This window comes from Streptomyces sp. NPDC007095 (assembly GCF_040634475.1).
Classification (GTDB): Bacteria; Actinomycetota; Actinomycetes; order Streptomycetales; family Streptomycetaceae; genus Streptomyces.
The window spans coordinates 1-41,601 of record NZ_JBEYFS010000093.1 but is presented as its reverse complement, the minus strand read 5'-3'; the positions used below and the strand labels follow the sequence as shown (position 1 = coordinate 41,601).

Annotated in this window: 34 protein-coding genes; 21 read left to right on the top strand and 13 right to left on the bottom strand. The window is 69.7% G+C overall.

Translation table 11 applies throughout. The features are described 5' to 3' along the window. Positions 1-163 precede the first annotated feature (163 nt). Entirely contained in the window at positions 164-988 is an 825-nt protein-coding gene (locus ABZ656_RS28855) for an NAD(P)-dependent oxidoreductase (protein WP_101405851.1), read from the bottom strand. Positions 989-1,241: 253 nt separating this feature from the next. Between ABZ656_RS28855 and ABZ656_RS28850 the strand changes: the two genes are divergently transcribed. After that, complete coding sequence (locus ABZ656_RS28850; RefSeq protein ID WP_101408221.1) at positions 1,242-2,228, top strand: 5-dehydro-4-deoxyglucarate dehydratase; 987 nt, start codon at positions 1,242-1,244, stop codon at positions 2,226-2,228. Next, entirely contained in the window at positions 2,225-3,397 is a 1,173-nt protein-coding gene (locus ABZ656_RS28845) for a hypothetical protein (RefSeq protein ID WP_101405852.1), read from the top strand. The genes ABZ656_RS28850 and ABZ656_RS28845 overlap by 4 nt, the downstream gene beginning before the upstream one ends. Positions 3,398-3,587: 190 nt before the next feature. Here the strand turns inward: ABZ656_RS28845 and ABZ656_RS28840 are convergent, their stop codons facing one another. Continuing rightward, positions 3,588-4,760: an MFS transporter gene (locus ABZ656_RS28840; protein ID WP_101405853.1), complete on the bottom strand. Its 1,173-nt coding sequence runs from the start codon at positions 4,758-4,760 to the stop codon at positions 3,588-3,590. Positions 4,761-4,941: 181 nt separating this feature from the next. On the opposite strand from ABZ656_RS28840, the gene ABZ656_RS28835 reads away from it, so the two are divergent. The 15 genes from ABZ656_RS28835 (at position 4,942) to ABZ656_RS28765 (ending at position 22,158) form a co-directional block, all read left to right on the top strand. Continuing rightward, positions 4,942-5,541 (top strand): TIGR03086 family metal-binding protein, encoded by a 600-nt coding sequence (locus tag ABZ656_RS28835; protein WP_360271367.1) that lies wholly within the window; start codon positions 4,942-4,944, stop codon positions 5,539-5,541. A 420-nt stretch (positions 5,542-5,961) separates the two neighbouring features. Further along, positions 5,962-6,618: a GntR family transcriptional regulator gene (locus ABZ656_RS28830; RefSeq protein WP_101405855.1), complete on the top strand. Its 657-nt coding sequence runs from the start codon at positions 5,962-5,964 to the stop codon at positions 6,616-6,618. Then, entirely contained in the window at positions 6,615-7,523 is a 909-nt protein-coding gene (locus ABZ656_RS28825; RefSeq protein ID WP_360271365.1) for a dihydrodipicolinate synthase family protein, read from the top strand. Before ABZ656_RS28830 ends, ABZ656_RS28825 begins: the two co-directional genes overlap by 4 nt. Beyond that, positions 7,520-9,271 carry an L-arabinonate dehydratase gene (gene araD, locus ABZ656_RS28820; protein ID WP_101405857.1) on the top strand — a complete coding sequence of 584 codons (1,752 nt, stop codon included), beginning with the start codon at positions 7,520-7,522 and terminating at the stop codon, positions 9,269-9,271. Before ABZ656_RS28825 ends, araD begins: the two co-directional genes overlap by 4 nt. 163 nt (positions 9,272-9,434) lie before the next feature. Continuing rightward, a complete protein-coding gene (locus ABZ656_RS28815; protein ID WP_101405858.1) occupies positions 9,435-10,370 on the top strand; it encodes a sugar ABC transporter permease in 936 nt (311 codons plus the stop codon). Continuing rightward, complete coding sequence (locus ABZ656_RS28810) at positions 10,367-11,269, top strand: carbohydrate ABC transporter permease (RefSeq protein ID WP_101405859.1); 903 nt, start codon at positions 10,367-10,369, stop codon at positions 11,267-11,269. The genes ABZ656_RS28815 and ABZ656_RS28810 overlap by 4 nt, the downstream gene beginning before the upstream one ends. Beyond that, on the top strand, positions 11,266-12,519 hold the full coding sequence (locus ABZ656_RS28805; RefSeq protein ID WP_360271363.1) for a Gfo/Idh/MocA family oxidoreductase: 1,254 nt from the start codon (positions 11,266-11,268) through the stop codon (positions 12,517-12,519). Before ABZ656_RS28810 ends, ABZ656_RS28805 begins: the two co-directional genes overlap by 4 nt. Then, positions 12,516-13,370 (top strand): PmoA family protein, encoded by an 855-nt coding sequence (locus ABZ656_RS28800; RefSeq protein WP_360271361.1) that lies wholly within the window; start codon positions 12,516-12,518, stop codon positions 13,368-13,370. The genes ABZ656_RS28805 and ABZ656_RS28800 overlap by 4 nt, the downstream gene beginning before the upstream one ends. After that, the gene (locus tag ABZ656_RS28795) at positions 13,370-14,905 is read left to right on the top strand and encodes a family 43 glycosylhydrolase (protein ID WP_360271359.1); all 1,536 of its coding nucleotides are present in this window, start codon (positions 13,370-13,372) and stop codon (positions 14,903-14,905) included. Before ABZ656_RS28800 ends, ABZ656_RS28795 begins: the two co-directional genes overlap by 1 nt. A 45-nt stretch (positions 14,906-14,950) precedes the next feature. Next, positions 14,951-16,288: a sugar ABC transporter substrate-binding protein gene (locus ABZ656_RS28790; RefSeq protein ID WP_360271357.1), complete on the top strand. Its 1,338-nt coding sequence runs from the start codon at positions 14,951-14,953 to the stop codon at positions 16,286-16,288. Between the two features lie 168 nt (positions 16,289-16,456). Next, positions 16,457-17,251, top strand: a complete 795-nt coding sequence (locus tag ABZ656_RS28785) for a rhamnogalacturonan acetylesterase (protein WP_360271355.1) — start codon at positions 16,457-16,459, stop codon at positions 17,249-17,251. A gap of 40 nt (positions 17,252-17,291) precedes the next feature. Then, positions 17,292-18,626: a pectate lyase gene (locus ABZ656_RS28780; RefSeq protein ID WP_360271353.1), complete on the top strand. Its 1,335-nt coding sequence runs from the start codon at positions 17,292-17,294 to the stop codon at positions 18,624-18,626. 197 nt (positions 18,627-18,823) lie between these two features. Then, positions 18,824-19,966 carry a pectinesterase family protein gene (locus ABZ656_RS28775; RefSeq protein ID WP_360271351.1) on the top strand — a complete coding sequence of 381 codons (1,143 nt, stop codon included), beginning with the start codon at positions 18,824-18,826 and terminating at the stop codon, positions 19,964-19,966. A 1-nt stretch (position 19,967) separates the two neighbouring features. After that, positions 19,968-20,984 carry a pectinesterase family protein gene (locus ABZ656_RS28770; RefSeq protein ID WP_360271349.1) on the top strand — a complete coding sequence of 339 codons (1,017 nt, stop codon included), beginning with the start codon at positions 19,968-19,970 and terminating at the stop codon, positions 20,982-20,984. 61 nt (positions 20,985-21,045) lie between these two features. Beyond that, positions 21,046-22,158: a chondroitinase-B domain-containing protein gene (locus tag ABZ656_RS28765; protein ID WP_360271347.1), complete on the top strand. Its 1,113-nt coding sequence runs from the start codon at positions 21,046-21,048 to the stop codon at positions 22,156-22,158. 174 nt (positions 22,159-22,332) lie between these two features. On the opposite strand, the gene ABZ656_RS28760 is transcribed toward ABZ656_RS28765, so the two are convergent. From ABZ656_RS28760 to ABZ656_RS28745, 4 genes are read right to left on the bottom strand one after another with little or no spacing between them, the layout of a single operon-like run. Further along, complete coding sequence (locus ABZ656_RS28760; RefSeq protein ID WP_101405868.1) at positions 22,333-22,644, bottom strand: hypothetical protein; 312 nt, start codon at positions 22,642-22,644, stop codon at positions 22,333-22,335. A 32-nt stretch (positions 22,645-22,676) separates the two neighbouring features. Then, entirely contained in the window at positions 22,677-23,195 is a 519-nt protein-coding gene (locus ABZ656_RS28755) for a hypothetical protein (protein ID WP_129592316.1), read from the bottom strand. 29 nt (positions 23,196-23,224) lie between these two features. Beyond that, positions 23,225-27,586: an RHS repeat-associated core domain-containing protein gene (locus tag ABZ656_RS28750; protein WP_360271344.1), complete on the bottom strand. Its 4,362-nt coding sequence runs from the start codon at positions 27,584-27,586 to the stop codon at positions 23,225-23,227. Then, positions 27,576-27,947, bottom strand: coding sequence for a hypothetical protein (locus ABZ656_RS28745; protein ID WP_360271342.1), 372 nt, complete (start codon positions 27,945-27,947; stop codon positions 27,576-27,578). Before ABZ656_RS28745 ends, ABZ656_RS28750 begins: the two co-directional genes overlap by 11 nt. A 239-nt stretch (positions 27,948-28,186) precedes the next feature. Between ABZ656_RS28745 and ABZ656_RS28740 the strand changes: the two genes are divergently transcribed. Then, on the top strand, positions 28,187-28,981 hold the full coding sequence (locus ABZ656_RS28740) for an HAD family acid phosphatase (protein WP_101405871.1): 795 nt from the start codon (positions 28,187-28,189) through the stop codon (positions 28,979-28,981). An 18-nt stretch (positions 28,982-28,999) separates the two neighbouring features. Here ABZ656_RS28740 and ABZ656_RS28735 read toward each other — a convergent pair whose 3' ends face one another. Beyond that, complete coding sequence (locus ABZ656_RS28735; RefSeq protein WP_360271340.1) at positions 29,000-31,240, bottom strand: family 43 glycosylhydrolase; 2,241 nt, start codon at positions 31,238-31,240, stop codon at positions 29,000-29,002. Between the two features lie 233 nt (positions 31,241-31,473). On the opposite strand from ABZ656_RS28735, the gene ABZ656_RS28730 reads away from it, so the two are divergent. After that, entirely contained in the window at positions 31,474-32,631 is a 1,158-nt protein-coding gene (locus ABZ656_RS28730; protein WP_101405873.1) for a right-handed parallel beta-helix repeat-containing protein, read from the top strand. Between the two features lie 221 nt (positions 32,632-32,852). Here ABZ656_RS28730 and ABZ656_RS28725 read toward each other — a convergent pair whose 3' ends face one another. The 3 genes from ABZ656_RS28725 to ABZ656_RS28715 form a co-directional block, all read right to left on the bottom strand. Then, positions 32,853-33,683, bottom strand: coding sequence for a pectate lyase (locus ABZ656_RS28725; RefSeq protein WP_101405874.1), 831 nt, complete (start codon positions 33,681-33,683; stop codon positions 32,853-32,855). A 101-nt stretch (positions 33,684-33,784) separates the two neighbouring features. Further along, the gene (locus tag ABZ656_RS28720) at positions 33,785-34,648 is read right to left on the bottom strand and encodes a hypothetical protein (RefSeq protein ID WP_101405875.1); all 864 of its coding nucleotides are present in this window, start codon (positions 34,646-34,648) and stop codon (positions 33,785-33,787) included. Beyond that, a complete protein-coding gene (locus ABZ656_RS28715; RefSeq protein ID WP_101405876.1) occupies positions 34,645-35,211 on the bottom strand; it encodes a SigE family RNA polymerase sigma factor in 567 nt (188 codons plus the stop codon). Before ABZ656_RS28715 ends, ABZ656_RS28720 begins: the two co-directional genes overlap by 4 nt. A 260-nt stretch (positions 35,212-35,471) precedes the next feature. On the opposite strand from ABZ656_RS28715, the gene ABZ656_RS28710 reads away from it, so the two are divergent. Next, positions 35,472-36,923: an NCS2 family permease gene (locus ABZ656_RS28710; protein WP_101405877.1), complete on the top strand. Its 1,452-nt coding sequence runs from the start codon at positions 35,472-35,474 to the stop codon at positions 36,921-36,923. Between the two features lie 77 nt (positions 36,924-37,000). Here ABZ656_RS28710 and ABZ656_RS28705 read toward each other — a convergent pair whose 3' ends face one another. The 3 genes from ABZ656_RS28705 to ABZ656_RS28695 all read right to left on the bottom strand — a co-directional run bounded on the left by ABZ656_RS28705 (position 37,001) and on the right by ABZ656_RS28695 (position 39,782). Then, complete coding sequence (locus tag ABZ656_RS28705) at positions 37,001-38,452, bottom strand: penicillin-binding transpeptidase domain-containing protein (protein ID WP_101405878.1); 1,452 nt, start codon at positions 38,450-38,452, stop codon at positions 37,001-37,003. Positions 38,453-38,532: 80 nt separating this feature from the next. Beyond that, positions 38,533-39,006: a GNAT family N-acetyltransferase gene (locus ABZ656_RS28700; protein WP_101405879.1), complete on the bottom strand. Its 474-nt coding sequence runs from the start codon at positions 39,004-39,006 to the stop codon at positions 38,533-38,535. A 2-nt stretch (positions 39,007-39,008) separates the two neighbouring features. Then, positions 39,009-39,782 (bottom strand): IclR family transcriptional regulator, encoded by a 774-nt coding sequence (locus ABZ656_RS28695; RefSeq protein WP_028803360.1) that lies wholly within the window; start codon positions 39,780-39,782, stop codon positions 39,009-39,011. Between the two features lie 131 nt (positions 39,783-39,913). Here ABZ656_RS28695 and ABZ656_RS28690 point away from each other — a divergent pair, with 131 nt between their 5' ends. Further along, complete coding sequence (locus ABZ656_RS28690) at positions 39,914-41,443, top strand: aldehyde dehydrogenase (NADP(+)) (RefSeq protein ID WP_101405880.1); 1,530 nt, start codon at positions 39,914-39,916, stop codon at positions 41,441-41,443. Positions 41,444-41,601 lie beyond the last annotated feature (158 nt).

Here is a 41,601-nt window from a genome sequence, read left to right as displayed (position 1 = left end):
CGTGTGCCGCTGTGGGGGGGTGGGGGGGGGGGGGTGGTCGGGGGTCGTGTTGTTCGCCCTATTGGGGGGGGGGGGGGGCCCGTTCGGTGCCCGCCCGCCTTCTCGCGCCCTCGCCGCACGGTCGTCTTCCGGCCGTCCGGTCGTGAGTGCGGCCGTCCGGTCGTCAGTACGGCCAGATCGGCGGGTGCGTCGTGAAGTGACCGCCCAGGTGGGCGTGGTCCGGGTTGGCCGGGTCGAGCTCGCCCTGTTCGGCGATGAGCTTCTCGGCGTACGGCTCGGAGTCGTCCCGCGGCTCGTAGCCCAGCGCCCGGGCCGTCGAGAGGTCCCACCACAGGCGGGTGTTGGCGGAGGAGCCGTAGACGACCGTGTGCCGTACGTCCTCGGCGGTCAGCGCCGCGTGGAAGAGGCGGGCGCCGTCCTCGGGGCTCATCCAGACGGAGAGCATGCGCACGCTGGTGGGCTCCGCGAAGCAGGAGCCGATGCGGACCGAGACCGTCTCCAGGCCGTGCTTGTCCCAGTAGAACTGCGCCAGGTCCTCGCCGAAGGACTTGGAGAGCCCGTAGAAGGTGTCCGGGCGGCGCGGGGTGTCGATCGGGATCAGGGCGCTGTCGTCGAAGGGGGCCTCGCCCCGGGGGCGCGGGGTGAAGCCGACGGCGTGGTTGGAGGAGGCGAAGACGATCCGTCGTACGCCCTCTTCGCGCGCCGCCTCGTACAGGTTGTACGTTCCCTCGATGTTCGCCTTGAGGATCTTGTCGAAGGAGGCTTCCAGGGAGATGCCCGCGAGGTGGATGACCGCGTCGACGCCCCGCACGGCCTCGCGCAGGGCGGCCTTGTCCGCGAGGTCCGCGGTGAGCGCGTCCGGCTCGCCCTCGACGGGCAGCAGGTCGAGGAGGCGCAGCTGGTAGCCGTAGTCCGGCAGCAGCCCCCGCATCAGGGTGCCGAGTCCGCCGGCGGCGCCGGTGAGCAGAACGGTGCGGGGAGCGGGCATGCGGGTGTCTCCTCACGGCCACGTGAGTGGCCGTATTCGTGTACGGCATTCACATCCATGGACACGCTAAGGAGCGCCGACCTGCTCCGTCAAGTGTCGCGCGGAGGTGGCGAATCCGCTGCTGTGTCGCGGGTGTGCGCGCTTGACCGGCCCCAAGGTCGCGCTTTAGCGTGGTGGCGTTCAGAAATATGGACATGGATCAGAAACATGCACCGGCTGTTGTGTGCGTGAGCACCTGCCCCAGGGAGAGTCCGTGACGTCAGCCCCCCTTGCCGCTCGGCTCAGCATCCCCAGCGGGCCGCTGTTCTTCCCCGTCACGGCGTACGGCCCCGACGGTGCCCTCGATCTCGACATCTACCGCGCGCACGTGCGACGCGGCGTCGAGGCCGGTGCCGCCGCCGTCTTCGCCTGCTGCGGCACCGGGGAGTTCCACGCGCTCACGCCCGAGGAGTTCCAGGAGTGCGTGCGGGCGGCCGTGGAGGAGACGGCCGGGCGGGTTCCGGTCGTCGCGGGCGCCGGGTACGGGACCGCGCTCGCCGTACGGTTCGCACGCCTCGCCGAGGAGGCCGGGGCCGACGCGCTGCTCGCGATGCCGCCGTATCTGGTGGTGGCGGGGCAGGAGGGGCTCCTGCGGCACTACCGGGAACTCGCCGCCGCCACCTCGCTGGACATCGTGGTCTACCAGCGCGACAACGCCGTGTTCACGCCCGAGACCGTGGTCGAACTCGCGCGCACCGAGGGGATCATCGGTTTCAAGGACGGGGTGGGCGACCTCGACCTGATGCAGCGGATCGTGAGCGCGGTGCGCAGTGAGGTCCCCGGTGACTTCCTGTACTTCAACGGGCTGCCGACCGCCGAACTGACGGGGCTCGCGTACCGGGGCATCGGCATCACGTTGTACTCGTCGGCGGTCTTCTGCTTCGCACCCGAGATCGCCCTGGCGTTCCACGCGGCGCTCGACGCGGGCGACGACGAGACGGCGAACCGGCTGCTGGACGGCTTCTACCGCCCCTTCGTCGACCTGCGGGCCCAGGGCCGCGGATACGCGGTCTCCCTGGTCAAGGCGGGGGTGCGGCTGCGGGGGCTGGACGTGGGTGAGGTACGGCCGCCGCTGCACGAGCCGACCGAGGACCATGTGAAGCAGCTCGCGCAGCTGATCGAGCGCGGGTATGCGCTGCTGGAGCCGCGCGAAGGACCTGAGGAGCCTGAGGGAGAAGGACGGCTGGGGGAGGGCGAGTGAAGGCGTCCGCCTTCGTCTATCCGTGGGACGTCGTCGGGGATCCGGGGGCGGCCGAGCGGATCGCCGGACTCGGGGTGCGGCAGGTGACGCTCGCCTCCGCGTACCACTCCACGCGGGCGCTGACCCCTCGCCACCCCCGGCACCGGATCGTGACGGCCTCGCACGCCGCCGTCCTGTACCCCGTCGACGACGCACGGTGGGAGGGGCGCGCGCTGCGGCCGTACGCCGCCGGGGAGTGGGCGCCCGGGGACGCGTACGGGGAGGCGGCCGGGGCGCTCGCGGAGGCCGGGCTGGACGTCCACACATGGGTGGTCCTCGCGCACAACTCCCGGATGGGTGCAGAGCATCCGTCCACCTCCGTCGTCAACGCCTACGGGGACCGCTATGCGTGGGCGCCGTGCATCGCGCAGGCCGACACGCGGGCGTACCTCGTCGACCTCGCAGTGGAGGCGGCGGTGCGGCCCGGGGCGCCGGGTACGGAGCTGGAGTCGCTCGGCTGGTACGGCCTCACGCATCTGCACGCCCACGACAAGATCGGCGGGGTGGTGCTCGGGGACGCCGGGCAGTACCTGATGTCGCTCTGCTTCTGCGCGGCCTGCCGGGAGGGGTACGGGGGATGCGGGCTCGACACGGATGACCTGGCGTCGGCCGTCCGGGAGGCGCTGGAGCCGGTGTGGCGCGGGGACGTGCCGTCGGACGGCGGCTGGCCGGCGGTCGAGAAGCTGCTCGGGGGCGAGACGGCGGCCGCCACGCGCGCGTGGCGTGAGGGTGTGGCCCGTTCGCTCCAGGAGACGACGGTCGCGGCGGTTCGGGCGGCCGCGCCGGCCGGCTTCCAGGTGTTGCTGCACGCCGATCCCGTGTCGTACCACTGCGGGGCGAACGCCGGGGTCGATCCCGGGCACATTCTGTCCGTCGCGGACGGGGTGGTGGTGCCGTGCACCGGTGGAGTGGGCACGCTGACGGCGTTCGCGGAACAGGGGCGGGACGCGGCCGTACTGGCCGCCAACTTCACGGTCGTGTCAGGGATGGGAGGCAGTCCGGGCACGTTGGCGGAGGACGCGGCTCGGGCGGCTTCGGCGGGCGCGACCGAACTGCGGCTCTATCACGCGGGGTTGGCCTCGGACGGGGATCTGGACGCCGTGCGGGCGGTGTTGACGGGGCCGGCCTGAGCCCAGACCCGGAGGGGTGCGTTTTCTAGTGCCGCGGCAGGCAACGTTTGCCCGTCAAGGAGCGGCGTCCGGTGCGTGCTCTCGGCGTGCCGGCCGGAAGTCCTCGTACTGGACGTACTTGGGCTTTCGGCCGGTGCGGCGAGAGTGCGTGCCGGGCGTCGCGACGGGGCGAACGTTGCCTGTTGCGGCACTAGGTGCGGGTGAGCGGGGGCAGCGTCAGGAGGCGGGCCAGCCCGAGGGCCAGGAGCAGCGGCCGGTAGTCGACCAGTTCGATCAGGCCCGCGCCGACGGCCAGCCCGAGCGCGTTCGGGGCGTACATCAGGGTGTTCGCGGTGGCGGAGGTGCGGCCGAGGAGCGGGGCCGGAGTCTCGCGCTGGACGGCGGTGTACGCGGCGATCAGGACGCAGGGGAGGCCGAAGCCGATCCCTGCGCCGCAGACCAGGGCCACCGCGTCGGACGGGACCGCGCGCAGGGCGACCGCGACCGCCGTGAGGGCGATGCCGTACGCGGCGAAGCGACGCTCGCCCAGTCGGCGGAGCAGGGGACCCGAGACCAGGCCGATCAGCACCGAGCCGGCGCCTTGGGCGACGTAGAGGAGGCCGACGTACGCGGGGGAGTGGCCAAGACCCTCGGCGACGGCGTAGACCGTGGCGCCGTTGACGCCCGCGAAGAGCATGGTCGTGGCGGCGGCCAGGATCAGTGGCCGGAGTTCCGGGTGATGCCGGATGTGGCGGATGCCCGCGGCGGTCCGCGCCCGCCAGGCCGAGGGGTCCGGGACGGGCGGGGCCTCGCGGACCCGCAGCAGCGCGTACAGCCCGGCCGCGAGGGCGAACGTCACGGCGTCCAGGACGGCCACCCGCGCACCGCCGTACGCCGCGTACAGGCCCGCCCCGGTCAGCGGAGCCAGGAGCTTCATGCCCTCGCCCGCCGTCATGCGCAGGCCGTTGAAGTCGCCGAGGAGGTGCCTGTCGACAGCCGTGGCCATGAGCGCCGACTCCGCCGCGTCATGGACGACGCCCGCCGCCCCGTAGAGCAAAAGCACCGTGAAGAGGATCCACAGGTCCTCCCGGGTGGTCACGGCCGACAGCGTCGGCAGGAGCGCGGCCAGGGCCAGGTTCAGGGCGATCAGGAGCGGCCGGCGGCGGATGCGGTCCGCGAGCACGCCGAGGACGGGGCCGACGAGCGTGGGGGCCCAGAGGGCGAACACGCACAGGGCCGCCAGACCGTTCGAGCCCGTCAGGTCCTTGACCCAGATGCCCGACACCAGCCACATCGCCGACGAGCCGAAGCCCGAGACCACCACTCCGGCCAGGTACAACCCCGCGTTGCGGTCACCCAGCACACGCGTCACCGTCCATGTCATGACAGGTGATCGTGGTTCTGAGGAGGGCGGTCGGGGATCGGGCATCCGACCTATTTCCTCGGCCGGGAGCGATTCTCCTCGGCCGGGAGCGATGAGTTCCGGGCGCCGTCTCGGTCTGTCTCCGGAGTGGAGTCACAGATGAGCCGACGAGCTGAAGAGCTCAAGCGCCGGGGAGCAGCGGATGACGGACGACCGGACTTTCGACACCTTCGACCTCGGGCCGCAGGCCCTGATCGTGGCGCGCCTCGCGGCGGGGATGACGCAGGAGCAGCTCGACCTCGCCACGCCCTGTCCCGGGCTCGCGGTGCACCACATGCTCGGGCATCTGGGCGGACTGGCCGGCGCCTTCCGTGACGCCGGGCGCAAGGACCTCGGCGTCACGACCGACACCAACCCCGGTTCCGTGGTGCCGGACATCGGGCCCGACTGGCGCGCGGCCCTGCCGAAGGCGCTCGACGAGCTCGCCGAGGCCTGGCGCGACCCGGCCGCGTGGACCGGCGTGACCCGTGCCGGCGGGGTGACGCTGCCGGGCGCGGTCGCCGGGGCCGTGGCCGCCGACGAGCTGGTGGTGCACGGCTGGGACCTGGCCCGGGCCACCGGCCAGGAGTACGAGCCCGACGAGGTCGCGTTGCGGGCGGCGTACGGCTTCCTCGCCGCCGCGGCCGAGAAATCCGGTCCGGGCGAGGGCGCGTTCGGCCCCGTGGTGCCGGTGCCCGACGATGCGCCCCTCCTCGACCGCGTGATCGGCCTGAGCGGCCGCGACCCCGGCTGGAAGCCGTAGCCCGGCCTTGCCGGAGACCACGGGAGCCTCGCGGCGCGGAAGCGGGGAGCCGTGCGGAGCGAGGTGGGGTGCTGTGCGGAAGTGAAGTTACGTGCGGTGCGCGAGTGCAGTGCCGCGCGGAAGCGGAATGCGGTGCAGTGCGGAAGAGAGGCGCCGGGGCGGAGGCGTCTTGTGGCGCCGAAGCGGGCCCCGGCGCCTTCGCCATGTTGCACATGCACATCAGCTCTGTCGTGCACGGACCGGCGTGCGGCGTGCCCACCCCGTCCGCGCCCCGACGACCTGCCCCCGTCGGTCACTCCAACTTCTTTTGCCGGAAGCGTTGACGAAACACGGCTGCGCTCCTACCTTCAACGCGTCGTACTTCGTACGTCATATATGAGACGCGATACACGAGATCAGATACAGATCCGAGAGGCGCGCATGACCTCTGTGCCCATTCCGATCCCGTCCCGCACGCAGTTCGTGCTGGAGGGGATCAAACACCGCATCCTCACCGGGCAGTTGACCCCGGGACAGGCCCTGGTCGAGACCGAGCTCGCCGCACAGTTCGGGGTGTCGAAGACGCCCGTGCGTGAGGCGCTGAAGACCCTGGCCGGTACCGGACTCGTCGTGATGAACCAGTACAAGGGCGTCACGGTGCGCATGGTGGACGCGGACATGGCGCGCGAGGTGTACGACGTGCGGCTGCTGCTGGAGCCGGAGGCGCTGCGGCGGACCGTACGGCGCGAGGCGTCGCTCGACGCCGCGCGCGACGCGCTGACCCGCGCCGACGACGCCTCCGACACCGCCGAACGCTCGCTCGCCAACCGGGAGTTCCACCGCGCCCTGTACGTCTCCTGCGGCAACCCGCTGCTCGGCCGGATGCTCGACGAAGTGCGTGACCAGGCCGCTCTCGTGTCGGCGGTCGCCTGGGCCGCGGACCCGTCCTGGGAGCGCGAGGCCAGCGAGCACCGGGAGATCCTGCGTCTCGCCCTCGACGGTGACTCCGACGGCGCGGCCCGTGCGCTGCACGCCCACATCGAGTCGTTCGTGCGACGGGCCTTCCCCGCGGCCCAGGAAGAGGTTGGACAGGAATGACAGCGACGTACGAGACCCAGCGGGCGGCGCTCGCCGAGGTCGTGGCGATCCCCGTGACCCCCTTCGCGGAGGACGGCACGATCGACCGCGACACCCACCGGGCCCTGCTGCGTCGGCTGCTCGACGGCGGCGTCCGTACCCTCACCCCGAACGGCAACACCGGTGAGTTCTACGCCCTGACCCCCGAAGAGCGGCAGCTCGTCACCGAGTTGACGATCGACGAGGCCGGCGACCGTGCCACCGTCCTGGTCGGCGTCGGACACGACGTGCCGACCGCCATCGCCTCCGCCCGGCACGCCCGGGAGCTCGGGGCGCAGATGGTGATGGTCCATCAGCCCGTGCACCCCTACGTCTCGGAAGGCGGCTGGGTCGACTACCACCGGGCCATCGCCGAGGCCGTGCCGGAACTGGGCGTCGTGCCCTATATCCGAAACCCGGTGCTGCCCGGCGCCCGGCTCGTCGACCTCGCCGACGTCTGCCCGAATGTGATCGGCGTGAAGTACGCCGTCCCGGACGCGGCCCGCTTCGCCGCCTTCGCCCGGGACGCGGGGCTCGACCGGTTCGTATGGGTCGCGGGCCTCGCCGAACCGTACGCCCCGTCGTACTTCTCGGCCGGTGCCACGGGCTTCACCTCGGGCCTCGTGAACATCGCCCCGGCCGTCTCCCTGAACATGATCGAAGCCCTCCGGGCCGGTGACTACCCGGCCGCCATGAAGGTCTGGGAGCAGATCCGCCGCTTCGAGGAGCTGCGCGCGGCGAACACCTCCGCCAACAACGTCACCGTGGTCAAGGAGGCCCTCGCCTCGCTCGGCCTGTGCCGCCGCGAGGTCCGACCGCCGAGCAGGGAGCTGCCCGACTCCGAGCGCGCGGAAGTCGCCGCCATCGCCGCGGGGTGGTCCATATGAGCCAGGGAGGAAAGGAGCCGAAGCGCCCCGAGGAGCTCCGGAGCCATCAGTGGTACGGCAGCGGCGTCTCGTCGGGTCTGCGCTCCTTCAGCCACCGGGCCCGCACCCGCCAGCTCGGCTACCTTCCCGAGGAGCACCTCGGCAAGCCGGTCATCGCGATCCTGAACACCTGGTCCGACATCAACCCCTGTCACGTCCATCTGCGCGACCGCGCGCAGGCCGTGAAGCGGGGGGTGTGGCAGGCCGGGGGCTTCCCGCTCGAATTCCCGGTCTCCACCCTCAGTGAGACCTTCCAGAAGCCGACCCCGATGCTCTACCGCAACCTGCTGGCGATGGAGACCGAGGAACTGCTGCGCTCGTATCCCGTCGACGGCGCGGTACTGATGGGCGGCTGCGACAAGTCCACGCCCGCCCTGCTCATGGGCGCCGCGTCCGTCGACCTGCCGGCGGTCTTCGTGCCCGCCGGACCGATGCTGCCCGGTCACTGGCGGGGCGAGGTCCTCGGTTCCGGCACCGACATGTGGAAGTACTGGGACGACAAGCGCGCCGGACTCATCGGCGACTGCGAGATGACCGAGCTGGAGAGCGGGCTCGCGCGGTCGCCGGGGCACTGCATGACCATGGGTACGGCGTCCACGCTGACGGCCGCCGCCGAGGCGCTCGGGGTGACCGTGCCCGGCGCGTCCAGCATCCCCGCCGTCGACTCCGGGCACGACCGGATGGCGGCCGCGGCGGGCCTGAGGATCGTCGAACTCGTCCGTCAGGACCGGAAGCTGTCCGGCATCCTCACCGCGGACGCGTTCGAGGACGCGGTGACGACCGTCCTCGGGCTCGGCGGCTCCACCAACGCCGTGATCCATCTGATCGCCATGGCGGGCCGCGCGGGTGTCACGCTCACGCTCGACGACTTCGACCGCATCGCGCGGACCGTGCCGGTGCTCGCGAACGTCCGGCCCGGCGGCCAGAAGTACCTCATGGAGGACTTCCACTTCGCCGGCGGTCTGCCCGGGTTCCTCTCGCGGATCACCGATCTGCTGCACCTGGACCGGCCGACGGTGTCGTACGACAGCATGCGTGAGCAGCTGGCCGGCGCCCAGGTGCACGACGACGACGTCATCCGCACCCGGCACAACCCGGTCGCGGCCGAGGGGGGAGTCGCCGTACTGCGCGGCAACCTCTGCCCCGACGGAGCCGTCATCAAGCACATCGCCGCCGAGCCGCACCTGCTCAAGCACACCGGTCCCGCGGTCGTCTTCGACGACTACAAGACCATGCAGCGGACCATCAACGACCCGTCGCTCGGCATCACGGCGGACAGCGTGCTGGTGCTGCGGGGCTCCGGGCCCAAGGGCGGTCCCGGCATGCCGGAGTACGGGATGCTGCCCATCCCCGACCATCTGCTGAAGCAGGGGGTACGGGACATGGTGCGGATCTCCGACGCCCGGATGAGCGGCACGAGTTACGGCGCCTGTGTGCTGCACGTGGCGCCCGAGTCGCACATCGGCGGACCGCTCGCCCTGGTACGCACCGGGGACACGATCACCCTCGACGTCGGGGCACGGTCGCTCCAGCTCAACGTGGACGACGAGGAGTTGGAGCGGCGCAGGGCGGAGTGGACGGCGCCGCCCGAACGGTACGAGCGCGGGTACGGGGCGCTCTACAACGAGCAGATCACCCAGGCGGACACCGGCTGCGACTTCGCGTTCCTGGCCCGGCCGGGGAAGGTGCCGGACCCGTACGCGGGCTGAGCGTGCCCGCGCGGGCCGCCCCTCTTTGAGTCTCACCTGATCGACATCTCGAACAGCAAGCACTGATCAGCAAACAGCAAGCGCTTCACCCATGTGTACGTAGCAAGCGCTTCCTGTCGGTACAGCAAGCGTTCCACGGCACCCGCCAGAACGGAGAACAGTCATGGCCCAAGCCGCAGTCGTGGCGAAACAGCCCGCGCCACCCCGGCGGCGCCGTGGCTCGGCGACGCCCCGCAAGCTCCCGTATCTGCTGATCGCCCCGGCGGGCCTGCTGATGCTGGGCTTCATCGCCTACCCGGTCATCAGCGTCTTCTACTACAGCCTGCAGAACTACAACCCCACCAAACCGTGGCGCAACGGCTTCGCGGGCCTCGACAACTTCACCCACGCCTTCACCAGCGACCCCCAGTTCTGGGACACGCTGACCTTCAGCGCCAAGTGGGTCTTCGTCGAGGTCGGCCTGCAACTGCTCTTCGGGCTCGCGCTCGCGCTGATCGTCAACCAGACCTTCGTCGGACGGGCCGTCGGCCGCGCGCTGGTCTTCTCGCCCTGGGCCGTCTCCGGCGTGCTGACCTCCGCGATCTGGGTGCTGCTCTACAACTCCCAGACCGGCATCACCCGTTACCTGGCCGATGCGGGCATCGGCCAGTACGGCACCAGCTGGCTGTCGGACACCTCCACCGTCTTCCCGGCGGCCGTGGTCGCCGACCTGTGGCGCGGTGTCCCCTTCTTCGCGATTTTGATCCTCGCCGACCTCCAGTCCGTCTCCAAGGACCTGTACGAGGCCGCCGAGGTCGACGGCGCCAGCCGCTTCAAGCAGTTCCTGCACATCACACTGCCGCACCTGAAGGACGCCATCATCCTGTCCACGCTGCTGCGCGCGGTCTGGGAGTTCAACAACGTCGACCTGCTCTACACGCTGACGGGCGGTGGTCCCGCGGGCGAGACGACGACCCTCCCGCTCTACATCGCCAACACCAGCGTCGACGCCCACAACTTCGGCTACGCGTCCGCCCTCACCACGGTCGCGTTCGTGATTCTGCTCTTCTGTTCGGTCGTCTATCTGCGACTGAGCAAGTTCGGAGGCGGGGACAAGTGATCACCAAGGACGCCACGATCAGCGCCCCCACGGCGCCCGCCCCGCTCGCCGAGGAACCCCGGGAGCGCCCGGGGAAGAAACGCCGCGCCTGGGACGAGGTCCCGCGCTGGCACATCTACCTCCCGCTCTCCCTCTACCTCCTCTTCACTCTGATCCCCTTCTACTGGATCCTGCTCTTCGCGCTCCGCCCGGCCGGCTCGACCTCGCTCGTGCCCTGGCCCATGACCTTCGAGCACTTCGACAAGGTGTGGAACGACCGCAGCTTCGGGACCTACTTCCAGAACAGCGTGCTCATCGCCGTCGCCACGCTGGTGATGACGACCCTCGTCGCCCTCGCCGGCGGGTACGCCCTGGCCCGCTTCGACTTCAGGATCAAGCGTGGCTTCATGCTTGCGCTGCTCTGCTCCCAGTTCGTGCCGGGCGCGCTGCTCCTGGTCCCGCTCTTCCAGATCTTCGCCAAGCTCCAGATGATCAACTCGCTGGGCAGCGTCATCATCGCCGAGACGGTCTTCCAGCTGCCGCTGTCGATGATCCTCATCAGCGGGTTCATCAGGAACGTCCCGTACTCGCTCGAAGAGGCCGCCTGGGTCGACGGCTGCGACCGCTTCACCGCCTTCCGGATCGTCGTCCTGCCCCTGCTGCGGCCCGGGCTGATCGCCGTCGGCTCCTTCGCCTTCGTGCACGCCTGGAACCACTTCCTGTTCGCCCTGATGTTCCTCAGCGACCAGAGCAAGCAGACCATCCCCGTCGGCCTCAACACGCTGATGAGCTCCGACAGCGTCGACCTGGGCGCGCTCGCCGCGGGCGGCATCATCGCGGCCGTCCCCGTCGTCATCGTCTTCGCCTTCATCCAGAAGTGGCTGATCACCGGGTTCAGCGCGGGGGCGGTGAAGGGATGAGGGCCGCCGAGGGATTTCCGTCGAGCACGTCCACCGGCCGACTGCCGCTGCCCGTCGTTCTCGCGGGTGCGCGCGGTCACGGCCGTTGGCACCTGGAGAACATCCGTCGGCTCCAGGACAAGGGGCTCGTACGGCTGGCGGGCATCTGCGAGCTGACCCCGCTCAGTGCAGAGGAACTGAACGGGCAAACGGTCGAGCAGTCGGCCGACTTCGGCGCCCTCCTCGACTCCACCGGCGCCGCGATCGCCTTGATCTGCACGCCCATCCCCACCCACACCGACCTGGCGCTGATCGCCGCGGGCAAGGGCGTACACCTGCTGCTGGAGAAGCCGCCCGCGCCGTCGTACGCCGAGTTCCGCCGGATGGCCGACGGGGTGGCCGCGGCCGGGGTCGTCTGCCAGATCGGGTTCCAGTCGCTCGGTTCGCACGCCGTGCCCGCGATCCGGAAGCTGATCGCGCAGGGTGTGATCGGTCAGCTGACCGGGATCGGAGGGGCGGGCGCCTGGGCGCGCGACGAGGCGTACTACCGGCGAGCGCCGTGGGCGGGCAAGCGCCGTCTGAACGGCGTGGACGTGATCGACGGGGCGCTCACCAACCCCCTCGCGCACGCCGTCGCCACCGCCCTGGCGCTCAACGGATCCACCCGCGCCGAGGACGTCACCGCGATCGAGACCGAGCTGCTGCACGCCAACGACATCGAGTCCGACGACACCTCCTGCGTACGGATCACCACCCCGCGGGGCCGGGTCACCGTCGCCGCCACGCTCTGTGCCGAGCGGCCCGGCGAACCGTATGTCCTGGTGCACGGCAGCAGCGGCCGGATCACCTTCTGGTACAAGCAGGACCGGGTGCTGGTGCAGCGGTCCGGGCACGGCCCGGAGGAGATCGAGTACGGCCGCACGGACCTGCTGGAGAACCTGGTCGCGCATCTGACGGAGGGTGCCGGACTGCTGGTCACGCCTGATGCGACGGGTGCCTTCATGAAGGTGGTGGAGGCGATCCGGCAGGCGCCGGACCCGCTCGCGCTGCCCGCCGACGCCTGGGAGCCGCTCCCCGAGGAGAACCGCAGGGTCGTGCCCGGCATCGACGGACTCGTCGCGGCCGCCGCCGACACCCTCGCCCTCTACTCCGAGCTCGGCGCCTCCTGGGCCCGGCCGAACCGGTTCCCGAACCCGACCTCGAAAGACGTTCCGAGCAACGTCCCGAACGAGGCCGCGAACAAGGTGGGAAGCGAGGTGAGCACCCGATGAACCACGCACAGAGCACCGACTCGCTCGTCCTGCGCGTCGCGGGCCGCCCGGTCGGCCGGTACGTCACCCGGCCCGAACTCGCGCCCCGGTTCTCGCCGCGCCCCTACCTCCACCCGGTCACCACCCTGGCCGGCACGGCCGTCACCGAGCTCAGCCCCGCCGACCACACCCACCACCTCGGCGTCGGTGTCGCCGTTCCCGACGTCGAGGGGCACAACTTCTGGGGCGGGCGCACCTACGTCCGCGACCAGGGACCCACCGAACTGGCCAACCACGGCGCCCAGCGGCACTCCGGTTTCCAGCTGCGCGACCCGGACGGCTTCGTGGAGGAGCTGCGCTGGGTGGCCGCGGGCGGCGAGCTGCTGCGCGAGCGCCGTACCGTCGCCGTCACCGAACTCACCGACTCCGCCTGGGCGTTGGACTTCACCTTCTCCCTCACCAACACGACCACCCGCCCCCTCTCGATCGGCAGCCCGGCCACCAACGGGCGGCCCAAAGCGGCCTACGGCGGCTTCTTCTGGCGGGCCCGCAAGGAAGGGCGGGCGCCGCGCGTCTTCACCGCCGACACCGAGGGCGAGGAGGCGGTCCACGGGGCCCCCGCCGACTGGCTCGCCCTCGTGGGCGCGGGCTGGACCCTCGTCTTCGCCGGGGCCACCGCGGCGACCCGCCGCGACCCGTGGTTCGTGCGCACCGCCGAGTACCCGGGCGTCGGATCCTCCCTCGCGCACACCGAACGGCTGCCGATCCCGGCCGGGGAGACGGTCGTACGCCGGGTCGTCACCGTCGTCGCGGACGGCGCCCTCGACAGCAGCGAGGCCGCGGCGCTGGTGCGGAAGGCGGTGAGCCCCTGATGGCGCTGGCCTCCGCAGACCTCGGCGACGGCACCTACCGCAACCCCGTCCTCGACGCCGACTGGTCCGACCCCGACCTCCTGTGCGTGGGCGACGACTTCTACCTCACCGCCTCCAGCTTCGGCCGCGCGCCCGGACTGCCGCTCCTGCACTCCCGCGACCTGGTCAACTGGACGCTCGTCGGACACGCGCTCGGGCTCCTGGAACCCGCGCGGGAATTCAGGAAGCCCCGGCACGACTGCGGTGTGTGGGCCCCGTCCCTGCGGCACCACGACGACCGCTTCTGGATCTTCTGGGGCGACCCCGACCACGGCATCTTCCAGGTCAACGCCCCTGAGATCCGCGGTCCCTGGACCCGGCCGCACCTGGTCAAGGAGGGCAAGGGCCTCATCGACGCCTGCCCGCTGTGGGACGAGGAGACCGGCGAGGCGTATCTCGTGCACGCCTGGGCCAAGTCCCGTTCGGGCGTCAAGAACCGGCTCACCGGCCACCGTATGCGCCCCGACGGCACCGAGCTGCTCGACGAGGGCAAGGTGATCATCGACGGGGACCGGATCCCGGGCTGGTTCACCCTCGAAGGGCCCAAGGCCTACCGGCACGACGGCTGGTTCTGGATCTTCGCACCCGCCGGGGGAGTGGAGACCGGCTGGCAGGGCGCCTTCCGCTCGCGCGGCTTCTTCGGCCCGTACGAGGAGCGGGTGGTGCTGGAGCAGGGGGACACCGAGGTCAACGGCCCCCACCAGGGCGGCTGGGTGCGCACGGGGGCCGGCGAGGACTGGTTCGCGCACTTCCAGCAGCGCGGGCCCTACGGGCGTGTCGTCCATCTCCAGCCGATGCGCTGGGCCGCCGACGGCTGGCCGGTGCTCGGTGACGAGGGCGCCCCCGTCGCCGTACACCGGAAGCCGCGACTGCCGCCCCAGCCGCCCTCCGCGCCCGCCACCGACGACGACTTCCCCGGCGGCCGGTTCGGACGGCAGTGGCAGTGGACCGCCAACCGGCAGGACGGCTGGGCCACCCAGCACTCGGGGGACGGGCTGCGGCTGAGCTGCGTACGGACGGTGGACGCGCACGACCTGCGCAGACTGCCGAACGTCCTCACTCAGCGGTTACCCGGCATTCCCGCCACCGTCGAGGTGGAGCTGCGCCTCGACAGCCAGGAACCGGGGGCACGGGCGGGGCTCGCGGTGCTCGGGGACGCCTTCAGCTGGATCGGGCTCCAGCGGGAGGCGGACGGGTCGGTGCGGCTCGTGCACCGGTTCGCCGAGTCGGTCGCCGAGCGGGAGCGCGACGCCGCACCTCCGCGAGAGGCGCCCGAGGGGCGGGCCCGGCTGTGGATCGAGAGCGGGGCGGGGGCGCGCTGCCGGTTCTCGTACGACGTCGGAGGCGGCCGGCGGTCCTCGGGCCAGGTCTTCGCCGCCACCTCCTGGCGCTGGGTCGGCGCCCTGCTCGGACTTTTCGCACTCGCGCCCGTCGGCGGGGGACACGCCGGCGCGGCCTCGTTCACGCAGTTCCGCATCACCAGTTCCTTCCGCTGACAAGACCACACAACCCCGTTGGATCCAGAAGAAGAGAGCCGATCAATGAAGATCAACATCCACAGAACCGGGCGTGCCGCGACGGTCGTCGCCCTGGGCTCCGTGCTTGCGCTCACCGTCACCGCCTGTGGCGACAACGGCAGCGGAGCGGCGGGCGACAAGGGCACCGAGGGCTCCGGCAAGGGCGAGATCACCTTCTGGGACAACAACGGCGGTGTCCGCACCGACATCTGGAAGCAGATCATCGCGGACTTCGAGAAGAAGTACCCGGACATCAAGGTCAAGTACGTCGGCATCCCGGCGGCGAGCGCCCAGTCGAAGTACGACACCGCCATCCAGGGCGGCGGCCTGCCCGATGTCGGCGGCGTGGGTACCGCGATGCTCGCCGAGGTCGCCGTCCAGGGCGCGCTGGAGCCGCTGGACAGCCGGCTCAAGGGGAGCTCGCTGAACGGCAAGCTGAGCCAGAACCTGCTCGACGTCAGCCGGGCCGCGGGCGGCGGTGACACCCTGTATCAGGTGCCGACCTCCGCCAACAACGGCACGCTCTGGTACCGGACGGACCTGTTCAAGGCGGCGGGACTGGACGCCCCGACCACCTGGTCGAAGTTCTACGACGCCGCCGACAAGCTCACCGACAAGGGCAAGAACAAGTTCGGCTTCACCATCCGGGGCGGCGAGGGGGCCATCGCGCCGGCCCTCGACGCGGTGTACGGCCAGACCGGCATCACCTCGTTCTGGAACGGCGACAGGACCACCGTCAACGACCCGAAGAACGTCGCCGCCCTCGAGAAGTACATCGCCCTGTACAAGAAGGACACCCCGTCCGCCGACGTCAACAACGACTTCACCAAGATGGTCGCCCAGTGGGACAGCGGCACCATCGGCATGCTGAGCCACAACCTCGGCTCCTACCAGGACCACGTGAAGGCGCTGGGCGCGGAGAAGTTCCGCGGCATCCCGAACCCGACGCAGGACGACGGCACCCGCGTGCAGGTGTCCAACCCGGTCGACGGGATGAGCCTGTTCAAGTCCAGCAAGAACAAGGCGGCCGCCTGGAAGTTCGTCGAGTTCGCCCTCTCGGCGGCGGAGAACTCCAAGTTCAACGAGTCCGCGGGACAGGTCCCGGCGAACACCGACGCCGCGAAGGACGCGTGGATCCAGAAGGCCGAGCCCACCAAGCTGGCCGCGGAGGCGCTGAACGGGGCCGGTACCAAGATCGTGCAGCTGCCGTACTACCTGCCGGACTGGAACACGATCTCCAAGTCCGACAACGAGCCGAGCTTCCAGAAGCTGCTGCTCGGGAAGATGAGCGCGAAGCAGTTCCTGGACACGTTGGCCGACCAGTTGAACAAGGCGCAGGCGGACTGGAAGTCGAACCACTAGCTCCGCTGGCTGGGCCGGGTGCGGTCGGTTCGTGGTCTTCGAGGCTGTGTGGCGACCGCGGGCCGGGCGTGGCTGGTCGCGCCCACGCGGCGGAGCCGCACATCGATACAGCCCCGCGCCCCTGAAGACGGGGCGCGGGTCCACCCTCTGCTTGAAAGGCACACCTCTGTGTCCCTCACCCGCAGACAGGTCACCTCGGCGGCTCTTGCCGCCGTTCCGGTCGCCCTTGCGGCAACCGGCATCGCACAAGCCGCCCAGCGTCGCCGCACCCTCTACATCGCCGGTGACTCCACCGCCGCCCAGAAGTACGCCGACGCCGCGCCCGAGACCGGGTGGGGCATGGCGCTTGCGTTCTTTGTGCGGGAGCACCTGGAAGTCTCCAACCACGCCGTGAACGGGCGGAGTTCCAAGAGTTTCGTCGACGAGGGGCGGCTCGACGTCATCCTCGACGTGATCCGGCCCGGAGACTTCCTGCTCATCCAGTTCGGGCACAACGACGAGAAGAGCGCCGACCCGACGCGCTACACCGAGCCCTGGACGACGTACCAGGACTACCTGCGGCAGTACGTCGACGGGGCGCGGGCCCGTGGCGCGCGGCCCGTGCTCGCCACCCCCGTCGAGCGCAGAAAGTTCGACGCGGACGGCAACGCCGTGCCGACCCACGGCGACTACCCGGCGGCGATGCGCGCCCTCGCCGAACAGGAGCGCGTGGCGTTGCTCGACATCCAGGCCCTGTCGATCGCCCTGTGGCAGCGGCTCGGCGTCGAGGAGACCAAGAAGTACTTCAACTGGACCACGACCGAGCAGGACAACACCCACTTCAACCCGCCGGGCGCGATCGCCGTGGCCCGTCTCGTCGCGGCCGAGCTGCTGCACCGCCGGGTGCTGGCGCACCGGGACGTGCGCCGGCTGGACGAGGAAGTCCCCGTGTCCTGGATCACCTGGCCGGACGCGGCCGCGTAATCCCCTTCCACAGAACCTCCGCCAGAAGGAGAGCCGCACAGTGAACACACAGAGATGGCATGGACATGCCACAGCAAGGCCGGCGACGACGGCCCTGCTGGTCGGTTGCACCGCTCTGGCCCTGGCCGTCACCGGCACCACCGCCCAGGCCCAGGCCCGGTCGGGCGACCTCGGTCGAGGGACCCTCGCCGCCGGTGACGGCTGGGGCTCCTACGGCACGGGGACCTCCGGTGGTGCGGCGGCCGACGCCGCGCACGTGTACACCGTCACCACCTGGGCCGAGTTCAAGGCCGCGCTGAAGAACGGCGGCACCGCCCCGAAGATCATCCAGGTGAAGGGCACGATCGACGCCAACGCCGAGGGCTGCGACTCCTTCGCCGCGCCGGGCTACGAATTCGACGCCTATCTGCAGAAGTACTCCCCGGAGAACTGGGGATACGGCACCAACCTGGACGCCGAGCCCGACGACAGCCCCGAAGGCCTGCGCCGCGCCTCCGCCGCCAACCAGGACACCGCCATCAAGGCGGAGATCCCCGCCAACACCACCCTCGTCGGCCTCGGCAAGGGCGCGGGGTTCAAGGGCGCCAGCCTCCAGATCAAGGCCGTGGACAACGTCATCGTCCGCAACCTCACCTTCGAGAGCCCGCTCGACTGCTTCCCGCAGTGGGACCCGACCGACACCTCCGTCGGCAACTGGAACTCCGAGTACGACAGTGCGGTGGTGTACGGCTCGACGCACGTCTGGCTGGACCACAACACCTTCACCGACGGGGACCACCCCGACAGCACGCTGCCCACGTACTTCGGCCGGATCTTCGAGCAGCACGACGGCGAGCTGGACATCGTCAAGGGCGCGGACTACGTGACCGCCTCCTGGAACGTCTTCGCCGACCACGACAAGACGATCCTCATCGGCAACAGCGACAGCGCGTCCACCGCCGCGGTCGACCGGGGCCACCTCAAGGTCACCTTCCACCACAACCTGTTCTCGAACCTCGTCGAGCGCGCGCCCCGCGTCCGCTTCGGCCAGGTCGACTCCTACAACAACCACTTCGTCGCGGGCGACGGCTACTCCTACAGCTACGGCATCGGCATGGAGTCCCAACTCGTCGCCGAGCACAACGCGTTCACGCTGCCCGCCGGGGTCAGCGCGGCGACCGTCCTGAAGAAGTGGAAGGAGGCGCCGCTCACCGCGGCGGACAACTACGTCAACGGGGCGGCCACCGACCTGATCGCCGTGCACAACGCGGAGATCCCGGCGGAGACGCTGCAGTCCGGGGCCGGATGGACGCCGACCCTGCGGACCAAGGTCGACTCGCCCAGGGCGGTGCCGCGGATCGTGGACCACGGGGCGGGCGCCGGAAAGATCTGCTGACCAGCTGATCCGGTCGACCAGCTGATCCGGTCGACCAGCTGATCCGGTCGAACCGGCTCCGATCGTTCCAGCCCTCCCGGTCAGGCCGGAGCGGCTCCGCACCGCCCCTCACCCAGGGCGTGCCGCTCCGGCCCCTCGTCCCTCCCGCAGAGCCCGCGAGGCCTCTGAGCCTCGCGGCACAGCGAAGGAGCATCGCCATGCTCTCCCGCACCACCACACCCGGCCCTGCCGTCCCCGGCCGGAGAACCTTCCTCGTCGCAAGTGCCGGAGCCGCTCTCGCGCTCGGCCTCGCGACTCCCGCGCGGGCCCAGGCGCGGCCCCAGGAGAAATCTCCCTTCGGGCGTTACGGTTCGCCGTCCGCCCGGCTCACCGGGCGGACCCTGTACGTCCACCCCGGCGGCCTCGGCGACCACACCACCGTCCAGGCCGCCGTCAGCGCCGGGAGCGGGGCCGGATACACCCTGGTCATCGCGCCGGGAACGTACCGGGAGACCGTCGCCGTCGGCGTCGCCCGTACGGAGATGACCTGGATCGGCGCCTCCGGGGACCCCCGTGACGTCGTCGTCGTGTACGACAACGCCAACGGCACGCCGAAGCCCGGCGGCGGTACCTACGGGACCACCGGGTCGGCCACCACCACCGTGCAGGCCGACGGGTTCACCGCCCGTGGGATCACCTTCGCCAACGACTTCCTGCGCGCCGACCACCCCGAGATCACCGGTACCCAGGCGGTCGCCGTCAAGGTGCAGGGCGACCGCTCGGCGTTCGTGGGGTGCCGGTTCCTGGGCCACCAGGACACGCTGTACTCCGACTCGATCGCGCTCGGCACCTTCGCCCGCCAGTACTACCGAGACTGCTACGTCGAGGGTGACGTGGACTTCGTCTTCGGCCGGGCGACCGCCGTCTTCGAGCGCTGCCACTTCCGCACCCTGAACCGCACGGACCTGGCCGCCGCCCCGTACGGCTTCGTGTTCGCCCCCTCCACCGCGCTCGCCAACCCGCGCGGCTACCTGGTCACCCACGGCCGTGTCAGCAGCGAGGCCCCCGACGCGTACTACAAGCTGGCCCGCCCCTGGGTGCCCGGCTCGGACACCACCGCCCGGCCCATGCTGACCGTCCGCGACACCCGCCTCGCCGCCGGGATCGACGCGGTCGCGCCCTACACCGACATGGCGGACGCCTACCCCTGGCAGAGCCAGCGCTTCGCCGAGTACCGGAACACGGGGCCGGGCGCGGTGATCAGCGTCCCGGAGAACCGTCCCCAGCTGAGCCCCGTCGAGGCCGAGTCGGCGACCCGGGAGGCGTATCTCGGCGACTGGACGCCGTGGAAGGGGTGCTGAGATGCGCCGACGCGCCTTCCTCGCCACGGCCGGTGCGCTCGCCGTCCTCGGCGCGACTCCCGCCTTCGCGGGCGGGCGCCGGGTGCTGCACGTCCGCCCCGGTGACTCCGTCCAGGCCGCCGTCGACGCGGTGACCGGCGCCGGCCGGACGATCGTCGTGCACCCGGGCACCTACCGCGAGGTCGTGAACATCCCCGCCGACAAGGCCGGCCTGACACTGCGCGGTGCCACCCGTGACCCGCGCGACGCCGTCATCGTGTACGACCACGCGGGCGGCACGCAGAAGCCGGACGGTTCGGGGACGTACGGCACCGCCGGCTCCGCCACCTTCACCTCGGCGGCGCCGGGGCTCACCGTGCACGGGCTGACGCTCGCCAACGACTGGCTGCGCGCCGACCACCCGGACATCACCGGGACGCAGGCGGTGGCGGCGTACGTCACCGGGGACCGCTCGTCCTTCACCCAGGTCCGCCTGCTGGCACACCAGGACACCCTGTTCGCGGACACGACGGCCCTGACCGCCTTCGACCGCCAGTACTACCGCGACTGCTACATCGAGGGCGACGTCGACTTCGTCTTCGGGCGGGCCACCGCCGTCTTCGAACGCTGCCACTTCCACACCCTCGACCGGGACGTCACCTTCAGACCTGAGGGGATGGTCTTCGCGCCCTCCACGGCCCGCGCCAACCCGCACGGCTTCCTGGCCCTGCGCGGCCGGGTCACCTCGGGCGCGCAGGACGGGGCGTACAAGATCGCGCGGCCGTGGGTGCCGTCGTACGAGACGACGGCCTGGCCGTCCCTGGTCGTACGGGAGACGGAACTCGGCCCCGGCATCGACGCGGTGGCGCCCTACGCCGACATGCGCGAGGCCTACCCCTGGCAGTCCATGCGCTTTCGCGAGTACCGCAACACCGGCCCCGGCGCGGAGATCACCGTGCCGGAGAACCGTCCCCAGCTCACGGACACGGAAGCCACGTCGCACACGCGTGCGGCGTATCTCGGCGACTGGTGCCCGTGATGGCCCCGCACCGATCACCGCAGTAGCTCCCCCACCCGCATCGACGAAAGGACCGCACTCCATGTCTCGTCGAACCGCTCTCGCCCTCGGCGCCACCCTGGCGCTCGGCGCCGGACTCGCCGTCCTGCCCACCCAGGCCCAGGCGGCGACCGTCGTCGTCAGCACCACGGCCGACCTCACCAGCGCCATCAAGAGCGCCACCGCCGGCACCGTCATCCAGGTGCGCGCCGGCACCTACTACCCGACGGCCACCCTCCAGTCGACGGCCAACGGCACCTCGTCGAGCCCCGTCACCCTCCAGGCGTACGGCTCGGAGACGGTGAAGATCGACGGCTCGTCGCTGCCCGCCGGGGACTGGATCTTCAAGCTGACCGCCGACTACTGGAACGTCTCCAACCTCACCTTCCAGAACTCCCCGGACAGCGCGGTCGTCTGCCAGTCCTGCACCGGCACGAACTGGAACAACATCAAGACCATCAACGGCGGCGATTCCGGCTTCACACTCACGGGTGACGGCACCGTCAACAACACGGTCAAGAACATCGACTCGTACGGCAACTACGACGCCGCGGGCCATGGCGAGAACGCGGACGGCGTCGCCGTGAAGTTCGGCTCCGGCACCGGCAACCTGATCACCGGCGCCCGCCTGTACAACAACTCGGACGACGGGCTCGACTTCTGGTCCTTCTCGTCCCCCGTCACCGTCGAGCACACCTGGTCCTTCGGCAACGGGAAGAACCGCTGGGGCGACTCGGCCTTCGCGGGTGACGGCAACGGCTACAAGCTGGGAGGCGACGGCGAGGTCGTCGCGCACGTCGTCAACAACTCCGCCGCCTGGGACGACGCCGGCAACGGCTTCACCGAGAACTCCAACACCGGCTCGATCGTCATCAACCGCACCACCGCGTACGCCAACGGCAAGTACGGCTACTACTTCGCCACCAGCTCCGCGAAGCTCGGCAAGAACCTGGCCGTCGGCAACGGCAGCGCGGCCGTCTCCAAGGGGTCCTCCGTCACGTCCTCCGGCAACAACTGGGACTCGGGCATCTCCACCCCGTCCTTCGTCACCACGAACGCGTCGACGACGTACAACTCCCGCAAGTCCGACGGCTCGCTGCCCGCGACGACGTTCCTGACGACGGGGAGCACGACGATCGGCGCCACGATGAACTAGGACCTGTCCGGCCGATCACGGTGGAGGAAAGCAGCGGCGCCCTGTCGATGCCGGTGTGCGTGCCACACCCCGCGTCTCCGCCGTGATCGGCCGGGACAGGTCCTGGCTCTCAGCAACCGTCCCGTGCGGGAAGCGGCAGGGCCGACCGCTTCCCGCACGTACGCCGACGCACACTCAGCCCAGGTGCCACAGGGCGTACGCCACCACGCACAGGATCACACCGGCGAACGCCATCAGCGCGCCCAGGAACCGGAGATAGCCAGGGGTCGCGAAAAGGGTGGGCGACCCGCCCAGGCGCCCCGTCGCCGCCCAGCTCTCCTCGTTCTTGCGGCGAATCCGTTCGGAGCGCCGGGTGGTGATCCCCCGCACGTCGAACGCCCAGCCCACTCCGCACCAGAGGGCGATCAGGCCGCCCAGCAGGAACACGGCGAGGACGACCGGCGAGGGGCCGTGCGACCCTGCGGCCAGGTTGAATCCGTCAGTCAATTTTCAGATCCCTTTCGAAGTGATCACTCGCATTATTCCTGGCGGACTTCGACCGGCCACGGGCCCCCGGCGCCGGTCGATGCGGAGTAGTCCCCGCGCTGAATCTCGAGGAGTGCCTCGCCCGAGTAACTCTCGATGTCCTCCACATATGGAGTGAGGCCGGGGTGATGGCTGGAGAATGTCACATTGGCCGTGAGGACATCGTCGTCGAGTCCGCCCATCGAAAGGGAGACGTAGGCGCACACGGAGTTCTTTCCGAATTGGTCTGCCGCGCTTTCGAGGCATGCGAAGGAGTAGGCGAGACATCGGCGGAGAAGCTGCTCTTCGCGGCTTTGTCCGGATTCGGGAAGATCGTGGTCGGTCATTCCGCGACCGTTGACCGAGGTCTCTTCCTGGACCACGTCGAAGAAGGATCCGACCGTGCCCTCGGCCAATTCGGCCAACAGGACGGCGCCATCGGATCCGACTGTCCAACCTCGTCCGGCGACATCCCGGAAGGGCAACGGAATGTCCGGCTCGGACAGTCGGGTGAGGTCGGTCCGCTGCATCATGGCGGCCATCATTCTGTTCATGCGCATGTCTATCCCTCGCCCAGAGCGGCGAGTCCCTTTCTGACGGCCGCGATGAATCCCGGATTGTTCCCCACAGCCTTCAGTACTGAACGGGGGAGTCCGTCGAACTGTCCGGTCTCAAAATTGTACTGGTACTTTGCGCTCTTGTTCGTCTGGTCCTGGAAGTGCAGCTGGCCGGGGCGCTGCCCAGGGTTGGGGTTTTCTACGTCGATTCGGTAGGGCCCCTGATTCCATAGGGTTTTACTGGTGATCTGCGGACCGTTGGAGCCGATCATTCCCGCGGACTTGGGGTCGCGTATTCCGTACAGATCCCGCATGTCCTGAACGCGGTCGTCCACGGCCTTCGGGTGGTACGGGTCGTCCTTGAACGCGGGCTGGGAGCTGTAACCCTCCCTGAGTTGCGGGCAGGGTCCCAGGCCGAGCGGGTCCGACCAGGAGTACGGGTTGTGAACATACGCGGCCGGATTGGGGGCGGGCGCCAGACCGAGGGGGTCGGGCGAGAGATAGCGTGCGGTTTCGGGGTCGTAGTAACGGAAGTAGTTGTAGTGCAGACCCGTTTCCGGGTCGGCGTACTGGCCGGGGAAACGGAGGGGGCAGTCCGTGTCCGCCCTGCCTCGGTCCTCGGGGCCGGGGAGGCTGGTGCCCCACAGGCCGGTGCGCCGCTGCCAGGTCACCTCGCCCTCGGCGGTGACCAGTTCGGCGGGAGCGCCTACGGCGTCCGTGACGATCGCGTGGAACCGGACGGCGCGATCGCCCGTGGTCTCCTCGGCCAGCCGGGCCAGGAAGGATTCCTGTGAGCCGCGCGGCGTCGGTGTGCGCTCGGTCTGCGCGACCGGCCGGTGTGTGTCGGGGGAGTAGTCCCAGGAGGTGACGCGGCCGTCGGGGGAGACCTGTTCGGCCAGGCGGGTGCCGTCCCACGAGAAGTCCGTGCGCGCGGTGACCGAGCCGTCCCCGGCGAGGCGCACCTTGGCGACGCGACGTCCGAGAGGGTCGTACAGGTACTGCCAGTGCTCGCCGTCCGGGGTGGTCACCTCGGTCAGCCGGTCCTCGGCACTCCACGCGTACGTCCACGTGCGCCGCTGCCCGTTCAGGAGCATGCGTGCCCTGCGCACGAGCCGGCCCTGGGCGTCGTGATCGTACGTCGTGCGATCGGCACTGCGGATGCGGGTGCCGTCGAAGGTGCGCTCGCCGGGCGCCTCGTGAGCCGGGGCGGTGGCGTGTGTGAGGTTGCCCGCGGTGTCGTAGGCGTAGGTCTCGCTCCAGCCGAGGGCGCGAACCCGGGTGACCCGGCCTGAGGCGTCCAGTTCGAATGACCGGGTGCCGGAGGTGAGTTCACGGATCTCGGTGAGATAGCCATCGGGGCGATAGGCATAGGAGCGGTGCTGGAGAAGACGGTCGCCTGCCCCGTCTCCGGTGTCGGTCACCGCCTGGGACATGAGGCGTCCAGCGGGGTCCCAGCTCTGGGCGAGCTCCACGTGGTCGCCGACAAGACGCCGTGTCTCCTGGCCGGCCGCGTCGTACTCGAACCTCACCTCTCCGGCGTCTGTACGGAGTGCGACCGCGCGGCCCACCGGATCGTAGGTCCAGTGTGAAGCGAGTCCGGACGGTGTGGTGCGACGGGTGGTGCGCCCCAGGGCGTCGTAGGCGAACGCGGTCGTACGGCCATTGACGGTCTCGCTGATGGTGCGGCCCGCCGCGTCGTACGCGAAACCGATCTCGGCGTCCGCGTTGCTCGCGGTGGCCAGACGGCCGCTCGCCGCGTAGGTGTAGACCGTCGTCCCGCCGGTGCCGTCGCGCTGTTCGGTGACGCGGCCGAGCGTGTCCCGTGTGAAGTGCAGCGTCTCGCCCGCGCCGTTTGCGCGCGAGACGAGTGCGCCCGTCGCGTCGTGCTCGTAGGCGAGGACTCGGCCGTCGAAGTCGGTCTCCGCGACGAGGCGCCCCGCTCTGTCGTACGAATACGACCACTTTCGGCCCTGCGGGTTGGTGACGCCCGTGAGGCGCAGCTCCGTGTCATGCGTGAACGTGTAGGTCGTGCCGTCCGGGGCGGTACGGGTGGCGGGGGCGTCGAAAGGGGCGACGGAGTGGCGCGTGACGTTCCCCGCCAGGTCTGTGTGGGTCAGGAGATTGCCCTCGGCGTCCCAGGTCCATGACTCACGGGCGCCGTCCGGGAGTTCACGCCACTCAGGCCGGCCCTCGACCGACCAGCTCATCCGCGTCGTGCGGCCCATCGGATCGGCGACCCCTACGATCCGGCCGAAGGTGTCGCGGCGGATGGTGGTGACCTGCCCGAGTTCGTCGGTGACCGCCACGGGGAGCCCGGCGGAATTGGAAGTGACCACTCGTGTGTGGCCGAGGGCATCGGTCAGGGTGGCCAGATGACCGGACCCGTCGTACGTGCAGCGGGTCTCGGCACCGAGGGGGTCGCGGGTGGTGAGCAGATTGCCGCGGGAGTCGTATGTGTGGCGCCACTCGGCACCACCGGGCTCAAGCACGTTGGCGGGCAGACCGAACGCGGTGTACGTCGCGCTCGCCACCGACCCGTCCGGCAGGGTGAGCTCGGTGAGGTTCCCGGCGCCGTCGTAGGCGAATCGGGTGGCACGCCCCAGCGGATCGGTGACGGTGAGGGGATGGGCCCCGTACGCGTCCCACTCCGTGCGAGTGACGTGCCCGAGCGGGTCCGTCACCTCGAGGACCAGACCCTCGGAGTTGTACCGATGGCTGGAGACGCGGCCGAGGGAGTCGGTGTACGTCGTCATGGACGCTGCGTCGTCGTACGTCAGTGTGCCCGACAGGATGCCGTCGACGCCCTCGGTGCGGACGACCCGGCCACGCTCGTCGTACACGTACGAGAACCACGTGCCGTTGCGGTCGGTCCACCGGGTGACCCGGCCCTGTTCGTCGTACGTGAAACGCAGGGGCTCGCCGCTGGAGTTGACGACCTCGGTGAGGTTGCCGGAGGGGTCGTAGCCGTACCGCATGACGACCGTGCCGTCGCCCACCGGGCCGTCGGGGCCGTAGCGGGACGGGGCCTCGTCGAGCAGGCGCAGGGCCGTGATGCGGGGTCCCTGGGTGTCGACGGCCAGGTAGTAGCCGCCCGAGTGGCGGATCCCGAACGGCACGCCCTCGTCGTCGCGTTCGACGTCGATGCGGGCGCCGTTGCGGTCGCTCCATGAGTCCAGCGGGAGGTGTACGACGCCGAACGAGCCCGACGAGAAGGGGGTGCTGAAAGTGCGGACGACTCCGGAGACGGGGTCGGTGATGGTCATGACACCGTCGGGCTTGCCGTCCCAGAGCAGCGGCCAGCGGGCGCCCTTCACGGGGAGGGTCGGTACATCCGGCTCCGGTACGGGATACACGAGCCGCATGCCGTCCGCCGCCGCGAACACGACGCCCTCGCCGTCGATCTGCACGCACTCGTCGAGGGTGGAGATCCAGGTCGGGCCGAAGCAGACGCCGCCGCGGTAGGAGGAGAGGTGGGTTCGCTGGAAGACAAGCGGGAGGGAGGCCGGCAGCGTCACGTCGGTCTGGACCATCAGCATGGCACCGGTCGCCACGTCGATCGGCTCGCCCACGCACGGGACGCGGTCGGCCTGGCGGGCCGACGGCCCCAGCTCGACCAGGTCGGGGCGGAGGGACGGCGGGCGCAGCAGGAGGGGAGTGGTGTCGCTGAACGCGCCCTCCATGCCCGCCTTCAGCACGCCGCCGCCCGCGCCCAGCGCGCCGCCGAAGATCATGCCGTCCTTGGCGGCCTGGTTGACCTCGTCCAGGCTGAAGCCCTGCTGCAGACCGGTGACCATCTTCAGGGGCTGGGCCACTGCCAGGTCGACGGTGACCGACTCGATACCGCCGAAGGCCGCCGCGACCAGGGTGCCCGCCGCTATCTCCGCGACGGTGGTGGAGACCGCGATGCCCATGGTGGCGCCGAACTCGATGACGGCGTCGGCCGCGGCGACGGCGGCTCCGGAGGCGAGGCCCGCCGTGAAGAAGGCCAGCGCCACCCCGCCCGCGATCACGGCGGCGTCGATGCCGATCTGCGTCCAGAGTTTGTTGATGGCGTCGTCGATGGCGTCCGCGAACTTGTCCAGGGCCTTCGCCATCGCCCGGGACGACTCCGCCAGGTCGCTCAGCCAGCCGGCGTCCTTGCCCTTGGCGTAGCGGTTCCAGAACTTCTCGAAGGCGTCGATCGACTCGCCGGTGTTGTGGTGGATGAGGGAGGACGCACTCGTGTGCACCGGTCCCCGTACGTCGTCGACCGAGTCGGCGAAGGTGCGCCAGGCGGTCGCCGCGGCCCGCAGCGAACCGGAGTTGGCGTCCGGCCACCACAGGCCCAGCTTCAGCAGGATCTTCTTCGCCTCGTCCTCAACGCTCACCGGAACCGTCGCTCCCGGCCTTGTCGGCCCCGCCGGTCTTCACCTCGGTGAACATTCCCGCGATCAGCTGGTCGTTGTCGACGGTGCCGTCCGCCAGGTCGTTCATGGCCTCGTGGATGCTCACCAGGCCGAGTACGAGGGTGCCCGCCGCGCTCTCTATCTTCTTCTGCTGCGGTGAGTAGGCGTCCCCGAACTCCTTGCCCTGTTTGTCGTCGCCCCAGGGTTTCCCCAGGCCGTCCAGGGTGGTGACGAGGGTGGTGAGTGCCTTGCTGAGGTTCTTGGCCCCTTCGTGGAAGTCCGGCGCCGCGCGCTTCAGATCGGCGGTGTGGATGTGCAAGGACCATGCCGTCGCCGTTGCCATCACCCATGCGGCTCTCCCCGTCTGACGCATCGTTCGCATGTGCGTTCCGACCCCAGGAGAACCGGTTCAATAGAAGGCCAAGTCGACGCCACCTGCGGGCAATGCATCCAGGGAGATGCCGCCCGCGGGTGAGGTCTCGATCGGATAAAGCCTCTCGCATGGCATGCGTGATGCGCGTAGACATTCCCTGACCTGGTGCGGAATGACCTGGTCACCCATCACCCAGATCCGGAGAATCCATGCGGAAGTCCCTCAGAGCGGCAGCCATCGCGGCCGCTTGTGCCGTCGCCGGCGGTGCTCTCTACGGCACGGGCGTCGCCACGGCCGGCCAGTCGACGGCCAACTCGACCCACGAGCCCTACAACATCGGGCTCCTGGTCAAGGACATCGACACCTACTACGGCACCACGCCCGACAGCAACGGCGTGTACCAGGCGTCCAAAGACAGCCAGTACGCCAAGGACCTGTCGCGGCTGGAGTCGGACGCCAAGCGCTACATCGACAGGGCGGCGCACAAGGCGAAGCACCGGGGCGAGAAGCCCGCGGTCGTCTTCGACATCGACGACACGCTGCTGCTCTCCCTCGACTACGAGAAGAAGACCAACTACACGTACAACTCGGCCTCCTGGGCCGCGTACGTGGCCCAGGCGGACCGTCCGGCCGTCTTCGGCACCCCCGAACTCGTCGCGTACGCCGAGTCCAAGGGTGTCGAGGTCTTCTACAACTCGGGCCTGAAGGAGTCGCAGCGCGTCTCCGCGGTCGCGAACCTGAAGAAGGTCGGCGCCGACATCAACCTCGACGCCGACCACATGTTCCTCAAGGACGCGGCCAACCCGCCGGCCTACCTGAGCGCCTGCGCCACGGCCGCCGCCTGGAACTGCACCACCGTGCAGTACAAGTCCGGCACCCGTAAGCACATCGAGTCCCTCGGGTACGACATCGTCGCCAACTTCGGTGACCAGTACTCCGACCTCGACGGGGGCTACGCCGACAAGACGTTCAAGCTCCCGAACCCGACGTACTTCGTCAGCTGAGTCATGGGCTGAGTGCTCTCAGGAGCGGTCGGTCCGCACGGGGCGGATCGATTCCAGGGTCGGCACCACCGGTTCGATCGTTCCGTCGGCCGCGAACTCCATGCGGTCGACGGTGGTCTCCCGGTGCGTGCCGTCCCCGCCCGCCTTCCCGGGGCCGTCCAGGGCGAAGCGGTGGTAGACGATGTACCAGTCGTCGGTGCCGGGGACGTTCACCACGGAGTGGTGTCCGGTGCCCTTGATGCCGTACTCCGGGCGCTTGGACAGGATCGTGCCCCGCTTGGTCCACGGACCGAGCGGGGACGGTCCGGTCGCGTAGGCGACGTGGTAGTTCTCGCTGCGGGTGTCGTCCTCGGACCACATGAAGTAGTACGTGCCCTGCCGCTTGACGACGAAGGATCCCTCACGGAAGCCGGGCTGCGTGATGTCCCGCACCTTCGAGGCGTCGAACGACACCATGTCGGCATTCAGCGGCACCACGTACCCATGGCCGTTGCCCCAGTACAGATACGACTGCCCGTCGTCGTCCGTGAACACCGCCGGGTCGATCATCTGGCCCGTCAACCGGCCCTTGGCCACCAGGGGCTTGCCCAGCGCGTCCTTGAAGGGACCGGCCGGGGAGTCGGCCACCGCCACGCCGATCTGCTGCTCGGCACAGAAGTAGAAGTAGTACTTGCCGTCGCGTTCGGCGATCGCCGGGGCCCAGGCGTTCTTGTCCGCCCAGGACACATCGGGTCCCAGGTCCAGGATCACACCGTGGTCCTTCCAGTGGACCAGGTCCTTCGACGAGTACGCCTTGAAGCTCGTCCCGCTCCAGCCCGCGTAGCCGTCCGTCGTCGGGTAGATCCAGTACTGGCCGTCCAGGTAACGGACGTCCGGGTCGGCGTTGAGGCCGGGGAGGACCGGGCTGCGGGTCGCCGCCGCCTCCACCGTCCAGGTCCGGCTCGTCCCGTCCGGGGCCGTCACGGTGTAGGTGCGCGGGGTGCGGAAGTCCCGGTGTGTGCCCGAGGGCGGGCTGACCTTCGCGCCCGCGCCGACCGCGAGGGCGGGGGCCAGGTGCCTCAGGTCCGCGTCCGGCTTCATCGGCAGGACGACCTTCGAGGCCGACTCGGTGACGATCGCGTACCCGTTCTGGCCCTTCGCGGTCGCGTCCACGACCGACGTCCCGGTTGTCGGATAGGCGGCCAGCAGCCGGTCGTACTCCGCCTGCGTCACCGGCATCACCGTGCCGTGCCGGGGGCTCGCGGGCAGCTGGTAGTTCGTCGACATCGTCCACTTGCCCGAGTCGAGGTCGGTCGTCTCGAAGGGGACGTAACCACGGCTGCCGTACTCGTCGATGAACAGGTACCACTTGTTCTCGGTGTTGGACTTGAAGACCGTCGGGCCCTCGCCGCGGTCGATCGAGCCGCTGCCGATGCAGTCGGAGACGAAGTCGTACTTGGTGTTCGTCAGGGAGGTCGACTTCTCGCCGGTGATGAACTTCGAGCAGGGGCTGGAGGAGCTGGGATCGCGCTCGTCCTTGGTGTAGCGGTAGTAGCTGCCCTTGTTCTTGATGACCGTCGAGTCGATCACCGAGTAGCCCGGGTCGTCCCAGACCTTCGGCTCGCTGAAGGTGCGGAAGTCCTTCGTGGTGGCGTACAGCATCTTGTTGTACGTCGATCCGGTGTGGTCCGGGTCGTCGTCGGCGTACAGCTTGGACGCCCAGAAGACGACGTACTCGCCGAGCGAGTCGTCCCAATAGGCCTCCGGCGCCCAGGTGTTGCCCGCGTTGTCGGGGGCCACCTTCACCAGGCGCTGGTCGGTCCAGTGCACCAGGTCGGTGGACTCCCAGATCATGATGGACCTGCTGCCGTGCCGCTGCACGTAGTCCCAGCTGCCGCTGGAGTTCTGGTACATCTTCAGGTCGGTGGCGATGAGGAAGAACTTGTCGCCCTCGGGGGAGCGGATCACGAAGGGGTCGCGCAACCCCTTCTCCCCGATGGTGGAGGTCAGGACGGGACTGCCCGCGTTCAACTCCCGCCAGTGCAACGGGTCGTTGCCGCGGCTCAGGGCGTAGCGGATCTGCTCGCCGTCGGCCGTGCCCTCACCGGTGAAGTAGGCGAAGAGATAACCGGCGTACTTCGGTTCGTTCACGTGCGGTGCTCCCGAAGGTGACGGTGACGGTGACGGTGACGGTGACGCGGGGCTCGGTGGGGCGGCCAGCAGGCCCAGGAGGAGCGCGAGGACGGGGATCAGGAGCGCGCGGGCGGTGCGGCGTCGCATGACACATCCTGTCGGAGTCTGGTGGATTCTGTGGGGGAAGCGCTCTCGGAGTGTTGCCAGTGGGGGACAGCGCGTCAATTGATGAAGGCGGCACGACGGCCAGCGAAAGTTTCGACCTTTTTCGTGAGCCCCCGGCAACGTTTCCCGCCACCGCGGCGACCAGGGAGCAGAGGCGGGCCGGGGCGGCCCTTTGGCCCGCTTCGTCTCCCGTCCCCCCAGGAAAGGAACGCCCCGTGCTTCTGAGCACCGGACGCCACCGCAGGACCCGTACGCTCTCGATCGCCGCGGCGGTGGCCGTCGCCGCGGGGGCGGGTGGCGTCTACCTCGGCCTCGCGAACAACGGCTCGGCGCAGGCCGCCGCCACCACGGTCACCGTCTCCACCACCGCGCAGCTCCAGACGGCCGTCGCCGATGCCGCCGCGGGTACGACCATCCAGGTGCGCGGCGGCACGTACTACCCGACGGCCACGCTGAAGTCGACGGCGAACGGCACCGGTTCCACGCGGATCACGCTCACCGCGTACGGCAGCGAGAAGGTGAAGATCGACGGCTCCAAGCTGGCCGCAGGTTCCTGGCTGGCAGGGATCTACGGCGACTACTGGACGGTCCAGAACATCACCTGGCAGAACTCGCCCGCCCAGGGCTTCGTCGCCACCTCCTCCGTCGGCGGCGTCTTCAAGAACCTCGTCACCGCGAACAACGGCGACTCGGGCTTCACGCTGCGCGGCGACGGAACGACCGACAACCTCGTGCAGAACCTGGACAGTTACGGCAACTACGACGCCGCGAACCACGGGCAGAACGCCGACGGCATCGCCATCAAGTTCGGCTCCGGCACCGGCAACAAGGTCACCGGCGCGCGCCTCTACAACAACGCGGACGACGGCCTCGACCTCTGGCAGTTCTCCTCGCCGATCACCATCGAGCACTCCTGGTCGTACGGCAACGGCAAGAACCGCTGGAACGACTCCGCCTTCGAGGGCAACGGCAACGGCTTCAAGCTCGGCGGCGGCGGGGCCTCGGTCGCCCACGTCGTGAACAACGACGCGGCCTGGGACAACGCGGGCAACGGCTTCACCGAGAACTCCAACACCGGTGCCATCGTCCTCAACCGCAACACCGCCTACGCCAACGCCGACGCGGGCTTCTTCTTCGCGACGGGCAAGGCGCGGCTCGCCAGGAACCTCGCGGTGAGCAACAAGGGCGGTCTGGACAAGCTCGGTTCGTCCACGGTCTCCGCGGCCAACAACTGGGACAGCGGCACCTCGACGCCGTCCTTCAGGTCGACGGACGCGACCACGGCGTACGGCGCCCGCTCGTCGAGCGGCTCGCTGCCGGCGACCACGTTCCTGACGACGGGCTCGACGACCATCGGCTCGACCATGAACTGACGTACCCCCGTACTGACGTACGAGGGAAAGTGAACGCCCCCGCCGGTCGTCACCGGCGGGGGCGTTCCTCTGACTGGCTCCGAGGGGGGCTCAGGCCAGCAGCTCCATACAGTCACTCACGTCCGACTTCCACGCACTGTAAGGGACGTTGAACGTGAGCATGTGGTTGTCTCCGCGCCACGAAGCCGTCGTGAGGGTGGGTGAGCGAGGCGAAGTCCCACTTACTTGTACGTGATGTCGGATGACGAGAACTTGCAGAAGGTTCCGTCCGCGCCGGTGCCGAGCTCGGTGGGCTCCTTGCCGCTGCTGTTCCCCTTGAAGCGCACGCAGGTCTTGAGCTTCTTCTTGGTGTCGCCGGTGACACGGATCTTCGACAGCGTCGCCGTGTCACCGAAGTTGGAGTTGATGCCGACCAGTGCCTTGCCCGGGGCGGTCGCGTCGATGTCGCTGAGCACGATCGTGCGCTTGACTTGCGTCTTGCAGTTGCCGCAGGAGCGCGCCAGCTTGCCGAAGTTCTCCACGTGGAAGCCGGTGACGGTGAGCTTGCCGGCGCCGTTGAACTGGAACACCTTGTCTGAGGCCTTCTGCGCGCCACCGCCGATGACGTCGTACCTCGCGGACGACGCCTTGCCCTTGAAGGTGGCCGCGTCCTCGCCGACGTCCAGCCACCACACGTTCTGCAGCGTGCAGCTGCCCAGGCAGTGGACGCCGTCGGCGGCGGGGGTGCCGATGATGACGTTCTTGAGGACCGCGCCGTCCTTGAGCTCGAAGATCGGGCCCTGGTTCTCCGACTGGTCGGAGGTACCGAGAGAACCGCTGCCGAAGAACTTCGTCAGCTTGCCGTCGTAGGTGCCCGAGACCGAGATCGTCTTCGAGACGGCCTTGCTGCCCTTGGCCGTCGGCCAGACGGAGCTCGCGCCCGCGGTGCTCAGCATCGACGTCGTGACGAGCGCGGCCCCGGTGATGCCGAGTGCGGTGACCCCAGCGATCACGGACCGCCGCCCGGTGAGGCGACGACGGTGCCGGACGCGCTGTTCAACTCGTGCAGTCATGAAGCGGATTTCCTTGCGGGAAGGGGACGTGTTCGTCTCCTGGTCGCCGCAGGTGAGGAAAGGGTTGCCGCCGTCCGCAGGTTTTTTTACGAGGGGATTTTCTACGAGTCGCCGTCGGCGCCGCTCGCGGCGGCGAAGTCACCCGCCACCGACAGCGACTTGTCCGTGGCCTTCGCGTCCGCCGAGTAACGGTCGTCCTTGGCGTCCCGGCCGCCGCGGGTGTGGTTGTACTGGCCCGCGAAGACCCACTGGCCCGCCGCGAGGGTGTGGCCGTCCTTGAGCACCCAGGTGTAGACGAGGAAGCCGTCCTTCTCGGCGACCGTCGTCGTGAAGTCGCTCTCGGGTGCCGAGCGCCAGGAGCCCGCGTCGCTTACCCCGCCGGTCAGCTTGATCTTCAACTCGACGGTGAGCGAGGTGAGTTTGTCGGCGTTCTTCAGGGTCACATTGCTCTGCGCCCAGAAGTCGTTGCTGTGCGGATCGACCGAGCCGTCGGACCACAGCGAGCCGTCCTGGTTGCCCGCGGCGGGCGCCTTGGGCGCGGCGGGCGAGGAGTTCGCGGCCGAGGGGGTGTCCGAGGGGGAGGCGCTCGCCTTCCCTGACGGCTTCGAGGCACCCGAGGTCTGCGAGGGGTGCGGCACGACGGGCGCGCGGCTCGTCGCGTCCGGGGAGACGACCGGGGTCGGCGAGACGGCGACCGTCTGCTGCGGCGGGTTGTTCTCCTGCACCGCCGCGGCCACCCAGTAGCCGCCGACCGCGAGGACGCCCGCGACCGCGGCCGTGGCGCCGACGACCCGTCCCCAGCCGAGCACCGGCGGACGCGCCGCACGCCGGGGACGACGCTCGGAGGCGCCGGACATCCCGCGCTCGACCCGGGCCAGGATGCGCGCGCGGTCGGGCTCATGCGCCTCGGCCGCCTCGTGCAGCCTGGCGCGCAGCTCGTCGTGCACGTCCTGCGCCTTCCTCATCGGTCCCTTCCTCCGGCTCCACCCGTGGGCAGCACACCGGCGTGCACCCGCATCGGGGCCTCGTCGGTGCCGAGGAGCCGCTTCAGTTCGGCCATGCCCTTCGACGTCTGGGACTTAACCGTACCCACGGAAACACCGAGGGCGAGCGCCGTGTCCTTCTCCGAGAGGTCGAAAGCGTGCCGAAGCACGACACATGCGCGCTTACGGAACGGCAGCCGGCGCAGCGCCTCCTGGACATCGATCTTCCCCGCTATGTCGGGGTTCTCGGTCTTGTCCTCGCGCTGTGACCAGAACAGCGTGATCCGTCTGCGCTCGCGCACCGCGCTGCGGATCCGGGTGCGGGCCAGGTTCGCGACGACCCCGCGGGCGTACGCCACCGGGTGGTCGGCCGCGCGCACCCGGTCCCAGCGGTGCCACAGCGCGAGCAGCGCGTCGGCCGCCAGATCGTCGGCGGCGTCCGCCTCGCCGGTCAGCAGATGGGCGAAGCGGGCGAGTTCGGCATGGTGCCGCTCGAAGAAGGCGTGGAACTCCACGGAGGCTGCGTCGTCGACGACAGTGCCCACGGCTACCTCTCCTTGCTGCGGCTTTTGAGCAACCGGTACGGGTGCGTGCGTATACGGCCCCCGCGCGCCATCCGTGAAGGAATGGTGCCCCTGTGGGGCGAGATGCGTGAGCGTACCAGCGATGCGTACAGGGCTTCGAACAGCGTATGGCGGGCCGAACTTGATTCCGTAACACGGTGAAAACCTGAAAGCGGTTCAACGCGGGAACAATCCAGCCAGCATCCGCACACCCAGCACGCAGGTCACAAGGAGTATCAGCCATGTCCGAAACCCAGAAGGCGGCCGACCGGCCAAGTGCCGCGCCACCAGCGGCGAACAGCGTCGACCGGTTCTTCAGGATCTCCGAACGGGGCTCCACCTTCGGCCGGGAGATACGCGGCGGCTTCGCCACGTTCTTCACCATGGCCTACATCCTTGTCCTGAACCCGATCATCCTGGGCAGTGCCAAGGACAAGTTCGGCCACCAGCTCGACAGCGGCCAACTCGTCACGGCCACCGCCCTGGTGGCCGCGGTGATGACCGTCATCATGGGCGTGGGCGGCAATCTGCCCCTAGCGATCGCCGCGGGCCTCGGCCTGAACGCCGTCGTCGCCTTCCAGATCGCCCCGCTGATGAGCTGGCCCGACGCGATGGGCCTGGTGGTCATCGAAGGCGTGATCATCTGCGTACTGGTCCTCACCGGACTGCGCGAAGCCGTCATGAACGCCATCCCGCAACCGCTGAAGCACGCCATCGGTGTGGGCATCGGACTCTTCATCGCCTTCATCGGCTTCGTGGACGCCGGTTTCGTCAGCCGCATCCCGGACGTCGCGAACACCACCGTGCCGGTGCAGTTGGGCGCGACCGGATCGCTGACCGGCTGGCCCGTGCTGGTCTTCTGCCTCGGCGTGCTGCTCACCATCGGACTGATGGCACGCAAGGTCAAGGGCGCCATCCTGATCAGCATCGTGACGATGACCGTGATCGCCGTGATCATCAACTCGGCCGCGGACATCAAGAGTTGGGGCCTGACCACGCCGAAGATCCCCTCCGACGTGGTGGCCACCCCGGACTTCGGTCTCGTCGGTCACTTCAGTCTGTTCGGCGGCTTCGGCGAGACCGGCGCCCTGACCGTCGTCCTGCTGGTCTTCACCCTGATCCTGTCGGACTTCTTCGACGCCATGGGCACGATCGTCGGCATCAGCGCCGAGGCCGGACTGCTCGACGAGGAGGGCAAGGTGCCCGGCATCGGCCGGGTGCTGTTCATCGACGGCGCCGCGGCCGTCGCGGGCGGCGCGGCCTCCGCCTCCTCCAACACCGCCTACATCGAGTCCGCGGCCGGCGTCGGCGAGGGCTCGCGCACCGGCTTCTCGAACCTCATCACCGGCGGCATGTTCGCCCTCGCCCTGTTCCTGACCCCGCTGCTCACCATCGTCCCGCTGCAGGCGGCGGCCCCCGCCCTGGTCGCGGTCGGCTTCCTGATGATGACGCAGGTCAAGCACATCGAATGGGACAGCTACGAGATCGCGATCCCCGCGTTCCTGACCATCGCGGCGATGCCGTTCACCTACTCGATCACCAACGGCATCGGGGCCGGTTTCGTCGCCTACGTCGTGATCAAGGCGGTGCTCGGCAAGATACGCGAGGTCCACTGGCTGCTGTGGGCCGTGTCGGCGCTGTTCCTGGTGTACTTCGCGATCGATCCCGTGCGGCAGCTGCTCGGCGTGAAGTGACCGTACGTGTGAAGTGACCGTACGAAGGAAGGGCCGCCCCCAGGGTTGCGGGGCGGCCCTTCGTCGTGCGCGGTGCGTCAGTTCTTCAGCGCCGCCCGCATCATGGCCTTGGCCACCGGTGCCGCCAGGCCGTTGCCGCTGACCTCGGACCTCGCCGCGTCGGACTGCTCGACGATGACCGCCACGGCGACCTCCTTGCCGTTCGAGTCGGACTTCGCGTACGACGTGAACCAGGCGTACGGAGTCTTGCTGTTCTTCTCGCCGTGCTGGGCCGTACCGGTCTTGCCGCCCACGGTCGCGCCGGAGATCTTCGCGTTCGTGCCCGTGCCCTCGGTGACGACCGTCTGCATCGCGGACTGGAGCTGCTCGGCGGTCGTCGAGCTGACGATCTCCTTGGTCTGGGTGCTGTCGTCGTAGTTCTTCACCACGTTGCCGCTCGCGTCACTGGTCTGCGACACCATGTGCGGCGAGACCAGCTTGCCGCCGTTGGCGATGGCGGCCGACACCATGGCCATCTGCAGCGGGGTCGCCGTGACGTCGTACTGGCCGATGCCGGTCAGCGCCGTGGACGACTTGTCCATGTTCGAGGGGTAGACGCTCGGGTACGCCCGCACCGGCACGTCCTGCGAGCTGTCGTTGAAGCCGAACTTCTCCGCCATCGCCTTGACCTTGTCCTGCCCGAGGTCGACAGCCATCTTCGCGAAGACGTTGTTGCACGAGTACTGGAGCGCCACCCGGATCGAGGCGTCCTTGCAGGGCGCGGAGGCGCTCTCGTTCGACAGGTCGGTCCTTGTGTTCGGCAGTGTGTACGGGTTCGGGCTGTCCGTGCCGGTGTCCACGTTCTTGTACAGCCCGTCCTCCAGCGCCGCCGCCGCGACCACCAGCTTGAACGTCGACCCAGGGGGCAGCGGCTGTCGCAGCGCCCGGTTGGTCATCGGCTTGTCCGCGTCCTTCGTCAGCTTCGTCCAGGCGGCGGAGTCGCCGGCGCTCAGCCGAGAGGGGTCGTACGACGGAGTGGAGACGACCGCGAGGATCTTGCCGTTCGTCGGGTCGATCGCGACGGCCCCGCCCTTCTTGCTGCCGAGCGCCGCGTACGCCGCCTTCTGCACGTCCGGGTCGATGGTCGTGACCACGTCACCAGGGCTGGCACGCTTGTTGGTGATCGTGTCGAGGGGGTTCTTCAGCTGGGTGTCCGTACCGTCGAGCAGATTCTTGTAGACGCCCTCCAGCTGGGTCGCCCCGAACACCTGGGAGCTGTAGCCCGTGACCGCCGCGTACAGACTGCCGTCGGTGTACGTCCGCTTGTACTTGAGGTCGCTGCCCTTCGTCTGCGCGGAGCCGGTGATCGCCCGGCCGGCCACGATGATGTTCCCGAGCGGGTTCGCGTACTGCTCGATCGCGTTCCGTCGGTTGCTCTTGTCGTCCGCGAGTGCCTTGCCGTCGTAGAACTGCACCCAGGTCGCCCTGACCAGCAGGGAGAGCACGAGCAGCAGAGTGAAGACGGCGGCACGCCTGATCGTCTTGTTCATCCCGCTCAGAAGGACGAGCGGACGGGAGTGAATCGTTCCCTTCCGCTCGCATTTCTCATGCGCTGTTCATGAAATCCGGCTCAGCCCGTCAGGGTGAGTACGACCTCGTCCGTGTCCTCGCCGCGCGCGTGCGCGTACCCCCGGGCGTTCGCGGTGACCCGGAACCCGCACTTCTCCAGAACCCGCCGCGACCCCGCGTTGTCGGCCGCCGCCCGCGCGTGCAGCGGGCGTTCGGGCACCTCGGCCAGCAGGTTCCACAGCGCGGCCGTCGCGATGCCCCGGCCCCAGTACGCACGGTCGATCCAGTAGGTGACCTCGCGCTCGCCGGGCTCCCCGTACACCGCGGCGCTGCCCACGACGTCGCCGTCCGCGAGGATCGTGCGCGGCACCACGTCGGACGAGGCGCGGACTCGCTTCCAGTGGGCGTCGAAGGCGTCCCGGTCGGCCGGGTCCTCGGCGGTGAAGGCGGCCATCTGCAGGGACTCGGGGTCGTTCATCAGCCGGAAGAAGACCGGCAGATCACTGTCGTGTACCGGGCGGAGCGAGATCTCCATCGTCAGAGCCTCCGGGTGGCGAGGGTCAGCCGGTCGCGGGCGTCGAACAGGGCGTCCTTGACCATCTGTTCGTGCGCGGGGGTGAGCCGGGCCACCGGGACCGAGCAGCTGATCGCGTCCCGGGCGGGGGTGCGGTAGGGGATCGCGACGCCGAAGCAGCGCAGCCCCAGCGTGTTCTCCTCACGGTCCACGGCGAAGCCCTGCTCCCGGACCTGGTGCAGCTCCTCGATGAGCTTCTCCCGGTCGGTGATGGTGTGCTCGGTCAGGGCGGGGAGCGTCTCGGGCAGCATCTTTCGGACCTGCTCGTCGGTGTGGGTGGCGAGCAGCGCCTTGCCGAGCGAGGTCGAGTGCGCGGGGAGCCGGCGGCCCACCCGGGTGAAGGGGCGCAGGTAGTGCTGCGACTGGCGGGTGGCCAGGTACACGACGTTCGTGCCGTCCAGGCGTGCCAGGTGGATGGTCTCCGTGGTGTCGTCGGAGAGCCGGTCCAGGGTGGGGCGGGCCGCGGCGACCACCTCGTCGCCGTCGATGTACGAGGTGCCGACCAGCAGCGCCCGTACGCCGATGCCGTACCGCGTGCCCGTCGCGTCCGTCTCGACCCAGCCGAGCTCCACTAGGGTGCGCAGCAGCATGTAGAGGCTGGATTTCGGATAACCGACGGCCTCCTGGACCGCGGCCAGGGAGTGCATACCGGGCCGGCCCGCGAAGTACTCGAGCAATTCCACGGTCCGTACCGCGGACTTGACCTGCGCTCCGCCGCCTGTCTCGCCTGCCGACATCGCCCTTGACCCCCTCGTTCGACGGGAAATAGTCTCCGCATCATATTCACCATCAGAGACAGCGTTCAGTATATCGAACACCGCTGGTGGGTGAGACAAGAACTGCGGCATTACATCTGGAGGGACCCGCGGTGGCAGCAGCACCAGTCTGGAGTGTCGACCCCCGTACCGGGAAGCAGCGTGAGCAGGTTGCGGTGGAGGCCACGGCCCAGGAGGTCGACGAGGCCGTCCGCGCCGCGCACGCCGCCCGGGGAGCCCTCGCCGACCGCACCGTGCGCGCGGCCTTCCTGAGGACCGCCGCGGACCTGCTCGAAGCGGCCAAGGAACAGCTCGTCGAGGCCGCCGACGCGGAGACCGCGCTCGGCCCGGTCCGGCTCACCGGCGAACTCGCCCGCACCTGCTACCAGCTGCGGGCCTTCGGCGGCATCGTGGACGAGGGCGCGTTCCTCGACGTCGTCATCAACCACCCCGACGACACGGCGACCCCGCCGATCCCGGACCTGCGCCGCTACAAGGTGCCGCTGGGTGTCGTCGCCGTCTACTCCGCCTCGAACTTCCCCTTCGCCTTCTCCGTCGCGGGCGGCGACACCGCGAGCGCGCTGGCGGCCGGCTGCCCGGTCGTGGTCAAGGCCCACCCCGACCACCCGGCGCTGTCCGAGCTGGTCGCGGCCGTGCTGCGCCGGGCCGCCGCCCAGCACGACATCCCGCGCGGTGTCGTCGGCCTCGTGCACGGCTTCGACGCGGGCGTCGAACTCGTCAAGCACCCGCTGGTCGCGGCGGCCGGGTTCACCGGTTCCGTCCGTGGCGGCCGTGCCCTCTTCGACGCGGCGGCCGCGCGCCCCGTGCCGATCCCCTTCCACGGCGAGCTGGGCTCCCTCAACCCCGTCGTGATCACCGAGGCCGCGGCGGCCGAACGCGCCGAGGCGATCGGCGCCGGGCTCGCGGGCTCGATGACGCTGGGCGTCGGCCAGTTCTGCGTGAAGCCGGGCCTGGTCCTGGCGCCCGCGGGCGCGGCGGGCGACCGCCTGGTGAAGTCCCTGACCGACGCCGTCAGCGACACCGACGCGGGCGTCCTCCTGGACCACCGCATGCGCGACAACTTCATCGCGGGTGTCGCCGAGCGCGCCGAGCTTCCCGGCGTCGAGACCCCGGTGACCCCGGGCTCGGGCGGCGAGCACACGGTGAGCCCCGGCTTCCTGACCGTGCCCGCCCAGAAGCTCGCCACCGAGGGCGAGTACGACCTGCTCCTGGAGGAGTGCTTCGGCCCGCTCACGGTCGTCGCCCGTTACGAGGACGAGTCCGAGGCCAGCGCGGTCCTCTCCCGCCTTCCCGGCAACCTCACCGCGACGGTGCAGCTGTCGGCGGAGGAGGCGGCCGGCGAAGGCCGCGGCGCGGAGATCCTCGCCGAGCTGACCCCGCTCGCCGGGCGCGTGCTGGTCAACGGCTGGCCCACCGGTGTCGCCGTGGCCCCCGCCCAGCACCACGGCGGTCCCTACCCGGCGACGACCTCGACCTCGACGTCGGTCGGCGGTACGGCGATCGAGCGCTGGCTGCGGCCGGTGGCGTACCAGAACGCGCCGGAGGCGCTGCTGCCGGCGGAGCTGCGGGACGACAACCCGCTGGGGTTGCCGCGACGCTACGACGGTCGTCTGGAGCGGTAGCGCCGTCGGGGTTGTGGTTGTTCGGCGGCTGCGGGGCCGTTGTGGCTGGTCGCGCAGTTCCCCGCGCAACGGAGCAGACCCCGTCGCCCTGGGAGCTACCGCTATGGCTTACGTCAAGCTCCGCGCCCTGGCCGTCGCAGACGACTACCGCCGCCAGG

What these genes read in the sequence shown, in the direction of transcription:
- ABZ656_RS28855 (WP_101405851.1), bottom strand. Translation starts at nt 988, where the DNA reads ATGCCCGCTCCCCGCACCGTTCTGCTCACCGGCGCCGCCGGCGGACTC.
- ABZ656_RS28840 (WP_101405853.1), bottom strand. Translation starts at nt 4,760, where the DNA reads ATGACATGGACGGTGACGCGTGTGCTGGGTGACCGCAACGCGGGGTTG.
- ABZ656_RS28835 (WP_360271367.1), top strand. Translation starts at nt 4,942, where the DNA reads ATGACGGACGACCGGACTTTCGACACCTTCGACCTCGGGCCGCAGGCC.
- ABZ656_RS28830 (WP_101405855.1), top strand. Translation starts at nt 5,962, where the DNA reads ATGACCTCTGTGCCCATTCCGATCCCGTCCCGCACGCAGTTCGTGCTG.
- ABZ656_RS28825 (WP_360271365.1), top strand. Translation starts at nt 6,615, where the DNA reads ATGACAGCGACGTACGAGACCCAGCGGGCGGCGCTCGCCGAGGTCGTG.
- araD (WP_101405857.1), top strand. Translation starts at nt 7,520, where the DNA reads ATGAGCCAGGGAGGAAAGGAGCCGAAGCGCCCCGAGGAGCTCCGGAGC.
- ABZ656_RS28815 (WP_101405858.1), top strand. Translation starts at nt 9,435, where the DNA reads ATGGCCCAAGCCGCAGTCGTGGCGAAACAGCCCGCGCCACCCCGGCGG.
- ABZ656_RS28805 (WP_360271363.1), top strand. Translation starts at nt 11,266, where the DNA reads ATGAGGGCCGCCGAGGGATTTCCGTCGAGCACGTCCACCGGCCGACTG.
- ABZ656_RS28800 (WP_360271361.1), top strand. Translation starts at nt 12,516, where the DNA reads ATGAACCACGCACAGAGCACCGACTCGCTCGTCCTGCGCGTCGCGGGC.
- ABZ656_RS28795 (WP_360271359.1), top strand. Translation starts at nt 13,370, where the DNA reads ATGGCGCTGGCCTCCGCAGACCTCGGCGACGGCACCTACCGCAACCCC.
- ABZ656_RS28790 (WP_360271357.1), top strand. Translation starts at nt 14,951, where the DNA reads ATGAAGATCAACATCCACAGAACCGGGCGTGCCGCGACGGTCGTCGCC.
- ABZ656_RS28775 (WP_360271351.1), top strand. Translation starts at nt 18,824, where the DNA reads ATGCTCTCCCGCACCACCACACCCGGCCCTGCCGTCCCCGGCCGGAGA.
- ABZ656_RS28770 (WP_360271349.1), top strand. Translation starts at nt 19,968, where the DNA reads ATGCGCCGACGCGCCTTCCTCGCCACGGCCGGTGCGCTCGCCGTCCTC.
- ABZ656_RS28765 (WP_360271347.1), top strand. Translation starts at nt 21,046, where the DNA reads ATGTCTCGTCGAACCGCTCTCGCCCTCGGCGCCACCCTGGCGCTCGGC.
- ABZ656_RS28755 (WP_129592316.1), bottom strand. Translation starts at nt 23,195, where the DNA reads ATGATGCAGCGGACCGACCTCACCCGACTGTCCGAGCCGGACATTCCG.
- ABZ656_RS28745 (WP_360271342.1), bottom strand. Translation starts at nt 27,947, where the DNA reads ATGGCAACGGCGACGGCATGGTCCTTGCACATCCACACCGCCGATCTG.
- ABZ656_RS28740 (WP_101405871.1), top strand. Translation starts at nt 28,187, where the DNA reads ATGCGGAAGTCCCTCAGAGCGGCAGCCATCGCGGCCGCTTGTGCCGTC.
- ABZ656_RS28735 (WP_360271340.1), bottom strand. Translation starts at nt 31,240, where the DNA reads ATGCGACGCCGCACCGCCCGCGCGCTCCTGATCCCCGTCCTCGCGCTC.
- ABZ656_RS28725 (WP_101405874.1), bottom strand. Translation starts at nt 33,683, where the DNA reads ATGACTGCACGAGTTGAACAGCGCGTCCGGCACCGTCGTCGCCTCACC.
- ABZ656_RS28720 (WP_101405875.1), bottom strand. Translation starts at nt 34,648, where the DNA reads ATGAGGAAGGCGCAGGACGTGCACGACGAGCTGCGCGCCAGGCTGCAC.
- ABZ656_RS28710 (WP_101405877.1), top strand. Translation starts at nt 35,472, where the DNA reads ATGTCCGAAACCCAGAAGGCGGCCGACCGGCCAAGTGCCGCGCCACCA.
- ABZ656_RS28705 (WP_101405878.1), bottom strand. Translation starts at nt 38,452, where the DNA reads ATGAACAAGACGATCAGGCGTGCCGCCGTCTTCACTCTGCTGCTCGTG.
- ABZ656_RS28700 (WP_101405879.1), bottom strand. Translation starts at nt 39,006, where the DNA reads ATGGAGATCTCGCTCCGCCCGGTACACGACAGTGATCTGCCGGTCTTC.
- ABZ656_RS28695 (WP_028803360.1), bottom strand. Translation starts at nt 39,782, where the DNA reads ATGTCGGCAGGCGAGACAGGCGGCGGAGCGCAGGTCAAGTCCGCGGTA.